General features: G+C 66.7%; 43 protein-coding genes and 1 tRNA gene (1 of these 44 running past the window's edge). 21 read left to right on the forward strand and 23 right to left on the reverse strand.

Going from position 1 to position 52,989, the window contains the following annotated elements; all coding sequences use genetic code 11:
- From H9639_RS12415 to H9639_RS12425, 3 genes are all read right to left on the reverse strand, one after another.
- Nucleotides 1-528: the 5' portion of a ribose-phosphate diphosphokinase gene (locus tag H9639_RS12415; protein WP_191746045.1), read on the reverse strand. 456 nt of this gene lie to the left of the window's left edge; the window shows 528 of its 984 coding nt (coding positions 1-528); its start codon is at nucleotides 526-528; the stop codon falls past the left edge of the window.
- Entirely contained in the window at nucleotides 525-2,036 is a 1,512-nt protein-coding gene (glmU, locus tag H9639_RS12420; protein WP_191808435.1) for a bifunctional UDP-N-acetylglucosamine diphosphorylase/glucosamine-1-phosphate N-acetyltransferase GlmU, read from the reverse strand. The genes H9639_RS12415 and glmU overlap by 4 nt, the downstream gene beginning before the upstream one ends.
- 93 nt (nucleotides 2,037-2,129) lie before the next feature.
- Nucleotides 2,130-2,201: transfer RNA gene (locus H9639_RS12425), tRNA-Gln, on the reverse strand.
- A gap of 118 nt (nucleotides 2,202-2,319) precedes the next feature.
- Between H9639_RS12425 and H9639_RS17200 the strand changes: the two genes are divergently transcribed.
- On the forward strand, nucleotides 2,320-3,414 hold the full coding sequence (locus H9639_RS17200; RefSeq protein WP_191808377.1) for an NUDIX domain-containing protein: 1,095 nt from the start codon (nucleotides 2,320-2,322) through the stop codon (nucleotides 3,412-3,414).
- Here the strand turns inward: H9639_RS17200 and H9639_RS12435 are convergent, their stop codons facing one another.
- The 3 genes from H9639_RS12435 to rsmA are packed head-to-tail and all read right to left on the reverse strand — an operon-like array spanning nucleotide 3,415 to nucleotide 7,153.
- On the reverse strand, nucleotides 3,415-5,289 hold the full coding sequence (locus H9639_RS12435) for an ABC-F family ATP-binding cassette domain-containing protein (RefSeq protein WP_191808378.1): 1,875 nt from the start codon (nucleotides 5,287-5,289) through the stop codon (nucleotides 3,415-3,417).
- Nucleotides 5,290-5,312: 23 nt separating this feature from the next.
- Entirely contained in the window at nucleotides 5,313-6,278 is a 966-nt protein-coding gene (locus H9639_RS12440) for a 4-(cytidine 5'-diphospho)-2-C-methyl-D-erythritol kinase (protein WP_191808379.1), read from the reverse strand.
- Entirely contained in the window at nucleotides 6,275-7,153 is an 879-nt protein-coding gene (rsmA, locus tag H9639_RS12445; RefSeq protein ID WP_191808380.1) for a 16S rRNA (adenine(1518)-N(6)/adenine(1519)-N(6))-dimethyltransferase RsmA, read from the reverse strand. Before rsmA ends, H9639_RS12440 begins: the two co-directional genes overlap by 4 nt.
- 234 nt (nucleotides 7,154-7,387) lie before the next feature.
- Between rsmA and H9639_RS12450 the strand changes: the two genes are divergently transcribed.
- Complete coding sequence (locus H9639_RS12450) at nucleotides 7,388-8,617, forward strand: helix-turn-helix domain-containing protein (protein WP_191808381.1); 1,230 nt, start codon at nucleotides 7,388-7,390, stop codon at nucleotides 8,615-8,617.
- Between the two features lie 23 nt (nucleotides 8,618-8,640).
- Here the strand turns inward: H9639_RS12450 and H9639_RS12455 are convergent, their stop codons facing one another.
- Both H9639_RS12455 and H9639_RS12460 read right to left on the reverse strand, forming a co-directional pair.
- Nucleotides 8,641-9,768, reverse strand: a complete 1,128-nt coding sequence (locus H9639_RS12455; protein ID WP_318242077.1) for a transglycosylase family protein — start codon at nucleotides 9,766-9,768, stop codon at nucleotides 8,641-8,643.
- Nucleotides 9,769-10,049: 281 nt separating this feature from the next.
- A complete protein-coding gene (locus tag H9639_RS12460; RefSeq protein WP_191808382.1) occupies nucleotides 10,050-10,967 on the reverse strand; it encodes a TatD family hydrolase in 918 nt (305 codons plus the stop codon).
- 172 nt (nucleotides 10,968-11,139) lie between these two features.
- Between H9639_RS12460 and H9639_RS12465 the strand changes: the two genes are divergently transcribed.
- The 3 genes from H9639_RS12465 to H9639_RS12475 are packed head-to-tail and all read left to right on the forward strand — an operon-like array spanning nucleotide 11,140 to nucleotide 16,085.
- Nucleotides 11,140-12,198 (forward strand): AAA family ATPase, encoded by a 1,059-nt coding sequence (locus H9639_RS12465; protein WP_191808383.1) that lies wholly within the window; start codon nucleotides 11,140-11,142, stop codon nucleotides 12,196-12,198.
- Nucleotides 12,199-12,222: 24 nt separating this feature from the next.
- Nucleotides 12,223-13,680: a DUF58 domain-containing protein gene (locus H9639_RS12470; protein WP_191808384.1), complete on the forward strand. Its 1,458-nt coding sequence runs from the start codon at nucleotides 12,223-12,225 to the stop codon at nucleotides 13,678-13,680.
- Nucleotides 13,677-16,085, forward strand: coding sequence for a transglutaminase family protein (locus tag H9639_RS12475; protein ID WP_191808385.1), 2,409 nt, complete (start codon nucleotides 13,677-13,679; stop codon nucleotides 16,083-16,085). Before H9639_RS12470 ends, H9639_RS12475 begins: the two co-directional genes overlap by 4 nt.
- 149 nt (nucleotides 16,086-16,234) lie before the next feature.
- Here H9639_RS12475 and H9639_RS12480 read toward each other — a convergent pair whose 3' ends face one another.
- Together H9639_RS12480 and rsmI are read right to left on the reverse strand one after the other, a co-directional pair.
- Nucleotides 16,235-17,713, reverse strand: coding sequence for an NAD-dependent succinate-semialdehyde dehydrogenase (locus H9639_RS12480; protein ID WP_191808386.1), 1,479 nt, complete (start codon nucleotides 17,711-17,713; stop codon nucleotides 16,235-16,237).
- 153 nt (nucleotides 17,714-17,866) lie between these two features.
- Nucleotides 17,867-18,718: a 16S rRNA (cytidine(1402)-2'-O)-methyltransferase gene (gene rsmI / locus H9639_RS12485; RefSeq protein WP_318242081.1), complete on the reverse strand. Its 852-nt coding sequence runs from the start codon at nucleotides 18,716-18,718 to the stop codon at nucleotides 17,867-17,869.
- Between the two features lie 121 nt (nucleotides 18,719-18,839).
- Here rsmI and H9639_RS12490 point away from each other — a divergent pair, with 121 nt between their 5' ends.
- Together H9639_RS12490 and H9639_RS12495 are read left to right on the forward strand one after the other, a co-directional pair.
- Entirely contained in the window at nucleotides 18,840-20,510 is a 1,671-nt protein-coding gene (locus H9639_RS12490; protein WP_191808387.1) for a dolichyl-phosphate-mannose--protein mannosyltransferase, read from the forward strand.
- Between the two features lie 44 nt (nucleotides 20,511-20,554).
- A complete protein-coding gene (locus H9639_RS12495) occupies nucleotides 20,555-22,369 on the forward strand; it encodes an AMP-dependent synthetase/ligase (protein ID WP_191808388.1) in 1,815 nt (604 codons plus the stop codon).
- A 196-nt stretch (nucleotides 22,370-22,565) separates the two neighbouring features.
- On the opposite strand, the gene H9639_RS12500 is transcribed toward H9639_RS12495, so the two are convergent.
- Together H9639_RS12500 and H9639_RS12505 are read right to left on the reverse strand one after the other, a co-directional pair.
- A complete protein-coding gene (locus H9639_RS12500; RefSeq protein ID WP_225219521.1) occupies nucleotides 22,566-24,248 on the reverse strand; it encodes a DUF1461 domain-containing protein in 1,683 nt (560 codons plus the stop codon).
- A 128-nt stretch (nucleotides 24,249-24,376) separates the two neighbouring features.
- Nucleotides 24,377-25,372: a stage II sporulation protein M gene (locus tag H9639_RS12505; protein WP_191808389.1), complete on the reverse strand. Its 996-nt coding sequence runs from the start codon at nucleotides 25,370-25,372 to the stop codon at nucleotides 24,377-24,379.
- A gap of 160 nt (nucleotides 25,373-25,532) precedes the next feature.
- Between H9639_RS12505 and H9639_RS12510 the strand changes: the two genes are divergently transcribed.
- Entirely contained in the window at nucleotides 25,533-26,339 is an 807-nt protein-coding gene (locus H9639_RS12510; protein ID WP_191808390.1) for an RDD family protein, read from the forward strand.
- Between the two features lie 63 nt (nucleotides 26,340-26,402).
- Here H9639_RS12510 and ahcY read toward each other — a convergent pair whose 3' ends face one another.
- The 3 genes from ahcY to H9639_RS12525 form a co-directional block, all read right to left on the reverse strand.
- Nucleotides 26,403-27,887, reverse strand: coding sequence for an adenosylhomocysteinase (gene ahcY / locus H9639_RS12515; protein ID WP_191808391.1), 1,485 nt, complete (start codon nucleotides 27,885-27,887; stop codon nucleotides 26,403-26,405).
- Nucleotides 27,884-28,114: a Trm112 family protein gene (locus tag H9639_RS12520; RefSeq protein WP_191808443.1), complete on the reverse strand. Its 231-nt coding sequence runs from the start codon at nucleotides 28,112-28,114 to the stop codon at nucleotides 27,884-27,886. Before H9639_RS12520 ends, ahcY begins: the two co-directional genes overlap by 4 nt.
- Nucleotides 28,115-28,212: 98 nt before the next feature.
- Entirely contained in the window at nucleotides 28,213-28,611 is a 399-nt protein-coding gene (locus tag H9639_RS12525; protein ID WP_191808392.1) for a DUF3499 domain-containing protein, read from the reverse strand.
- A 238-nt stretch (nucleotides 28,612-28,849) separates the two neighbouring features.
- On the opposite strand from H9639_RS12525, the gene H9639_RS12530 reads away from it, so the two are divergent.
- The gene (locus tag H9639_RS12530) at nucleotides 28,850-29,356 is read left to right on the forward strand and encodes a metallopeptidase family protein (protein ID WP_225219522.1); all 507 of its coding nucleotides are present in this window, start codon (nucleotides 28,850-28,852) and stop codon (nucleotides 29,354-29,356) included.
- A gap of 83 nt (nucleotides 29,357-29,439) precedes the next feature.
- Here the strand turns inward: H9639_RS12530 and H9639_RS12535 are convergent, their stop codons facing one another.
- From H9639_RS12535 to H9639_RS17070, 3 genes are read right to left on the reverse strand one after another with little or no spacing between them, the layout of a single operon-like run.
- Nucleotides 29,440-31,041, reverse strand: a complete 1,602-nt coding sequence (locus tag H9639_RS12535; RefSeq protein WP_191808393.1) for a DUF5719 family protein — start codon at nucleotides 31,039-31,041, stop codon at nucleotides 29,440-29,442.
- A complete protein-coding gene (locus H9639_RS12540; protein WP_191808394.1) occupies nucleotides 31,041-34,670 on the reverse strand; it encodes a glycosyltransferase in 3,630 nt (1,209 codons plus the stop codon). Before H9639_RS12540 ends, H9639_RS12535 begins: the two co-directional genes overlap by 1 nt.
- 29 nt (nucleotides 34,671-34,699) lie before the next feature.
- Nucleotides 34,700-35,242, reverse strand: coding sequence for a WhiB family transcriptional regulator (locus H9639_RS17070; protein WP_263598553.1), 543 nt, complete (start codon nucleotides 35,240-35,242; stop codon nucleotides 34,700-34,702).
- A 262-nt stretch (nucleotides 35,243-35,504) separates the two neighbouring features.
- Here H9639_RS17070 and H9639_RS12550 point away from each other — a divergent pair, with 262 nt between their 5' ends.
- A complete protein-coding gene (locus tag H9639_RS12550; protein WP_191808395.1) occupies nucleotides 35,505-36,212 on the forward strand; it encodes a TIGR03089 family protein in 708 nt (235 codons plus the stop codon).
- Here the strand turns inward: H9639_RS12550 and H9639_RS12555 are convergent.
- A complete protein-coding gene (locus H9639_RS12555) occupies nucleotides 36,190-36,756 on the reverse strand; it encodes a GtrA family protein (RefSeq protein ID WP_191808396.1) in 567 nt (188 codons plus the stop codon). The two genes, H9639_RS12550 and H9639_RS12555, sit on opposite strands and share 23 nt — an antisense overlap.
- A 225-nt stretch (nucleotides 36,757-36,981) precedes the next feature.
- Between H9639_RS12555 and H9639_RS12560 the strand changes: the two genes are divergently transcribed.
- Genes H9639_RS12560 through manA form a run of 4 tightly spaced genes read left to right on the forward strand, consistent with a single transcriptional unit; the run spans nucleotide 36,982 to nucleotide 41,660 of the window.
- Nucleotides 36,982-38,118: a 5-(carboxyamino)imidazole ribonucleotide synthase gene (locus H9639_RS12560; protein WP_263598555.1), complete on the forward strand. Its 1,137-nt coding sequence runs from the start codon at nucleotides 36,982-36,984 to the stop codon at nucleotides 38,116-38,118.
- Nucleotides 38,115-38,642, forward strand: a complete 528-nt coding sequence (gene purE, locus H9639_RS12565) for a 5-(carboxyamino)imidazole ribonucleotide mutase (RefSeq protein ID WP_191808398.1) — start codon at nucleotides 38,115-38,117, stop codon at nucleotides 38,640-38,642. The genes H9639_RS12560 and purE overlap by 4 nt, the downstream gene beginning before the upstream one ends.
- Nucleotides 38,643-38,651: 9 nt before the next feature.
- Complete coding sequence (locus H9639_RS12570) at nucleotides 38,652-40,274, forward strand: LCP family protein (RefSeq protein ID WP_191808399.1); 1,623 nt, start codon at nucleotides 38,652-38,654, stop codon at nucleotides 40,272-40,274.
- Between the two features lie 60 nt (nucleotides 40,275-40,334).
- Nucleotides 40,335-41,660 (forward strand): mannose-6-phosphate isomerase, class I, encoded by a 1,326-nt coding sequence (gene manA / locus H9639_RS12575; RefSeq protein WP_191808400.1) that lies wholly within the window; start codon nucleotides 40,335-40,337, stop codon nucleotides 41,658-41,660.
- Here manA and H9639_RS12580 read toward each other — a convergent pair.
- Nucleotides 41,657-42,694 carry a lipid II:glycine glycyltransferase FemX gene (locus H9639_RS12580; protein WP_191808401.1) on the reverse strand — a complete coding sequence of 346 codons (1,038 nt, stop codon included), beginning with the start codon at nucleotides 42,692-42,694 and terminating at the stop codon, nucleotides 41,657-41,659. The genes manA and H9639_RS12580 overlap by 4 nt on opposite strands.
- A 109-nt stretch (nucleotides 42,695-42,803) precedes the next feature.
- Between H9639_RS12580 and H9639_RS12585 the strand changes: the two genes are divergently transcribed.
- Nucleotides 42,804-43,661, forward strand: a complete 858-nt coding sequence (locus H9639_RS12585) for a tryptophan-rich sensory protein (protein WP_225219523.1) — start codon at nucleotides 42,804-42,806, stop codon at nucleotides 43,659-43,661.
- 72 nt (nucleotides 43,662-43,733) lie between these two features.
- On the opposite strand, the gene glpX is transcribed toward H9639_RS12585, so the two are convergent.
- The gene (glpX, locus tag H9639_RS12590) at nucleotides 43,734-44,774 is read right to left on the reverse strand and encodes a class II fructose-bisphosphatase (RefSeq protein WP_191808402.1); all 1,041 of its coding nucleotides are present in this window, start codon (nucleotides 44,772-44,774) and stop codon (nucleotides 43,734-43,736) included.
- 197 nt (nucleotides 44,775-44,971) lie between these two features.
- Between glpX and H9639_RS12595 the strand changes: the two genes are divergently transcribed.
- The 5 genes from H9639_RS12595 to H9639_RS12615 all read left to right on the forward strand — a co-directional run bounded on the left by H9639_RS12595 (nucleotide 44,972) and on the right by H9639_RS12615 (nucleotide 50,327).
- Nucleotides 44,972-45,565, forward strand: coding sequence for a DUF4245 domain-containing protein (locus tag H9639_RS12595; protein WP_191808403.1), 594 nt, complete (start codon nucleotides 44,972-44,974; stop codon nucleotides 45,563-45,565).
- 117 nt (nucleotides 45,566-45,682) lie between these two features.
- On the forward strand, nucleotides 45,683-46,348 hold the full coding sequence (locus tag H9639_RS12600) for a carbonic anhydrase (protein ID WP_318242078.1): 666 nt from the start codon (nucleotides 45,683-45,685) through the stop codon (nucleotides 46,346-46,348).
- Between the two features lie 75 nt (nucleotides 46,349-46,423).
- The gene (locus H9639_RS12605; protein ID WP_191808404.1) at nucleotides 46,424-47,845 is read left to right on the forward strand and encodes a class II fumarate hydratase; all 1,422 of its coding nucleotides are present in this window, start codon (nucleotides 46,424-46,426) and stop codon (nucleotides 47,843-47,845) included.
- Between the two features lie 101 nt (nucleotides 47,846-47,946).
- Entirely contained in the window at nucleotides 47,947-48,612 is a 666-nt protein-coding gene (locus H9639_RS12610) for a TetR/AcrR family transcriptional regulator (RefSeq protein ID WP_191808405.1), read from the forward strand.
- On the forward strand, nucleotides 48,609-50,327 hold the full coding sequence (locus H9639_RS12615) for an MDR family MFS transporter (RefSeq protein ID WP_191808406.1): 1,719 nt from the start codon (nucleotides 48,609-48,611) through the stop codon (nucleotides 50,325-50,327). The genes H9639_RS12610 and H9639_RS12615 overlap by 4 nt, the downstream gene beginning before the upstream one ends.
- An 82-nt stretch (nucleotides 50,328-50,409) precedes the next feature.
- On the opposite strand, the gene H9639_RS12620 is transcribed toward H9639_RS12615, so the two are convergent.
- Nucleotides 50,410-50,880 (reverse strand): NUDIX hydrolase, encoded by a 471-nt coding sequence (locus H9639_RS12620; RefSeq protein WP_191808407.1) that lies wholly within the window; start codon nucleotides 50,878-50,880, stop codon nucleotides 50,410-50,412.
- A 4-nt stretch (nucleotides 50,881-50,884) separates the two neighbouring features.
- On the reverse strand, nucleotides 50,885-51,397 hold the full coding sequence (locus tag H9639_RS12625) for a prepilin peptidase (protein WP_191808408.1): 513 nt from the start codon (nucleotides 51,395-51,397) through the stop codon (nucleotides 50,885-50,887).
- Nucleotides 51,398-51,508: 111 nt separating this feature from the next.
- On the opposite strand from H9639_RS12625, the gene H9639_RS12630 reads away from it, so the two are divergent.
- On the forward strand, nucleotides 51,509-52,822 hold the full coding sequence (locus tag H9639_RS12630) for a hypothetical protein (protein WP_225219524.1): 1,314 nt from the start codon (nucleotides 51,509-51,511) through the stop codon (nucleotides 52,820-52,822).
- Nucleotides 52,823-52,989: the final 167 nt, after the last annotated feature.

Consider the following 52,989-nt stretch of genomic DNA (forward strand, 5'->3'; position numbering starts at 1 on the left):
GACCACGGTGACGTTGCTGACATCCACGCGGGTGCGGATGTAGTCGGCCAGCAGCGGAATGGCCATCAGGTGGTCAACCGGGCCGTCGAAGAAGCCCTGGATCTGCGAGGTGTGCAGGTCCACGCTCATGATCCGGTCAGCGCCGGCGGTCTTGTACAGGTCTGCGATCAGCCGGGCGGAAATGGGCTCGCGGCCGCGGCCCTTCTTGTCCTGGCGGGCATACGGGTAGAACGGGGAAACCACGGTGATGCGCTGGGCCGAGGCACGCTTGAGCGCGTCGATCATGATCAGCTGTTCCATCAGCCAGTTGTTCAACGGCGCCGGGTGGGCCTGGATCACAAAGGCATCGGTGCCGCGGACGCTCTCGCCGGGACGGACGTAGATCTCACCGTTGGCGAAGTCATACGCGGCCAGCGGCAGCAGGTCCGTATCCAGACACTTGGCTATCTCCTCAGCCAGCTCTGGGTGAGCCCGTCCTGTGGCTAGGACAAGCTTCTTTTCACCCTTGGAGGTGATTTCGCTGCTCATTCGTGGTCGCTTTCTCGCGTGGGGTTATCTGTACCGGAGAGGGAAGAATGTGTCTGCGCAGCTTCCGCTGCGCGGGCGGCTGCGGAGTCCGGACGGTTGGCCGGCACCCAGCCTTCCAGGTTGCGCTGCGGGGCAACGTTGATGGCCAGCGAGCCCGCGGGAACATCCTTGCGGATCACCGTCCCGGCTCCACTGTACGCTCCGTCGCCCACCGTAACGGGGGCCACGTACATGTTGTCGCTGCCCATGCGCACGTGCGAACCCACGGTGGTGTGGTGTTTCTTTTCGCCGTCGTAGTTCACGAAAACGGAGGCAGCGCCGATGTTCGAGTGCTCGCCGATGGTTGCGTCCCCCACGTAAGTGAGGTGCGGCACCTTGGAACCGGTGCCGATCCGGGCGTTTTTGGTCTCCACGAAGGTGCCGATCTTCCCGCGCTCCCCCAGCCGGGTGCCGGGCCGCAGGTAGGCAAAGGGCCCGACGTCGGCCCCTGCCCCGATCTGCGCGTCCGAACCGTGGGTGCGGATCACTGTGGCGCCTTCACCGACCACAACGTTGGTGAGGGTGGTGTCCGGGCCGACGACGGCGTCGCGCGCTATGTGGGTGGTGCCGTGGAGCTGGGTGCCGGGCAGGACGGTGACGTCCTCCTCCAGGGTGACCGTTGAATCGATCCACGTGGTTGCGGGATCCGTCACGGTGACGCCGGCACGCATCCAGGCGTCCAGGATGCGCCGATTGTGTTCCGCGTTCAGGGCTGCCAGCTGCACCCGGTCATTCGCTCCTTCAACCTGCCACTGGTCAGTGGTGACGACGGCGGCTACCCGGCCGCCCGCCTCACGGGCGATGGCAAGGACGTCCGTCAGGTACATCTCGCCCTGGGCGTTGCCGGTGCTGACCTGGGCGAGGGCGGAACGGAGCACGGCTGCGTCGAAAGCGTAGATACCGGAGTTGATTTCATTGACTGCACGCTCCGCGGCGTCTGCGTCCTTGTGTTCCACGATCCCGGTGACGGTGCCGTCGGCGGCGCGGATGATGCGCCCGTAGCCGGTGGGGTCGTCCACCCGGGCTGTCAGGACGGTGACGGCGTTGGAGTCCGCACCATGGACGGCAACCAGTTCGCGCAGCGTGGCCGGTTCCAGCAGCGGCACGTCACCGTAGGTCACCACAACGGTGCCCTCGAGCGGAGCTGCCGCGTCAATGGCTTCAACGGCTGCCTGGACGGCGCGGCCGGTTCCAGGAACCTCATCCTGGTCCACGATCAGCGCTCCCGGCTGCAGCTCTGCAACCCGTTCAGCAACCCGGTCCCGTTCATGACGGACCACAACGGCAAGTATCCGCGGGTGCAGGGCCTGCGCGGCGTTCAGGGCGTGTCCGATCATCGGTACCCCGCCAACCGGGTGGAGGATTTTCGGTGTCCGGGACTTCATCCGGGTGCCTGCCCCGGCGGCCAGGACAATGACGGCGGCAGGACCGGCCCCAGTGTTCGTTCCGGTACCCTGCGTATCCTGCATGCTCACGAAAAAGCGCTCCTACACGTTGTCCGGCCAGGGGTCCCGGCGGCGTCTTCTGCCTCCATGTGTCCCAGTGCGGCGACCAGCTTTGCGTTCCGCCCATAGGATTCGAACCTATACTCCACGGCTCCAAAGGCCGGGGTGCTGCCATTACACCAGGGCGGAAAGTCCGCAGCTCCCGCTGCACACAAGAGATAAGTTTGCCACGTGTTCAGGTTCCTCCGCGACTTGGGTTCCCAGGTCCGCCCAGCCTTCCGTCCGGGCGGATGCGTAGACTGGGACGGTGGCGAGAACAACAGCGGCGCGCTCACGGCCGCGCATGACCGGAACCCAGCGCCGGGCGCAGCTGATCGGCGTTGCACGGTCCCTGTTTGCACTGCGTGGGCTCGAAGGAGCCACGATCGAAGATATTGCCGCGGGTGCGGGAGTCTCCAAACCTGTGGTTTATGAGCATTTCGGCTCCAAGGAAGCGCTGTACACCGAGGTGGTGGACACCGAGTTCAACCGCCTGCTGGCCGCGGTCACCGAAGCGCTGGGGGCCGACGCCGGTCCCCGGGTCCTGCTGGAACGGGCCGCCTATTCGCTGCTGGACTACATTGAAAACCACACCGACGGTTTCCGGATCCTGGTCCGGGACGCGCCGCCGTCGCAGCCCGAGGGCACCTTTTCCACGCTGCTCTCCCGGATCGCCGCGGACGTGGAGCACATCCTGGCCAAGGAGTTCAGCAGCCGGGGGCTGCGTGCGGAGATGGGCGGAATGTATGCCCAGATGCTGGTCGGTATGGTCGCGATGACCGGGCAGTGGTGGCTCGATGCGCGCTCCCCCGACAAGGCCACCGTGGCCGCGCACCTGGTCAACCTTTCCTGGAATGGCCTCACCGGCCTTCAGGAAGCCCCGGTGCTGGAGCACATCCCCGGCGGTATGCCGGGAGGAGCGCCCACGGTCCTGACACTTTCCGCCGTCCTGGTGCACGACTCCGAAGGACGGATCCTGCTGGTCCGCAAGCGCGGAACACATCGCTTTATGCAGCCCGGCGGCAAACTGGAGCCCGGGGAGGACTTCCTTCAGGCAGCCGCCCGCGAGGTCAACGAGGAGCTGGGGCTCCGGGTGGCGGCTGCGGATCTGGCAGATATCGGCCACTGGTACGGTCCCGCGGCGAATGAAGCCAACACGTTCATTGACGCCGGACTGTTTTCCCTGAACCTGCCGGGGCCTTTCGGCAGCGGCGCCGATCCCGCTCCGCAGGCCGCCGCGGAGATCGAAGAGACCCTGTGGCTGACCCCGGCCGAGGCCTTCGCGCGGACGGATCTTTCTCCGCTGCTGCGCGATCATCTTCTGCCGCAGCTGCTGGCCGGGGAAACCGAACCGCCCGGGTAGTTATTCGAGCAGTTCAGAGGCCTCCAGCCACGCCATCTCCAGCTCTTCCTGCTCGGCGGCAATGGCCTGCAGTTTCGCGTTCAGGTCCGCCAGCGCCTCGAAGTCCGGCGATCCCTGCGCGGTTGCCGCGTTCATTGATGCGTGGATTTTCTCCGACTGCGCGGCCAGCTTGGTCAGCTGCCGTTCAATCCGGGTGAGGTCCTTCCGCGCGGCACGCTTGTCCGCTTCGGAATGGGCTGACCCGGCCACCGCCGTCGCCGTTCCGGCTCCCGGCGCACCGGAGCCTGCGGCGTCGGGCCGGGACCCGGCGGCCTGCGCGGCCCGGGAAGCCTGGGAGGCCCGTCCCCCGCCGGCGCCCCCGGCTCCGAGCGCCGCTTCGCGCAGCTCCAGGTACTGGTCGACGCCGCCGGGCAGGTCCCGCAGTTTCCCGTCGCCCAGCAGCGCCATCTGCGTGTCGGTAACGCGTTCGAGCAGGTAGCGGTCGTGGGAGACGACCACCAGGGTGCCGGGCCAGCCGTCCAGCACGTCCTCAACCGCGGCCAGGGTATCGGTGTCCAGGTCGTTGGTGGGCTCATCGAGCATCAGCACGTTCGGCTCGCCCACCAGCAGGCGCAGCAGCTGCAGCCGGCGGCGTTCACCGCCGGAAAGCTCCCGCACCGGGGTCCACTGGCGCTGGGAACTGAAGCCGAGCTGCTCCACGAGCTGGCCGGCGGAGAGTTCCCGCCCGCCGACGTTGAAGACCCGCTTCTCCTGCTCGATGACCTCGATGACGCGCAGGTCCGCCACATCGTCGAGTTCCCGGACTTCCTGGGTGAGGACGGCGGTCTGCACGGTCTTGCCGCGCTTGAGCTTCCCGGAAGTTGGTTCCACCGTGCCGTTGAGCAGGCGCAGCAGGGTGGTTTTCCCGGCACCGTTTACACCGACGATTCCCAGCCGCTGACCCGGGGCCAGCCGCAGGGTGATGTTCCGGAACAGCCGGGTGTCCCCCAGTTCCAGGGAGACGTTCTCCAGGTCCAGGACGTCCTTGCCCAGGCGGGCGGTGGCCATTTTGTTCAGCGACAGGGTGTCCCGCGGCTCCGGAACATCCGCGATCAGGGTGTTGGCGGCCTCGATCCGGAACTTGGGTTTGGAGGTCCGCGCCGGAGCTCCGCGGCGCAGCCACGCCAGTTCCTTCTTGATCAGCTGCTGACGCTTGTTCTCCACCACGGCGGCGGTGCGGTCGCGTTCGGCACGGGCCAGCACGTAGGCGGCGTACCCGCCGTCGAAGGGGTCGACGACGGCGTCGTGGACCTCCCATGTGCGGGTGCAGACCTCGTCGAGGAACCAGCGGTCGTGGGTGACCACCAGCAGGCCGGCTTCGTTGGCCCGCCAGCGCTGCTTCAGGTGCCGTGCCAGCCAGGCCACCCCTTCGACGTCGAGGTGGTTGGTGGGCTCGTCGAGCATAATGACGTCGTCGTCGCCCATCAGCAGCTTGGCCAGTGCCACGCGGCGGCGCTGCCCGCCGGAAAGCGAGGACACCTTCGCGTTCCAGTCCACTTCCTGGACCAGGCCGCTCATCACGTCCCGGATTTTCGGGTCGGAGGCCCATTCGTGGTCCGCGGCGTCGCCGACGATCGCCCGCCCGACGGTCAGGTCGCCGTCGAGCACGTCCGACTGGTCGAGGTAGCCGACCGTGACGTCGCGGCGGCGGGTGACCCGGCCGCTGTCCGGTGTCTGCCGTTCGGCGAGCAGCCGCATGAGGGTTGATTTGCCGTCACCGTTGCGCCCCACCATGCCAATCCGGTCACCCTCGTCGAGGCCAAGGGAAACAGCGTCCAGGATGGTGCGGGTGCCAAAGGCGATGCTGAGGTTCTCAGCGCCAAGCAGGTGTGCCAATCGGAACTACTTTCTTCGGTGGTTCAGGTGTGGTCTGCAGGTGCGGCCGGGTCCGCGGGTTCTGCCCCGGCGGCGGGTCCGTAAACGGCCAGGGCGTTGTGGCCCTCGGCGCGCAGGGCGTCCTGCAGGCGCGCGGCTGCGTCCGCGTCCGCAGCCAGGAAGGCAAGGGTGGGACCGGAACCGGAGACAATCCCTGCGAGGGCGCCGAGTTCCTTCCCCCGCTGCAGCACGTTGTCCAGGGCCGGGGCCAGGGACAGTGCGGCGGGCTGCAGGTCATTATGGATAACGCCGGCGAGTGCGGCGGCGTTCCCCGCGGTCAGTGCGGCCAGCACGGCTGGATCCGCGGTTTCCGGTTCTTCCGTGCCGGCGCCGGATGAAGTGCGAAGCGCGTCCAGGCGCCGGTAGACGGCCGGTGTGGACAGGCCCGTGTCCGCGGCCACCAGCACCCAGTGCAGCGGCGCTGCCGCGGCCACGGGGGTGAGCTCATCGCCGACGCCCAGCCCGACGGCCGCGCCGCCGGCCAGGGCGAAGGGCACGTCGGCACCCAGTCCGGCTCCCAGCAAAGCCAGGTCCGCGGCGCTTAGCCCGGTTCCCCAGAGCTCGTTACAGGCGAGCAGTGCCGCGGCCGCATCAGCGGACCCGCCGCCCATGCCGCCTGCCACCGGAACGTGTTTGGTGATCACCAGGTCCACCGCCGGGTCCTGGATACCGGCGTGGCCCGCCAGGGCAGCTGCCGCCCGGGCCACCAGGTTGTCCGGCCCCAGGGGGATGCCGTCCGCCGGGATGCGCAGCGGACCGCCGGCGTCCACCCGCACGGTGATGCCCGGCTGTGCGGCCGCGCTGGCCGTGACTTCCTCGAAGAGGCTGACAGCCAGGTAGACGCTTGCCACGGCGTGGTAGCCGTCTGCGCGCAGCGGACCCACTTTGAGGGAGACGTTGATCTTGCCCGGCGCGCGGACGCGCACGGCCTGCGGAGCGGAGGTGGTCATACGGCGGCCCGCGCCTCGGCAATCCGGGTGTAGGCATGGATGTCCAGCACTTCGCCCCTGGCGCTGGGATCGACGCCGGCGGCGCGCAGTGCCCGTTCGGCTTCCGCCGGGCTTCCGGCCCAGCCGGCCAGGGCGGCGCGCAGCGTCTTGCGGCGCTGGGCGAAAGCGGCATCAATCACGGCGAAGACCTCCTGCCGGGAGGCGTGGGTGGCCGGCGGTTCGTGGCGTTCAAAGCCCACCAGGCCGGAGGCGATCTTCGGCGCCGGCCAGAACACGTTCATGCCGATGACACCGGCCTTGCGCATGGTTCCATACCAGGCAGCCTTGACCGACGGAACGCCGTAGGTCTTCGAGCCGGGTTTGGCGGCCAGCCGGTCGGCTACCTCGTCCTGGACCATCACCAGGCCGTGGCGCAGGCTGGGGAAATGTTCCAGCAGGTGCAGGACCACCGGAACGGCGACGTTGTACGGAAGATTGGCGACCAGCGCCGTTGGCTGCACCGGCAGTTCGGTCACGCGCATGGCATCGGCGAGGACAACGTGCAGATTGCCGGCCTCTTCCCGCCGCCAGGCGGCGACAGTCTGGGGCAGGCGTCCGGCCAGTACCGGATCGATCTCCACGGCGACGACTTCACGCGCGGCGTCAAGCAGGCCAAGGGTCAGCGAACCGAGGCCCGGGCCGACTTCCAGAACCGTCTCTTCCTCGCTCACGGAGGCCGCGGCCACGATCCTGCGGATGGTGTTTCCGTCAATGACGAAGTTCTGGCCGAGCGTCTTGGTGGGGCGGACGCCCAGCTCCTCGGCCAGCGCCCGGATGTCGGATGCGCCAAGGAGCGGCCGGGGCCGCGGAACAGGCGTGGAAACGGATTCAGTCACTGCCTAATACTAGCGTCAGCACCGCTGCAGCCCCGAGCCGGGGCGTATGTCCCCTAGTCGGGCCAGTCCCCTACCCGGGTTCCGGCGGATGCGGGATTCGGTGCCTGGAGTATCTTCATGGTTTTCCTTACGCGTTAGCCCCCGCTGCTCTGCCGTGGCGCGTTGCCGGACGGTAGCATCATTTGCCGCGGCAGAATCCCAGTCTGCCGCACCCCGAGAACGGCGGGAATGGCGATGGGCAAATCGTTTGGTGAAAAGCTGCGGTCGGCCCGGCGGGAGAGGTTCCTGAGCCGGTCCGAGTTGGGTGAGCCCCTGCTGCGTGAACGCGAGGTATCACTTCTGGAGAGCGGACGGCGGGAGCCGGGCAGGGCCGCGGTGAGGCAGTTCGCACAGAGACTGGCCACGGCCCCCGGCACCCTGCCGCGCCCGGCCGGCCCGGACGGAGCGCTCCACCTGGGCCTCACCGCCCACCAGTTGTGGGATGAGCGGGACTACGGCCGGGCCCGTGACGTTGCCGCAGACGGCGCCCGCGCCGCGCTGGCGGAACAGGACCCTCCCGAATGGTGGGCGCTGACGTTCCTGGCCGCCCGCTGCCAGCTGAGGCTCGGTGATTTCGAAGGCTGCGTTTTCCGGGCTTCCCTGCTGGCCAGGCATCCCCTGGCGCTGGCGCAGCTGTCCCTCCGGGCCCGGGCCAAGGCGCTGCTGGCCACCGCCCACCAGGGCCGGGGGCATCTGGGTGAAGCAGTACGCCAGGCGCAGGCTGCGGTAGCGGCCGCACAGAAGGCTCCGGCGGGGAATGACGGGCTGCTCGAGGCTTATCAGGCGCTGGCCGCGGCACTCACCGAAAGCGGGCGGCTGGCGCAGGCCTGGGAAGTCTGCCGGGTGTTCCTGGTGCCGCTGCTGGATACGGTGCCCGATTCCCAGCTCGCGGGCAAAGGCTTCTGGACGGTCGGTAACGTGGCATTCCGCCGCGGAGACCCGGCTGCCGGTGTCCGGTTCCATCAGCAGGCCGCAGCGTTGCTGAGCCCCCGGCTGGATCTGGGACTGTGGGCGTCTTTCAACAAGGCCTCGGCCAGCATGCGGCTGTCCTCCGGGCTGCATGATGCTCAAACCCTGAACTGCATTGAGCACGCGGAAACGGCGTTGGCTGTGGTGGGGGAATCCCGGACGGATGCTGTGGAACTTTTGCATTCGCGGGGCCGGTGGCAGCATCTGCAGGGCAACCACGCCGAGGCCGTAAATCTGCTCTCCGCGGCCTATGCGGAGCGGACCGTCCTTGCCCCGCAGACCGCCGCGGAGGTGGCCCTGCAGCTTGGACTGAGCCTGGCATCCCTGGGCAGGAGCTGTGCGGCGGCCGCCCGGTTAGCGGAAAGTGAGGCGCTCTTCCGCAGGGCCGGTGCGGCGGACAGATCCGGGCATGCAAAAGCCCTGGCGGCCTCGCTGTCGCAAGGGTGCCAGGGCTGATGCTTATGCTGCCGGCGCCGGTCCTAGAGCAGTCCGAGCTTGCGTGCGCAGGAAGGCCAGTGGCCCCAGCCGCCGTTGGCCCGGAGGTTCTCTGCCACGGCGATCTGCTGTTCGGGAGTGGCCTCACTGGCGATCGGGGCGTATGCGCCGCCGCCGGCTCCGAGCCAGCTCTGGACGCTGAACTGGAGTCCGCCGGAGTAACCGTTTCCGGTGTTGATGTGCCAGTTTCCGCCGGATTCGCACTGGGCCAGGGCCGCCCAGCTGCCGCCGGAGGGAGCAGTTCCACCGGCGGGGGCGGGAGCTGCGGGACGTTTCTTGGTGCCAACGGCCACCGTTTCGGTCACCGGTTCAGCACTGAGCTTTTCGCTGACCAGGCTGCGGCTGACTTCCCGCCCGTCGAGGACAACGGTGTCAAACACCAGGGTGCGCTCACCGGGAACCCCGGCGGTGGTGACCTGCTTTTCCCCTTCGAGCAGCTCCGGGTCTTCCACCGAGCGGGTTTCGAACGGCACGGCTTCGGTGACTGTGTCCTGGGTTCCGGTGACCACACGGGTCACCTTCAGGACCATTCCGTCCGCGAGGTCGGCGCGGGCCGGGGCGGAGAGCCGGTCGGCGGGACCAACCTCGATGCCGGCCTCTTCGAGGACGGCTCCGACGGTTTCCGCTGTGGTTTCGATTTCGGTGGATTTGCCGTCCGCAACGAGCAGAACGGTTTTCGGAGTGGAGATGGACAGTCCGCTCAGCTTGGCCAGGGAGGTGTCCAATGATGCCGAAACTGAGGAATTCGCCGAGACGCGGAGCTCTGTTATGAGGTCCGCCACCGTGGATCCGGTGGTCTGGATTGTATGGCCCGTGCCGTCAACGTTAACGTTGACTGTCTTAGCCGTTGTGACTTCGATCCGGGACCCGTCCAGCACCTCGGTGTCAGGGGCGGGGACCACGCGGTCCGCGGCAGTCAGCTGGATGTCCGCTTTGGCGAGGACCTCCTCGACCGTTCCCCCGAAGGTCATGATGTCGCTGGTTTCGCCGTCCACAGCCAGGACGACGGACTTATTCGTGCCGACGAAGGCCACGAGTCCCAGGATGAGCGCCACCATAACGGCGGCCTGGCCGCCCAGCTTGAGGGCGCGTCTGACGAATGCAGTTGCCACGGAATTCCAAACGTTCACAGCTTCCGGGCACGGGGACTGGGCACACGCCGGGCGGGCCTCCGGGTCTCACGGAGCGCCGGCGGGTGCAGGCAGGGACCATCACCGCGCAGTTATCCCGGTCCTGTGACAGACCGGGACGAACGCGCGGAGGCAGTGGTATCAGTCCGGAAGCCTTCCCCGACCCCGGCTAATAGGTCCTTACCGTAACCGAACCGTGATCTGCGGGCAAACCGGGCTGTTGTGCACTTATCCGCGGCGGAGCTCCGCTCCGGCGCCGGCGCTTAGTCCCAGGAGCCGTAAACGCGCTCGGTGTTCGAGGCAATTGACGCGCAGAAAGCGCTGAGCTCAGCACCCCGGATTTCAGCCATCGCCCGCACCGTATACGGGATCATGTAGCTGGCGTTGTTCCGTCCCCGGTACGGGTGCGGCGTCAGGAACGGAGCATCGGTTTCCACCAGGATCAGCTCCGGATCCGCAAGAGACAGGGCGTTCCGGATGCCCTCGGCATTGCGGAACGTAACGGTCCCGGCAAAGGACATGTACCAGCCGTTCTCGTTGCAGATCCGTGCCAGGCCGGCATCACCGGAGAAGCAATGGAAGACGACTGCAGGGGGTTGGGCCTCTTCGCCGAGCACCTTGACCACGTCCTCATGTGCGTCCCGGTCATGTATCTGCAGGGCAATCCCGAGCCTGCGGGCGATGTCAATGTGCCGGCGGAAGGAGTATTGCTGGGCTCCCACTCCGTCCGCTCCGGTACGGAAGTAGTCCAGGCCGGTCTCGCCTACCGCCCGGACGCGGGGGTGGGACGCCAGGGATTCGATTTCAGCGAGCGCATTGTCCAGCGTTCCGAGCTCCGCGAGCGCCGGTGCGTCGTTGGGGTGGATCGCCACCGCGGCCAGCAGGCGGGGGTCCTCCCCCGCCAGTTGAACAGCTGCCCGGGATGATTCCAGATCCGTTCCAACCTGGACCGCGCCCCGGACCCCGGCGGCTGCGGCGGCGTCGAGAGCTGCAGCAACAGACAAGGCGCCGGGCCCGCCAAAGTCCAGGTGGGTGTGGTTGTCCATCACCGGCACCGGCAGCGGCTCGGGGGCGGGAGCGAACGCTTTGTCGCCGGCTTTGCCGTCCTCCCGGCGGCTGTGTGGCAGCGACACGTAGGTCTGCGGTATCTGACCCGGAACATAACCGCTGTGGATACTCATGTCTTTAAGCCTAAGTGAGCTTGTACCCTGTACGTAGAAACGTGGCCCCGGCCGGCAGCCCGGAAGGTATTTCCCCGCAGTCACCGTCATCTGCCGTCAGGGGGCACGCTGTCGCCAGCCGTGTTTCTGCACGAGAGTCCCGGCTGTCTTCGCCGAGACTTGGAAGGTATCCATGGACGCTCGTAACACATCCGCTGCCACCACCGGTTTTACTGCCTCGGACACAGCGGTTTCCCAGCTGTCCGGAGGAGGTGCGCAGGGTGCGGCCGATTCGTTTCTGGAGGCAAGCACACGCATCCTCGGCGCGATCAACACAGTCATTGACGGCAAGGATGAGGCTGCCAGGCTGGTTTTGACGGTTCTTCTCGCGGAGGGCCACGTTCTCCTCGAGGACGTTCCCGGCGTCGGCAAGACCATGCTCGCCAAAACCCTGGCCCGTGCGGTGGACTGCTCGGTCACCCGGATCCAGTTCACTCCGGATCTGTTGCCCTCCGACGTGACCGGGGTGTCAATCTATAACCAGGATGCGCACCGGTTCGAGTTCCGGCGCGGTCCGGTCTTCGCCAACATTGTGATCGGCGACGAAATCAACCGGGCCTCCGCCAAAACCCAGTCCGCCCTGCTCGAATGCATGGAGGAACGCCAGGTAACCGTCGACGGCGGCACGTACCGTCTGGCGGAGCCGTTTATGGTTGTCGCCACGCAGAATCCGCTGGAGATGGAGGGCACGTATGCCCTGCCGGAAGCGCAGCGGGACCGCTTCATGGCACGGATTTCGTTGGGGTACCCGGACATGGCATCGGAGATCGACATGCTCGAGTCCCATCAGTCGGTGTCCCCGCTGGAGTCGATCGTTCCCGTGGTTTCCGTCCGGGATATTGCTGCCATGACCAACCGCGTCCGGGATGTCTACGTCTCCTCCGCGGTCAAGGAATACACAGTCGCAATCGGTGCCGCCACCCGGGCGCACCCGCAGGTCCGGCTCGGTGCCAGTCCGCGGGCTCTGCTGCAGCTGCTTCGTGCGTCCAAAGCCCGCGCCGCCCTCGACGGACGGGACTTTGTCCTGCCCGACGACGTCGCGCGTCTGGGCGAAGCGGTCCTCTCCCATCGCTTAATACTCGAGCGCAAGGCACTCAGTGCCGGAGAGACCCCGGCGTCCGTGCTGCGGACGATCCTGGCCAAGGTGCCTGTCCCCCGTCCGCCCGGAGCCGCTGGTGTGACCCGGCCGTAGCATTCTCCCCGGCCTAGGAGGGTCATGCTGTCCAGAGTCCGTACACGTATGCTTACCGGCCGCGGCTTCGGCGTGGCTGCGGCCGGTGTTGTGGCTCTGCTGGGGGCACAGGTGCTGGGCCGGCGCGACCTGCTGCTGCTGGCCGTGTTCCTGATCCTGCTCCCCCTGGCATCGGTGCTCGCACTGCGGCTGCTGCGTCCGGCCTTTAGGGTCCAGCGGACTTTCTCCCCGCCGGCGGCTGATGCCGGTAACGCGGTGAATATTTCGCTGAGCCTTACCCCGCTCCGGCCGTTTGGCGGCACAGCCGTGATGCGCGAAGGGCTGCCGGCCCGTTTCGGAGCGAGCCCGGAGTTCGCATTTCCGGCCGCCGGCGCGGGCACGGGTGGCGTCAGCGGGTACGAATACCGGCTGCGTTCCTCCCGCCGCGGCCTCTATCAGATCGGCCCGGTCAGCGCAGCATTCCACGATCCGTTTGGTCTGGCGGTCCTGCGCCACACACTTGGCGGGACCGATGATTTAGTGGTCAAACCAGCCCCCGTCGAACTGCCCGCCGCCGTCCTGGACGGGCTGCGCGGCGCCGACGGCACGGTCAGCACCAGGCAGCACGGCATCCCCAGCCAGGATGACGTGACCACCAGGGAGTACCGGGACGGGGATCCGATGCGGAGAGTCCACTGGTCCGCCACCGCCCGGCACGGCAAACTCATGGTTCGTCAGGAGGAGACCGTGACGACTCCGCGCGCCACGATCCTCCTTGACCAGCGGGAGGCATCCTACGATCAAGGGTTTCTTTCCGCTTTTTGGGCTGACAGCCCGGATGCCTCGGCCCCGGCCAGTTCCGAGTCCTTTGAGTGGGCTGTCTCTGCCGTGATGTCGATTGGCGCCCATCTGATGGAGCATGGATTCTCGGTCCGGCTCGTTGACGCCATGGCGCGGCCGGGCCTGGCCCGTTCCCCCTCCGCCGCGGCACCGCAGACAGACACCTTCACCGGCGCGGAGGGCGTCCTTGACCTGGGTGAGGGACTGGCAGCACTGGGACTGGAACCGGCAGCAGGGGCGGCTTCCCCGCGTCCAGAGCCGCAGCGTTTCTCGCCGTCACGGCGGGATCCCGCGGGCCGGGCCGTGCCGGCGAGCGCTGACTGGACTGGCGTGCAGCCGCCGGCCGGCCCCCTTGCCCCTTTCGGCGACGAACTGGCGCAGACCCTGCAGGACCAACGGAACCGCGGCCCGCTGGTGGTGATTGCCGGTCAGATCAGCGAAGAGGACGCCCACCGGATGGCCCCGGCTGCTGATTATGTTCCCACCGCTATGGCCATCCTGGTCGGCGAACGCCCAGGCAGCGTGGATCCGGCGCGCACTGTTTTGCGCTCCGCCGGTTGGACTGTGCTTGCCGTCGAGCCGTCGCAGCCAATTGCCGCTGTGTGGTCCAGAGCGGGCGAGCCCCTGGCCCGGACCGTCATCCCCGAGGGCCGGTTGACATGACCGCGTCCCTGACCCGCCCACGCTCCCGGCCACCGGCCACCGGCCGTGCCCAGGCCGACGGCCGCCGCGCTTCAGCCCAGTGGGTCACCGGAGCAGCTGCCGCCACGGCGGTGCTCCTCTGCTCCCTGAGCATCCACGGAGTACTGGAGGGTTTCGCCTGGCTGTGGCCGCTGACCCTGTCGGTTGCCGCTGTCTCCGTGGCCACGGCCCTGGCCCGGCGCTTCCGGTTCCCCACCGTTCTGGTTCCGGTTGCCGGCATGGTGTCACTGACCATGATCTTGACCTGGATGTTCTGCTTCGATACGGCGTTACTGGGGGTTATCCCCACCGCAGGGACAGCGGCCCGGGCCGGGCAGCTGCTCTCTGATGCCCAAACCGTGGTTATATCCCAGGTGATTCCGGTTCTCCCTGACCGGGGGGTGGTGTTTGTTGCCTGTCTGGCAGTGGGGCTGGTCACCGTCCTGGTTGACACGCTGGCCGTCACCCTGCGGATGCCTGCTGCCAGCGGGTTGGGCCTGTTCACCGTCCTGCTGGTGCCAGGCATCATCAAACCGCAAAGCGTCGGTACTGCAGGTTTCCTCGCCGCCGCGCTGGGGTTCCTCCTGGTCCTTGCTGCGGGGGCCTGGCAGGAACGTGCGGACGCGAGTTCCGGCCGGAACCCCGGCAGCCATGTTGCCGGGGCGGTGGGCATCGGAGCCGGTGCGGTCGCGGCAGCCTTGCTGCTCCCGCTGGCCATCCCGGGATTCAGTTCCGGTGCGTTTCCCCAGGGAGCCCGGATCGACTTCTTTTCCGGTACCACCGGGCTCAATCCGGTGGTCACGCTGGGCAACGATCTGCGCCAGCCCAGCGCCACCGGCCGGATTACCTATGCCACGGATTCCCCGCGGCCGGTCTACCTCCGCTCCACAACACTGGAGGATTTCTCCGGCAGCCGGTGGGCACCGGATACCCGGTCCGATTCGCGCCAGCTTGGCACGTCAGCCATGGTTCCGGCAGAAAGCACGGACCCGGCAATTCCGGCGTCCGTGACGACGACGGTCATCGGATCGCAGACCTATTCGAGCCCGTGGCTGCTTGCTCCCTACGCCCCCTCCTCGGTGTCAGAAGTCGGCGGGACCTGGACCTGGGATCCCTCGACCATGACCATACTTTCTGCGGACGGCAGCGCTGATCCGCAAGCCGAGTACCAGGTGCGCAGCGTGAGCCCGGCGGTAACGAGCGAGATGCTCCGCGGCATCGGGCCCGCGCCGGAAGACGCTGTGGACCCGGTCTTCACTGATCTGCCTGATGATCTGCCGCAGGTCATCCGGGACATGGCGCGGGAGGCAGTGGGAACTGAAACGGCACCCTATGATCAGGCACTGGCCATCCAGTCCTATCTGCGCGGACCCCGTTTCACGTATTCACTCGATGCCCCGGTGGATGGCGGCTACGACGGCAACGGCATGGACGTGCTGGCCCGCTTCCTTGAACAACGCTCGGGTTACTGCGTGCACTTCGCTTCGGCGATGGCCGTTATGGCCCGGGAAGTGGGAATCCCCAGCCGGATGGGGCTGGGTTACGCCCCCGGACGAGCGACAAATGAGACCCGCACCGGAGCCGCCGGCCAGGAGCTGGACGAGTTCGTAGTGGATTCGCGGGATGCCCACGCCTGGCCGGAGCTGTACCTGGAGGGAGCCGGCTGGGTCCGCTTCGAGCCGACTCCGTCCAGAGGCGTTGTCCCAGCCTATGCCGTACCCCGGCAGCAGAACGCGGGAGCCGCGGCACAGGCGGATGCAGATCCACGCGGCCTGCCGGCCCCTGCCCCGTCTTCGGTGCCGTCCCCGGCACCGGCTCCCCCGGAAGAGCCGCAGCCCGTGGGACCCGCCGAGACAGGCGGGGCACCGTTTGCCGGTGCCGGGATCGGGATCCTGGCAGCTGTCCTGGCACTGCTGACGCCCTGGGGGCTGCGGCGGCGGCGGACCCGCAGACGGCAACGTGCCCATGCTGCGCTGGCTGGAGGTGGTGCCGGGCTGGCGTGGGAAGAGGCAGCCGACCTCGCCCAGGACTACGGTTATCCAGCCAGGACCGCCGACAGTCCGCGTTCCTATGCCGCCCGGCTGGCGGCGGACGCCGGGCTGCCCGGTCCCGCCGCGGCGGCCTTGGACCGGCTGCGCCAGTCATACGAGGCCGAGGCCTATGCGGCACCGGTTTCCGCCGCTGGTGCGCCGGGACTGTCAGGGGCCCCTGGACTGTCAGGTACCCCGGGATCCTCGGGTCCGGCAGCCGCACGCCTGGACCGGGCCAGCTCCTCCTGGGCCGACGTCGGCATACTGGCCGCCGGACTGCGTTCCGTGGTTCCGCTGGGAACCCGGATCAAGGCTGCCCTCATCCCGGCCTCCCTGGGGCGTGGCCGGCGGTCTTGACCCCGGCGCTTAAAAGCCGAACGGCCGTTGCACCTCCCAAACTGTGGGTGGTGCAACGGCCGTTCGAGTTCGCTGCCTGGTGTTTCCAGGTTTTGAGGGGCACGGGCCCCTTTCTCCATCCTGCGGCCCGAAGTCAGGCCGGACAGAAATTACGCGGTGGGGTCAGCGATGCCGATGTACTGCGTGTAGAGGTATTCCTCGATGCCTTCGTCGCCGCCTTCACGGCCCAGACCGGACTGCTTGACACCGCCGAACGGGGCGGCCGCATTGGAAATGACGCCGGCGTTCAGGCCGAGCATGCCGGTTTCGAGCTTCTCGCCGATCCGCAGGCCGCGGTTCAGGTCCTCGGTGAAAACGTAGGCGATCAGACCGTATTCGGAGGCGTTGGCCAGTTTGACGGCCTCAGCCTCCGTGGAGAAGGTGATGACCGGAGCCACCGGGCCGAAGATCTCTTCCTTGAGGATGCGGGCACCGGCAGGAACGTTCTTCAGCACGGTCGGTGCGTAGAAGTAGCCGGGGCCGTCCACGGGCGCCCCGCCGACAACAGCGGTGGCACCGCCGTCGATTGCGTCCTCGACCAGCGAGTGGACCTTGTCCCGGGACTTCGCGTCGATGAGCGGGCCGATCTTGGATTCGTCCTCTGTGCCGCGGGCAATGGTCATGGCGCCGACCTTGGCAGCGAACTTCTCGGAGAATTCGTCCGCGATGTCCTCATGCACGATGAAGCGGTTGGCAGCGGTGCAGGCTTCGCCCATGTTCCGCAGCTTGGCCGCCATGGCGCCCTCGACAGCCTTGTCGATGTCGGCGTCTTCGAAGACCACGAACGGGGCGTTGCCGCCCAGTTCCATCGAGGTACGCAGCACCTTGTCGGCGGCGTCGCGGAGCAGGTTCTGTCCCACGGGGGTGGAGCCGGTGAAGGAGACCTTCCGCAGGCGGTCATCCTGCATGATCGGTCCGGTCACTTCGCCGGCCTTGGTCGTGGACACGACGTTGAGCACACCGGCGGGCAGGCCGGCTTCCATCATGACGGCGGCGAAGAGCTGGGACGTCAGCGGAGTGAGCTTTGCGGGCTTGAGCACCATGGTGCAGCCGGCGGCAACCGCGGGAGCGATCTTGCGGGTCGCCATGGCCAGCGGGAAGTTCCACGGCGTGATCAGCAGGCAGGGACCAACCGGCTTCTTGGCGACCATGATCCGCGACTTGCCGTCCGGAGACATTCCGTAGCGGCCGGTCACGCGGACGGCTTCTTCGGAGAACCAGCGCAGGAACTCGGCACCGTAGGCAACCTCGCCGCGGGCCTCAGCCAAGGGCTTGCCCATTTCCAGGGTCATCAGCAGCGCAAAGTCCTCGGTGCGCGCGGTCACCAGTTCATAGGCCCGGCGGAGGATCTCGCCGCGGACCCGGGGCGGGGTCTGCGCCCAGGAATCCTGGGCGGCTGCGGCGGCATCCATCGCAGCGGCGCCGTCTTCGGTGCTGGCATCGGCAATGCTCAGGAGCACCTTGCCGGTTGCGGGATCCTCGACTTCGAAGGTCTTCCCGCCGGTGGCATCACGCCACTGTCCGTCAATCAGCAGGCCGGTCGGAACCTGGGCCAGCAGTTCGGCCTCGCGTTCAGCTGTTACAGCCATGGGTGTGCCTCCAAAATATGCGGGTTTTTCCGGATCACAATTTACCCGGTGCTCAACTCACCGTAAGTCGCGCGCGGAGCACTGTAAATGCATTCCTGCACAACGAAACCGGCCGGTCACTGTGCATTTGGCTCCGTGTCTGCGGGCGGCGCCCTATTTCCCGGCCTTGCCGGCGTCATCCCCACTGCGGGCGGCGAGCACCGCGGAATACAGCTCACGCTTACTGATGCGTGCGTCGGAGGCCACGCTCGCCACGGCATCCTTCAGCCGCGATCCCTGGCCGATGAGCTCGTTGACGGCCGACACATGGTCTTCCGGCGCCTCCGGTGCGGCTTCACCGGCACCGCCGACGACGACGGCGATCTCGCCCCGGACTTCCGTGCCCTCCGCCCATTCGAGCAGTTCGTGCAGGGGTCCCCGCAGCACCTGCTCATGGAGCTTCGTCAGTTCGCGGGCGACGGCGGCCGGGCGGTCACCGCCAAAGGCAGCGTCAAGTGCCCGCAGCATCGCCTCCAGCCGGTGCGGTGCCTCGAAGAAGACCATGGTGCGGCGTTCGGCAGCCAGGTCCGCAAGCCGTCCGGCCCGCTCCCCTGCCTTGCGGGGCAGGAATCCCTCAAAGCAGAAACGGTCGGTCGGCAGACCTGAAAGGGCGAGGGCCGTGAGAACCGCGGAGGGCCCGGGCGCCGCTGTCACGGAAATGCCTTCGGCTGCCGCAGCCTCCACCAGCCGGTAGCCGGGGTCGGAGACCGAAGGCATACCGGCGTCGGTAACCATCAGCAGGGTTGCTCCGCCGCGGACCAGCTCCAGCAGGTCAGCAGTACGGTTCTGCTCGTTATGCTCGTGATAACTGAGGATTTTGCCCGAGGTACTAATGCCCAGGGCGCTGACCAGCCGGTGCAGCCGCCGGGTGTCCTCCGCGGCGATCACGTCTGCATGCTGCAGCAGATCAATCAGCCGGACGGTGGCGTCGCCCATGTTTCCAATCGGCGTGGCCGCCAGCACGATCTGTCCCGCACCCCGGACGGTTCCGGCGACCCCGGCACGCTGCCCTGGTCCGGCTTCCCGGGCAGCAGCGTGAGCGCTGTCCCCGGGTCCTTCGGTGCTTGCAGCCTGCGGGGGTCCATCGATGCTTGAGTCCACCCCTCAACCCTACGCGACAGGCTATAGAGTTGAGCGCGTGACCGTGTCCCTGACCCCAGCGCCGCCCCGGGAACAGGCGCCCGCCGTACTGGATCCGGGAAGCGCGTTCTCCTATGAGGCGCTGCGGGGACGGTTGCTCGGTGCCGCGCTTCCCGCGCCCGGCTGGGCCTGGGCTGCCGCACTGGGCGCAGCCTTGCTGGCGGGTGTTCTGCGCTTTATCCGGCTTGGTGAGCCTGACACCCTGGTGTTCGACGAGACCTACTACGTCAAGGACGCCTACTCCTACCTGATCTCGGGCTACGAACGCGCCTGGCCGGAGGATGCCAACGATTCCTTTGCCGCCGGCCAGCCCGGCGGCCTGCTGGACGAGCCGGAGTATGTGGTTCATCCACCGGTGGGTAAATGGATGATCGCCTTCGGGATGGCGCTTTTCGGCCCCGGCTCAAGTTTCGGCTGGCGTTTTTCCGCTGCCGTAGCCGGCACGCTGATGGTCCTAATGCTGGCGCTGATTGCCTACCGGCTCTTCCGTTCTCCGCTCCTTGGCGCTGCGGCCGGTATCCTCCTGGCGGTGGACGGACACCACCTGGTCCAGTCCCGGACCTCCCTGCTGGATATTTTCCTGGCTTTCTGGCTGCTGGCCGCCTTTGGTGCGCTGCTGCTGGACCGCGACGACGGCCGGCGAAGGCTGGCGCGCAAACTCGCCGCGGCGCCCGGCAGTGCACCGCCTTACGCCGCCTTGGCCACGGGGCCCTGGCTGCTGTGGCGGCCGTGGCGCCTCGCGGCCGGTGTCTGCCTTGGACTCGCGGTAGGGACAAAGTGGTCCGGGCTGGCGTTCATTGCCGTCTTCGGTCTGATGACGGTGCTCTGGGATGTGAGCGCCCGCCGCGTTGCCGGGATCCGCCGCTGGCCCCTGGCCCTGCTGAAGGACGGTGTTCCGGCGTTCTTCACGCTCATCCCCGCCGCGCTGGCCACGTACACGGCCACCTGGACCGGCTGGTTCCGCGCGTCGGACTCGTATGGGCGGCACTGGGCAGAAACCAACCCGTCTGAGACTTTCGGCTGGCTTCCGGATTCCCTCCGCTCCCTGGCGGAATACCACCGCAGCGCCTACGAATTTCACAACGGCCTGACCTCGGAACACTCCTACATGGCCAATGCCTGGACCTGGCTGTTCCTGGGCCGGCCAACGTCCTTCTTTTATGAGTCGCCGGATCCCGAAAGCCCGGGGTGCAATTTCCAGACCTGCACCTCCGCCATCACCTCCGTAGGCAATCCGCTGATTTGGTGGGCGGCTCTGCTCAGCCTCGGTGTGCTGCTGGCCTACTGGCTCGGCCGCAGGGACTGGCGGGCCGGGGCCATCCTCTCCGGGATCGCTGCCGGCTATCTTCCCTGGTTCGCCTTCCCCGACCGCACCATGTTCTTCTTCTATGCCGTGTCTTTCGAGCCGTTCCTGATTTTGGCCCTGACCTATGTTCTGGGCCTGGTCCTGGGCCGGGACACGGATACCGCCCTGCGCAGGCGGCGCGGCGCAATCGGCGTCGGTTGCTTCCTGCTCGCTGTTATTCTTGTCTCCGCCTTCTTCTATCCGGTATGGACTGCGGAGAACATCCCCTATTCTGATTGGCGGCTCCGAATGTGGATGCCGAGCTGGATCTAGGTCTCAACGCAATGTGCCATAAGCACGGAAATGAGAGTGGCGCAGTGCGCGAATCCTCCACGGACTTATTTGTCGAGCTGCCCGCCGACTCCAACATCACCGACATCCTGCTCGGCTTGACCTCCCGGTCACCGGATCTGCCGCTGTATGCCCGCCGGTCCGATGCCGGGTGGGAGGACATCACCGCTGCCGGGTTCCTCGACGAGGTTTCCGCCGCAGCCAAGGGATTGCTTCAGCAGGGCGTCCGGCCGGGTGACCGCGTGGCCGTTATGTCCAGCACCCGTTATGAATGGACCGTAGTGGACCTCGCTATCTGGTTCGCCGGCGCCGTGACGGTCCCGATCTACGAAACCTCCTCTGCCAGCCAGGTCCAATGGATCCTGGAGGATTCCGGGGCCAGAGTCGTGTTCGCCGAAGATGCAGCGAAGGCCAGTGTCATCGCGGCAGGCGCCGGCGCGGCCGGCCTTGAGGTTTCCCTGTGGCACCTGACCGACGTCGACGACGCCAGCGGCCTGCCCGCCCTGGCAGCCTCCGGAACCGGCGTGAGTGACGCCAGGCTCGAGGCTGCCCGCTCGGCCCGCAGGCTCCAGGACACCGCATCCGTGGTCTATACCTCCGGTACCACCGGGCGTCCGAAGGGCTGCGAAATCACACACGGCAACTTCGCCGTGTTTGGCATCAACGTGATCGAGCTGCTCCCCGAGATGCTGAAGGCCCCCGGCGCGCGGACCCTGATGTTCCTCCCGCTGGCCCACGTCCTGGCCCGCGCCGTCCAGATCGGCTGCCTGGCTGCCGGCGTGCAGCTGGGCCATTCGGCCAGCGCAGCTGCCCTGGTTGACGATATGAAGACATTCCAGCCCACGTTCCTGCTCGCGGTCCCCCGCATCTTCGAGAAGATCTACACCGGCGCCCAGGAAAGTGCCGAGGCCGCCGGCAAGGGCCGGCTTTTCGCGTCCGCTGCGGCAACCGCCGTCGCCTTCTCCGAAGCCGTGGACCGTGCCGGCCGGGGTGGCAAGGGTCCCTCGCTGCCGCTCCGCCTGCGGCACCGGGTCTTCGATGCGCTCCTGTACCCGAAAGTGCGGAATGCCTTTGGCGGAAAACTGTCCATCGCCATTTCCGGGGCCAGCCCGCTCAGCCCTGCGCTGTGCCACTTTTTCCGCGGCGCCGGTATCTCGGTCCTGGAAGGCTACGGCCTGACGGAAACGACAGCCCCTGCCACGGTCAATACGATGCCTCTGACCCGGGTTGGCACGGTAGGCCTGCCGATGCCGGGAAATGCGGTGCGGATTGCGGCCGACGGCGAAGTACTGGTCAAGGGGGTAGGCGTCTTCAACGGCTACTACCGGAATCCTGCCGCGAACGCTGAAGCGTTCACGGACGGCTGGTTCCATACCGGCGACGTCGGCACCCTGGATGAGGACGGCTTCCTCACCATTACGGGCCGGAAAAAGGACCTGTTGGTGACCGCGGGCGGCAAGAATGTTGCTCCCGGACCGCTGGAGGAGAAGATCCGGGAGCACCGGCTGGTTTCCCAGGTGGTCGTCGTTGGGGAAGGACGTCCCTTCGTCGGCGCGCTGGTCACGCTCGATGAAGAGGCCGTGGACGTGTGGGCGCGGGAGCAGGGGCATAACGTCCAGGAGGTCCCCGCCGCCGAGCATCCGGTGGTGCAGGCCCAGGTCCAGGAGGCAGTGGACGCTGCCAACGCAATGGTTTCCCGGGCCGAGCAGATCCGCCGGTTCACGATCCTGCCCCGCGATTTCTCCCTTGAGGCCGGGCATGTCACGCCCACGCTGAAGCTACGGCGCCAGGCCGTGATGGCCGACTTCTCGGCCGAGGTCGACAAGCTCTACCTCAAGTAGCACGCCTTCCGCAGGCGGAACTCCGGCATCAGCCCCGGCATTCCCGGGAATCACATGCTGCCGGAACTCACGTGCTGCGGAACTCAAGTCCGCGGCAGCAAGTGCTCCAATAAGCAAGGTCCGCCCCGGGCTCCGGGGCGGACCTTGCTTGTTGGCGGCGGCGCTTGCAGCGGTGCCGGTAATGCCGGTTGAGGCGCTAAACGGACTCGAGGGATTCCAGGTACCGGCGGCGGGCTGCCTCGTTCGCCAGCCGGGAGCGCTCACGCCGGCGCTTCGTCGGCCAGGTGAAGACCAGGACGATAATGCTGGCCAACAGCACCAGCGCCGCAACAGTTCCACCTGAGTCCATCCAGAACTGGGAGGGGAAGAGCCGGATGAGCGTGTCATCCAGCCGGAACGTCCAGTTGCCCTGCGAGAAGAAAATGCTGTGGACCTGGGTGAAGAACTGTTCCCAGGCGAGGACAGCAGCCACCAGCAGGCCAGCAATCAGCGCCAGCGTAGCCACGGCTCCGGCGAACAGCGCCCGGCGGATCCCGCCGGGGCAGCGCCGGGCGAGGTAGATTCCACCGGCGATGCTTAGCAGTGCCATGCCCAGGGCGCTCAGGAAGGCGATCCCCAGGACCATCTTCACGTCCGCCATGTGTGAGACTTCGGAAGCCAGGTACAGGGGGTCCCCGTCCGGTGTCACCAGATCACCCAGATACCGCGGCGAGGCAAAGTTCAGCAGATAGTCCACGGCGTAGGAGCCGTAAGTCATGCGGTCTTCCGTCGAGAATCCGAAGCTGTCCGCCGGGAACCCGGGCCGGTGGTATTCGGTCCAGAGGAACATCGGGGTGGCGACAGCGCGGATAGCTGCCGCCAGCAGCATCACGGGGAAAAAGACGGCGATCATCACCTGAACCACGCGCCCAAGAACCGGTTTGGCAGCCGCAGCCCGTTCCCGTTCCAAGGACCGGCGCTGGGCTTCCGCGTCCTGGATGGCCGCATCCTCAGCATCCTGCTCCGGCTCACTCCCGGTATTGGCGGCGGAATGCTCGGCCCCGGAGACATACCAGGGGCCGCCGTCCGCGTCCTTGTGTTCGCCACCGGCACTGTTAGTTGCGGCTGGCTGTTTCGTTGCAGATGTCTGTTCCGTTGCGGCTGATTTCCGGGCGGTAGTCTCTTCCCGGGCGGCACCGGCGTTTCGGCTGGTCTTCGCATCACCCTTAGTTTCAGCGGCAGCGTTAGTCTCGGCAGCTTCAGTCTCGGCGTCGTTAGTCACGGCGTCGTGAGTCTCGGCCGGGTTGAGACCGGCAGCGTCCGCAGGTTTGTCCTCGGTGGGGCGGGCATCCGCGGCTGAGTCGTAGCGGCTCAGGTTCGGCATGGTGCTGGCGGCGCGCATCGGAAGGGTGCTGCGCTGCGCCACGGACGGATGTCCGCCGGGAACCTCGCTCTTTCCGGCTGCCGTCTTTCCACTGGCTGCCTTTCCACCGGCGTCCTTTCCGCCGGCCGTGCGCCGGTCTGCCGGGGCGTCCGGCAAACCGGTTTCCGTCAGGCCGCCAAGTTCGGCAGGAGCAGCAGGATCGGCAGGTACAGCAGGATCGGCAGGCGCGCCTGGATCGGCAGGCGCGCCTGGATCGGCAGCCGCGCCTGGATCGGCAGGAGCTGCAGAGTCGGCTGCATCGGAGCTGGACAAGCCTGCGAATTCCGCATCCCAGGCATCATGCTCAGCAGGAGCAGCGTTGGCTGGGCGCGCGCTCGTGGCCGCGGCGTGGCTGCCGCTGACAATCGTCTCGCTGGCGTCGCTGGGGCCGGTGTCCTTCCCGGCAGGGGTTTCACCGGCAGGGGCGGGTTCCGTTGTAGGGTCTTGGTCCTGGCTTGCCACTGCTTTGTCTCTCATCCCAATCCTGTATGAAGTCACCGGTGGTGGGGGTCCGGTTCCGTCCTTCTTAGACCCTACCGGCCCGCACCCACCGAATCAGGGTGCCACCCCGAATCGCCGCAGGCCGCGTTGGCAGGGGCGGAACCTCAGGCGCTCCGGACCGCTGATTCACCGGCATCGCGGGAGAGCAGATCGCCCCGGTACCCGGCCTCATAGGCGCGCTTCCCCAGGATCAGCGTGTAGGCCCAGTACCCGGCGAGTACCAGCGCCCCAATCCCTGTCCGCAGCCATGCCGGCAGAGCACTGGGAGTAACAAAGCCCTCGACGAGCCCGGAGATAAAGAGCACCACCACCAGGCCCAGGGCAACAGTCATCAGGGACCGGCCTTCCTGTGCCAGTGCCGTCACCCGTGTCCGCGGCCCCGGAGCAACCAGCGCCCAGAAAATCTGCAGGCCCGCGGCGGCAGCAACAAAAATGGCGGTCAGCTCCATCAAGCCGTGCGGCAGGATATAGCTGAAGAACGTGTCCAGCTCACCAAAGGCCGCCATGGTCCCGCCGGCTGTGCCTACGCCAATGGCATTCTGGTAGATGACGTAAGGACCCCAGATTCCGGTGACCCCAAAGGCGACCGCCTGCAGGGCGATCCACGCATTGTTGGTCCACACCATCCCGGCAAAGGAAGCGGCCGGATTCTCGGAGTAGTAGTTTGCAAAGTCGGACTCCACGTAGCGGCGAAGCTCGGCATCCGTCCCCATGGCAGCGAGCACTCCGGGTGTATTAACCACCCAGTATCCAGCCAGCACGGCGACCAGCGTGAACAGCACACCGATCACGGCGGTCATCCACCGGACCCGGTAAAAGGCCGCCGGGAGCGAGTACACAAAGAATCCGGCAACGTCTTCCAGGAAATTGGACCGGGCCCCCGTGAAACGCGTCCGGGCACGGGAAAGCCGCATGGACAGCGCTGCGGAGTAAGCCCCCTCGGGTGCGGTGGACCGGATTACCGACAGGTGCGTGGACGCACGCTGGTACAGCAGCAGCAGCTCATCAGCTTCTGCACCGGTCAGCCGGCGGCGTGCGGTGAGTTCGTCAAGCCGCTGCCAGTCTTCCCGGTGCACGGCGGCGAAGGCATCCATGTCCACGCCTCCACCCTAACCGGAGCCGGAGGTGCCCGGCCCGCTGCCACGCCTGACCCGGCAGAGACAGCCGCCTGCCGTCCCCGCCCCCGCGCGCACCCGGCTGGGTAGAGTGGACTCCACATGGGGAGACAGCGCAGAGACATGGGGAAAGCATGAGGCTGGTATGAGTACGGTCGTGACTGGTGAGGCCGTAGTCCTGGAACTGCGTGCGGCGTCGTTCGCGGCCCGGGCGCTGAGCACGATCATCGACGTGATCACCGCGCTGCTGCTGCTTTTCCTGCTCTTTTATCTGGTTGGCAACACCTTTAGCGGCGCGCTGGATCCGGCGCTGACCCGCGCTCTTCTGCTGGCCGCCGTCGTGCTGGTGATTCTGGTGATTCCGGTGGCCGTCGAGACCCTGAGCCGCGGAAAATCGCTGGGCCGCCTGATCATGGGGCTGCGGATCGTGCGTGACGACGGCGGCGCTGTGCGCTTCCGGCAGGCCTTCACCCGCGGGATCCTGGCAGTCCTGGAAATCTACATGCTGGCCGGGTCGCTGGCATTTCTCGTGGCTGTCTTTAATGAGAAGTCCAAGCGTCTCGGGGACATGCTCGCGGGCACCTATGCCATGCGTGAGCGGGTGAAAGCTCCCCCTCCGCCCGTAGTGGTGATGCCCGCCGAGCTGGCCCCCTGGGCCGCGCTGGCGGACATCGGGCGTCTTCCGGATCCCCTGTCCCGGCGGGTGGCCCGGTTTCTGGCGCAGGCTGAGCGGATGACACCGCCGGCACGTGCTGCGCTGGGCGCTTCCCTGGCCACCGAGGTCTCGGCGTTTGTTTCCCCGCCTCCCCCGTCCGGGACTGTTCCGGAAGCCTATCTGCGGGCCGTGATGGCGCAGCGGCGGGACCGCGACTTCGTCCGGCTCAGCGCGCAGCGCGTGCGCGCAGGACAGGTCGCTGAGCGGCTGCACCGGCTCCCGTTCGCGGACCGTTAAAACACCTGCGGCGCCGCGGGTTTGGCGCGGCGCCGCAGGTGTTGTTGAGCGTTACCGGGCTGCTCAGTAGCGGTAGTGGTCCGGCTTGTAGGGACCGGCCACATCTACACCCAGATATTCGGCCTGGCTCTTGGTCAGTTCGCTGAGCTCGACGCCGAGGGCACCCAGGTGCAGTCGGGCCACCTTCTCATCCAGGATCTTGGGCAGCACGTACACCTGGTTGGCGTACTCCGGGCTGCCGTCTTCCTTGGTCTGTCCGAACTTGGTGAACAGTTCGATCTGGGCGATGGTCTGGTTCGCAAAGGAATTCGACATCACGAAGGACGGGTGCCCGGTGGCGTTGCCCAGGTTCAGCAGCCGGCCTTCGGAGAGGACGATGATGCTGCGCTGGGACTCCGTGCCCTCATCGAAGATCCATTCGTGAACCTGCGGCTTGATCTCGACCTTGCGGATGCCGGGCACCCGGGCCAGCCCGGCCATGTCGATTTCATTGTCGAAGTGCCCCACGTTGCCCACGATCGCCTGGTGCTTCATCTGCGCCATGTGGGACGCCATGATGATGTCCTTGTTGCCCGTGGTGGTGATGAAGATGTCGCCCTGCCCCACAACTGACTCGAGGCGCGCCACCTGGTAGCCGTCCATGGCGGCCTGCAGCGCGCAGATCGGGTCGATTTCGGTCACGATGACCCGGGCTCCCTGGCCGCGCAGGGCCTCGGCGGCACCCTTGCCGACGTCGCCGTAGCCGCAGACCACGGCAACCTTGCCGCCGATCAGCGTATCGGTGGCGCGGTTCAGGCCGTCCGGCAGGGAGTGGCGGATGCCGTATTTGTTGTCGAACTTGGACTTGGTCACCGAGTCGTTGACGTTGATCGCCGGGAAAAGCAGCTGCCCCTCGGCGGCCAGCTGGTACAGGCGCAGGACGCCGGTGGTGGTTTCCTCGGTGACGCCGCGGATGCCCTTGGCGATTTCCGTCCACTTCCCCGGTGCCTGGGCCAGCGACCGGCGCAGGGTGTCCAGGATGATGGTGTACTCGTGCGAATAGTCAGGATCGTCTTCGGACGGGTTGGCCGGCACGGCGCCGGCAGCTTCGAATTCCACCCCCTTGTGCAGCAGGAGGGTGGCGTCACCGCCGTCGTCCAGAATCATGTTCGGTCCGCCGGAGCCCTCAGGCCAGGTGAGGATCTGCTCAGCGGTCCACCAGTACTCTTCCAGCGTCTCGTTCTTCCAGGCGAAGACCGGCACGCCCTGCGGATCTTCCGGCGTGCCGCTGCCCACAACCACGGCAGCGGCGGCCTCGTCCTGGGTGGAGAAAATGTTGCAGGAAGCCCAGCGGACCTCGGCGCCCAGGGCGGTGAGGGTTTCGATCAGTACGGCGGTCTGCACTGTCATGTGCAGGGAACCGGCAATCCGGGCTCCTGCGAGCGGCTGGCTGGGTCCGAATTCACGCCGCAGGGCCATCAGACCGGGCATCTCGTGTTCGGCCAGCCGGATCTGGTGGCGTCCGGCTTCGGCCAGGGACAGGTCAGCTACTTTGTAGTCGATGCTCACGGGTGGGTTTCCTCGTTCCTGGTGGATTCTTCGGCTGCGGGGTTCGCGGCGGCAGGATCTCCGGCAGGCATCAGAAGGACGGGAATGCCCTCTTCGATGCGGTAGCGGACGGGCTGGCCGTCAGGGCCCGGGGCGGTGGAAATCAGTTCGTCGCCGGCTTGCTTCAGCGGTGAATGAGTCTGCGGGCAGCGCAGCGTGTCCAGAAGATCGGCGGTCAGGTTAGCCATGGGTACAGCACTTCCTTGCGAAACGGTTGATGATGCGCCGGCCGTGGTTCTCCCGGCTGATGATTCCAGCCTAATGGCGAACGGACTGCGGGGCAGTGTCAGCTCTGTTCGCGGACATCTTCGCGTAATACCCGCAGGTGGGACCGGCGGCCCGCGGTAAGGTCAACCGGCGGTTCCAGGGCGTGCCTGCCGCTGCGCCGGGCCGGCTCGTCGTCCGGTTCCGGCTCCATCCCGGCTTCGCGGACGGCGTCCACCAGGGCGGAAAGCTCATCGGGTCCGGGGGTACGGGACTGGCCGCCAAGGTCAAGCCGCAGCACTTCCCAGCCCCGGGGGGCGGTAAGGCGCTGGGCATGCAGCTCGCAGAGGTCATAGCAGTGCGGCTCCGCGTAGGTTGCCAGCGGGCCCAGAACTGCCGTGGAATCGGCGTAAACGTACGTCAAGGTAGCGACGGCGGCCTGCCGGCACGCTGAACGTGAACAAAGACGTAAGGATCCCACGGAGGAACACTTTACCCCGGTGCCCGCCGCCAGCGTGCAGCCACGCCGCGCTGCCACCCGGCTGATCTTCCCCGTACGGGCCCGGGGCGGGCGTGGGCCGGACAGGAGCCGGGCCGGACAGCCGGGGCGCGCGGGAGCCTGGCAGGAGCCGGTGGGGCAGGATCGGGGCGGAGGAACGCGGCGGGTGAGGGAGCGCGGCGAACTCCCCCGGCGGCGTGGTCCGGACTAGAGTAGTGGCATGTCCCCAGGAGCGTCCTTTCGGATCAGGCTCGACGGCGGATCCGGCACCGGCGCCGCCGATCCCGTTTCGCCGCGTCCGTTCCACCTGCGCCGGCGTAACCGTCATGGCCGGGGTCTTCGCGGAGAACTGCTGCCGGCTCATCTCGCTGGATCCCGCACCCGGGCGGAGCGGTTCGACGAGTGGGTCATGGAGTCCGCCCAGCGGCTCGAACGCCTCTGGGGTGAAGACATCCAGTCCTATCAGTTCGTAGTCCAGGAAATCCCGGACGGCCTCGAAGAACTGGTGCGCCAGGGCGGATCAATTCCCCTGGCTTCCTCCGCTCCGGGCCGGGGACCCAAACCTCCGGTTATTACCGTCTACCGGCGCCCGGTGGAGTCAACCGCCCGGGGGCTGGTCCCCGTCAGCGAACTGATCCACGACGTTGTGGTGGAACAACTCGCCTCGCTCAAGGGCATGGAACCGGAATCGATAGATCCAACCTATGGGCGGTTCCGGCCGCTCTAAGCCCCACCGCGCCCAGACCTGCCGGGCGCCTCCACCCAGGCTCCGGCCAGCCCAGCGGTCCGGTCCGCTGAGTAGCCGATCCTTTAGTAGCCGATGCCGATCTGCGCGTTCCTGCTGCCGGCGCTTCCTTCGGGCAGAGGCAGAACCGAAATACCCGGCCCCTCCCCCGTCACCAGCTGGGCGCCGTACACGGCCTCACCCACCGCTGTCACCAGAACACCAGCCACGTCACCGGAACCGATATCCCCGGACTGCAGGGTCAGGGTCCGTCCCGCGGGTACTGCCACAACTTTCTCCGGCTGCAGGGTCCCGTCGGCCCCGATCGCCCGGACCCTGACTTCCGCAGCGCCGTCGGGAGCCGTCAGCACCAGGGCGGAGCTGCTGCCGGGGACGCCGACGGCCAGATGTTCACTGCCCATCCGTGCATCGGCGGGAGCCACAGCAAGGTCCACCCGCTTGCCGGGTTCCGTGCCGCGGCTGAACACCGCCGCCGCGGTGAAAGCAACATCTGAGGTCAAATCAAGGGAATAGGTGCCTTCGGGGAGGTCAGCCAGCGGGATCTTCCCCACCGTTCCGGCGGGCACGCTGAAGACTCCGCCCCCGGGGATCTGGACTTCTCCCCCGGGCCCGAAGACCCGCAGATGGACCACCGCGTCAGTGCTGCCTGGAACAGCCACGTTCAGCACGGGCGCCACTGAGGCGTGCCCGTCCTGTTCAGCCAGCTTCCGGATGCTGTCCGCTGACTGCAGGGTTGTGCCGGTAATCACCTGGCGCGGGGACGGAGCCGCTGTTGGTTCAATAAGTTCCACGCCGCCGGGAGTGAGTCCGCGAAGGATGCTCTGTTCAATGACCGCCGTGACCGGACCGCCTGAGCTGCGGACACGAACGGAGACGGCCTCTTCATTGGCGGCCAGTCCGGCAAGGATGATGGAGCGGGTTTCACCCGGCGCAACCACAATTCCGCGGCTGCCGGCGGATTCGATCCGTCCCACTGAACCGTGCAGGTCCAGGTCAACTGTTGCCGGAGTGACCGAAGGATTGGAGAGCCGCAGCACTGCGGTCGCGCCCACGGTGGTCCGCGCGCCGAGCAGCCAGATGTCATTAGCCGGCGCCTGGCAGTTGGCGGCCGCCACTCCCGCCAGGTCTCCATCCGTGGCGGAATAGCCCAGGACGGCGTTGGCAGTGGCCTGCATTTTCCCGCTGGGTTCCGCTTCCAGGGCTGTGACAGTATCAACCGCCAGGTTCCGCAGCGCTCCCGCGGGCCTGGTCCCGGCCAGCGGCGCCGTTTCTCCTGTCTCAATCCCGCCCAGGACCTTGCCGCCGTCCAGCTCGGTGAGATCTGCGGCCGGCAGGGACGAACCCGGTGCGCCAAGGACCACTGAGCTAACGGCAGTGGCAGCCGACTCGGAGACCGGGCTGTACTCAGCGTCGGTGCCGGAGACATTTCCGGCCAGCAAACGCAGCGGCTGGGGACACACTGCAGTCAGGGCACCCGCGGGAACCTCGGTGGCCGGGGGCTGGATCGGAATTCCAGACCCTGCCGGCGCGGCCACGGCTGCCGCAGTGATCAGAGCGCCTGCTGCCGCCATCAGCACGACGCCGGAGGAGACTGTGTAGGCCGTTTTGCGGCGGCTCTGGCGGCGGCCGCGTGCTGCGGACCGGGTATCGTCACCGGAACGCTCCATCAGCGGACTCCTTCGTGTGAACTTTTCGCAGCTGTTGTGCCGCCGTCGTCGGTCTTTTCCCGGCTCCGGACCTTCGCCGCCTTGGCCTGGGCTTTTGCTTCGGCCGATGTGCCGGCTTTTTTACGGGTCCGTGCTGTCCTGGGTTTTCCGGCAGCCTGGTTGCTTCCGGCATCCCTGGCCGCACGTTCCTGTTTCATTCTGCGTCCGACACCGCGCCGCGGTGTTCCCGCCGGTTGGCGGGCACCACCGGGTGCTGAGGGAGGGGTGCCGTCCGGTTCCGGCCCGTCATCCGGTCCGGTGCCGGGTCCGGGGGTTCCCGGGTCCGGTGTGCCGGTTCCAGGATCCGGTGTCCCGCTGCCCGTCCGGGCAGGGCGCTGCTTTCCGGGCAGGCGGATAACCCCGGAACGTACCGGTGTGGGCACGGCCAGGAGGAGCGTCAGCCCGAAGACGATCACCTGAAGGATTTCCACGTACGGTTGCCAGACGCTCCGGTAGCTCACGCTCAGCGTTCCACCCTTGGCCGGCAGGCTGAACGCCTGCGCCCATCCCTCGGTGGCGGGCTCAAGCCGGGTGCCGTTGAGGCTGGCTTCCCATCCGGTGTCGGCGCGTTCCGCCAGTACCAGCTTCCGTCCCTCTTCCCCGGCGGGTATTTCGGTGTTGACCGCCTGCTCCGGAGAGGGGACGAGCATGATGGTCTGCCCCGCTGCATCCTGAATCCGGATGCGGGATGTCTGTCCGGCCACGGTCTCGGTGCCCTGCTCATCCAGGGTGCCGGCTACGCGCCACAGCCACCCGGAATCGGTTTGCCCCACCGCAGTCAGGCCCGGGACCGAGTCCATCCGGTCAGCAAGCAGTTCCGCGGCGGTATCGGAGGTCTGCAGGACCACAAATGCGACGCCAAGCCGTGCCAGTTCCGGCCGCGGGTCCACTCCGGTGCCGGCGGTGATGACGGCAACGGCGCTGCGCAGACCGGCGGTTGCCTCATCGTCCGGGACAATGCTTTCCCGGACGGGCTCGCCCTGGACTGCCCTCGCCGTGTAGGAAGCATTCAAACCATCAAGGGTGCTCCCCCCGGAGCGCATCAGGGTTGCCGTGACATCATCCCCCGGTCCGGTGGTGAGAACCAGTGTGCGGGTCTGGTCCGGAGAATTGCCGCGGTCCGCTGCGGTTGCGGGGAGGACGCGCGGGTCGGTGGAGCGAATGGCCAGGCGGGTCCCGGGCTGGGCGCCGCCTGTTCCTGCTTCGGACGCGGCTCCGGCTGCCTGCGGGATAGCCCATGCGGCCAGGCTCAGTGCCGGGCCGGCACCGAGGAGTATTCCAACGATGACGACGACGGCGGTGACCGGCTTACGCCTGGTCCGCTCAGCGGTCAGCTGGCGGGTCAGCAAAGCGTCCATGGCCAGCAGTGCTGAACAGAGCTGGCCGAAGACGGCCGCTGAGACAAGCGGACCGGGGAATGGTGTCACCAGGGCCGTCGCTGAGCTGCCCGTGGCCAGGTAGGCCGAGGCTCCGCCCAGCAGCAGGGCACTGATGCTGAGGAGCCAGGCCAGGCGCGCGGCTCCCGAGTGCCGGCTGGTGAAGAGTGCCGCGGCGGAGACCGCTACAACCGGCGCTCCGACCAGAAGGGCCAGAACCAGTGTCCAGGGCCCGGCGGGGAGGAAGTCCAGGCCGGCCACGGGATCGGCGGCGGCGAAGGCAGCCGGATAGCCCAGCAGCTGCTGCCACAGGGCAGCCGGTTCGAAGCCCAGCGGCACCCCCGGATCGGCAGCTGCGGCGCGAAGGTTATTCGACGCTGAGAGGATGACCGGCAGCAGCAGGGAGGCGGAGGGAAGCAGCGACCACCACAGGGTGCGGGCACGGGAGCGCAGCCGGAGGGACAGGACCAGAACGCTGAGGATTCCGAGGACAAAGAGCAGAGGAGCGCTGGCGGTGAGGACGGCCAGGAGCAGACCGGCCGCTGCGGCAGCGGTCCAGCTTGGCGTTCCGTGCACGCCCGGCTTCCGCTGCTGCGCACCCGGTTCGCGGTGCGTACGGGTCTCGTCCTCAGCCTGCCCCAGGCCGAGGGCCCGGGCCATTGCCAACGCGGTTAGGGGAAGCAGAATGTGGGCCAGGAGTGCGCCGAGCCGTCCCTCGCCAAGGGCGGTCTGGAGCGCGGGAAGCGCACCCCAGAACATCGCGGCCCAAAAACGCAGGCTGCTGCGGCGGGTTACCGCTCCGGCGGCGAACCAGGCGCTGAGTCCGGCCAGCGGCATGGCTAGAACCAGCAGGACAACGACGGCGGTGTTCGCGTTGCCGAATCCGGCGGCGCCGAGAAGCCACAGCACATAGTCGAAGGGATCGCCGTGTCCGGGATAACCGGCGCCGGTTTCGGCCCACCACCCGCTGGCGTTGGCCCAGATATCCCCGAGCGCCCCGGAAACGGGCAGCAGTGCCCCTCCGGTTAGTGCCGGGGCACCAATGAGGCGGTGCAGGCCGGTCAGCGAGACCACTGCCAGCAGGACGACGGCGGTGAGAGCACCGGTGCCTACCCAGCTGCGGGCGGGACCGGACAGGGCGGCGAAGTCATCATTCGCGTCCCCGCTGGGAACGTAGGAATCCGCTGCGCCCGGGTGATCCGCCGGGTGGGCCTTGGCTGCTGCCTCGGATTCGTGGACGGAGCGTCGGTATTCGCGTACTTCGCGCGGTCCCGTGACCAGGGCGCGCACCGTACTGCGCGGCAGCCTGCGCGTGGCTGCGGCGGCTTTGCGGGAGCGGTAGAGGTCCACCGGCCGGAGGATCCCGGCAATGCTGGCGGCGAGGGCTCCGGCTGCATAGCCGGGATCTTTGGCCAGCATCCCCAGGAAGAACCGTCCCAGACCGCCCAGGACTGCGCCGGCGGCCAGGAAGGGAATCTGCCACCCCGGTGCGTGTTTGAGGCGAAGGAAGATCTCCGCCTTCCGGGCGGCGCCGGCGCTGGCGGCTGTGTTGGGCCGGTTTCCGGCGTGGCGGATCCGTGCCGCGGGCACCACGACTACGCGGTTGCCGGCCAGCCGGTTGCGCCAGCAGAGGTCGATGTCGTCTCCGGTGCCGGGCAGCGCCGGGTCAAAGCCGCCGAGACGTTCCCACACATCGCGCCGGATCAGCATCCCGGCGGAGTTCACGGCAAAAACGTCGCTGCGGGAGTCGTACTGTCCCTGGTCCAGCTCATCAGCATCGATCATCGTCAGGCGTTCGGCCCAGCGGCTGACGGAAACACCAACGTCCACCAGTTTGCGCGGGTTATCCCACTCCACCTGCTTGGCGCCGGCGATTGTCACGGACGGCGCTACTTCAACGGCCCGGAGCAGCTGGGCCAGGGCATCAGGATCCGGTGCCGAATCGTCGTGCAGCAGCCAGAGCCATTCCTGTGCCGGGTCCGCGTCCTTCCGCGGCGGCAGCTGGGACAGACCCACGTTTACGGCGGCACCAAAACCTGCACGGGCCGGGGCCCCGGTTACCGGGCTGCCTACCGGCAGTCCGAGCTGGAGCAGGGATGCCGAGGCGTCGGTGGATCCCGCGTCAACGCCGACACAAACGTCTGCCGGGCGCGTCTGCGCCGCCAGCGCGGAAAGGGTTTCGGGAAGGTACTCGGCGCCGTCGTGGGCAACCACAACGGCACATACGCGGACGTGCGAAGGAATTAGACTGCCTGCTTCCGAAGACGCCGGCGTTCCCGCTCGGACAGCCCGCCCCAAATACCAAAGCGTTCGTCATTGGCCAGTGCGTACTCCAGGCACTGCGACCGCACGTTGCACGCGGCGCAGACCTTTTTCGCGTCGCGGGTGGACCCGCCCTTTTCGGGGAAGAAGGCTTCGGGATCTGTCTGCGCACACAGTGCGTCCGCCTGCCAGCCGAGTTCACCCTCATCGGCATAGCCGTCTCCCAGGCCCGGCAGTCCGATCCAGACTTTCCGTTCCTCTGTTTCTGCCGGTGTCTGGAACAGCGATACCGGTGGATCCAGCGGATCGTCCTCCGGAGCACCGCCGGCCAGCGCCTCATGGGCAGCCAGAAAAGCTGTGGCCGCTGATTCGAGGCTGCCTCCGGAACCCTCCCGGTACCGTTCCGCCGCCTCAGGATCGGCAGGATCGACGTACCAGTCCACAGGAACTCCCCGCGAGCCGTAGCTCGTGGAAGCCTGCGCGGCCACGTCCGGCCGGTTCTGCTTCATTTCTGCTTGCCCCATGGAGTCCTCCCGGTGTAAATGCCCCAACAGCGGATATCTGGATTCACCCAAGCGACAATCAGCTTGCTGTGCATGCGTGTCGGTAATGGTTTGCTGGAACAATCCGTCCCCTAATTACACGCGTGTAATACGTCCCCGTCAAGCTGTTTCGGCATCCTATAGAGTCGGAACCGTCCCGCGCTGGCGCGCCACGCCGTAAATTTTGCCCAACACGGCATGTCGCGCTCCGCCAAACAGCAGATTCCCAGCGAAAGCGAAGCAAATGACAGCAAACCCGGTCCCATCCATACTGTCCACGCTGCGGACGGAGCAGGCAACCTCGCCCGCCCTGATCTGGTACGGCGAGGAGGGAGAACGCGTCGAACTTTCGGGACGGGTCCTGGATAACTGGGTCGCCAAAACCTCGAATTTTGCCATCGACGAGCTGGACGTTGAGCCGGGGACCATCGTGCAGCTGGAGCTGCCCGTGCACTGGAAGGCCCTGGTCTGGGCCCTCGCGGCGTGGCAAACCGGCTGCATACTCTCCCTATCGGCCGCCTCAGGGGCCGGCGTTAGGGTCACCACGGCAGAACTTGAACCGCAGGCGCCGGGCGAACTGGTGGTTGCGGTGGCGCTGCCCGCCCTGGCAATGGCGTGGCCCGGCAGCCTTCCGCCCGGGGCCGTGGACTACACGGCAGAAGTCCGGTCCTTCGCGGACACCTACACGGGGCCGGAGCTCCCGGCAGGCAACGGGGACGCCCTGGTGGCCGGCCCGGACACGGAGGCAATTCCATTCAGCGCCCTCCCGGCTCCGGCAGCCGGCGGACCCCAGGTCCTGCTCGCCCCGGCAGAGGCGGGGCTTGAGAAGGTCCTGGGAGCAGCGCTGCAGACCTGGTCCACCGGCGGGACGATTGTTCTGTCAGGGGCTGGGGTCCAGGTCCCGGAACGGACCCTGACGGCAGAGCGGGTTACTGCTCGGCTTGAGGCTTGAGCTGCTGAGGAGCCTCTGCCGTCCTGTCTGAGCCGGCGGGCGCGTCGAGTTCCTTGGACGGGTCCATGGTCATTTCCATGGCCAGTTCCCGGGCGTCCTCATCCGCCGAACTGTTGAATACCCAGTAGCGGTAGGCAAAGAACCGGACAACGGTCGCGACGCAGATCCCGAGGACACCGGCCATAAACAGGGTGCGGTTATCCGTGATGCCCATCGGATAGCGGGCAATCCAGGTGAAGCCGGTGGAGATGAAGATGCCAATCCCGTTGATCAGGATGAACTGCACAAATTCACGGGCCGCGTTGCTCTGCCGGCGGTGCCGGAAGGTCCACCACCGGTTCGCGACCCAGGAGAAGAGCGTTGCTATCGTGGCGCCGGCAAACCGTGCCTTCGCCGGGCTGCCTTCCATGATGGAGTGCATAAAGATCCAGGTCAGGCCGTTGTCCACCACGAATGCGACAGCGCCGACGGTGCCGAACTTGGCGACCTCGCGCCAGAATGCAGACGCCAGTCCCCGAAGCCAGGAAATAAATGTTGTGATCATGACCCTCCGCGGCCAATCATGCCCGGGCGGATCTCCCGGCCGGACGAAGCTGCCGCCGTGCAGGGCAGGGCGGAAAGGACATACTTTACCCGCCCTTGATGGGAATTCGCCGGGTGCCGGAGCCGGGGCTCTATGACGCAGAGCGGGAAAAGCCGGCGATTTCGGTACCCTGTAGAGGTGAGATTTCCAATTATTGGCGTTGTCGGAGGCGGCCAGCTGGCCCGGATGATGGCCCCCGCGGCCACGCAGCTTGGTTTTGAGCTGCGCGTCCTGGCCGAAGGCCCGGACGTATCCGCCGTAGCTGCAGTGTCCAACGCCGTCGTAGGCGACTACACCGATTATCAGACGCTCCTGGCCTTCGCCCGGGACGTGGATGTCCTGACTTTCGACCACGAGCATGTCCCGGCGGATCATCTGCGGGCACTGCTGGCCGAAGGCATCAACGTCCAGCCGGGTCCTGATGCCCTGCTCCATGCCCAGGACAAACTGGTGATGCGTGCCGCCGTCGACCGTCTGGGCCTGCCCAACCCACGCTGGGCTGCCGTGTCCACGGTGGCGGACCTGGTCGATTTCGGCAAGGCGGCCGGGTGGCCGGTTGTGCTGAAGACCCCCCGCGGAGGTTATGACGGCAAGGGCGTGCGCATCATCGAGGATGCAGCCGGCGCGGCTGAGGCAGCTGACTGGTTCACCGGTTCGCCCCTGCTCGCTGAGGAAAAGGTTCCGTTCACCCGTGAACTCTCTGCCCTGATCGCCCGGACCCCGGGCGGAGAGAGCGTTGCCTGGCCGGTGGTCCACTCGATCCAGGTCAACGGGGTGTGCGATGAAGTCATCGCTCCCGCACAGGATCTGGACCCCGCGACCGCCGCCGCCGCTTCAGCCGCTGCCCTGCGGCTGGCGGATGAGCTTAACGTCACCGGCGTGATGGCTGCTGAGCTCTTTGAGACTCCCGGCCGCGGACCTGGCTTTTTGGTCAATGAGCTGGCCATGCGCCCGCATAATTCCGGCCACTGGACCATGGACGGCTCCGTCACGGGTCAGTTCGAGCAGCACCTCCGCGCCGTCCTGGACCTTCCGCTCGGCGCGGCCGGTCTGCTGGGCAGCGTCACCGTGATGAAGAACTTCCTGGGCGGGGACAACCCGGATCTTTTCACCGGCACCAGGCTCGCAATGGCCGCTGTGCCTGAAGCCAAGGTCCATAATTACGGCAAGTCAGTGCGCCCCGGCCGGAAAATCGGCCACGTCAACGTGGTGGGGGCAGCGGCAGCGGATCTGCCCGCGGTCCGGCGCAGCGCCGAGCGGGCTGCCGGAATCATCCGCGACGGCCGCGAAGCCAACCAGGAACCAAACGAGGAGTTGTCATGAGCACCGCCAAGACGCCGCTGGTCGGCCTGGTCATGGGGTCCGATTCGGACTGGCCCGTGATGGACGCTGCGGCCGCGGCCCTGGCCGAGTTCGGCATTCCGTTTGAGGCAGACGTTGTCTCCGCCCACCGCATGCCCGCAGAAATGATTGCCTACGGCCAGGAAGCCCACACCCGCGGTCTGCGGGTCCTCATCGCCGGCGCCGGCGGTGCCGCGCACCTGCCCGGCATGCTGGCCGCAGTGACTCCGCTGCCGGTGATCGGCGTCCCCGTCCCGCTGAAGTACCTTGACGGCATGGATTCCCTCCTCTCGATCGTCCAGATGCCGGCCGGGGTTCCCGTCGCAACCGTCTCCATTGGCGGTGCCCGCAATGCAGGTCTCCTGGCGGTCCGTATGCTGGCCTCGGGCACGGACCCGCTGGCCGCGAAACTCCAGCAGCAGCTCATCGACTTCGCCGGGGAACTCCGTCAGAGTGCCATGGCCAAGGGTGCGCGGCTGCGTACTTCGGTCGCGGAAAGCGTCTAGGGACTGAGGATGGGCAGGACAGAGACGAGGGCCGCAGTCTTTACGGATCCAGTCCGCTATCCGCAGTCTGCGTCCCCCCGGGTGCGCACCAAGCGCGCATTTGTCCTCCTGCTGCTGACCCTGGTCCTGCCTGGGTCAGCGCAGGTGGTAGCCGGTGACCGGCGGCTGGGACGGCGCGCCCTCCAGGTCACGTTCACTGTCTGGGCGGCCCTCCTTGCGGTGCTGATCCTGGCCTTCACCAACCGGATCCTGCTGGTGAACATTTTCACCAAGGGCTGGATTTCGTTCCTTCTGATGGCCGCCCTGGCCCTGCTGGCGGTGGGCTGGGCGCTGCTCTTCCTGAACACTTTCCGCATCATCCGGCCACCGCTGCTGCAGCGCAGCGTCCGCCCCGCAGTTGCCGGCACCATGGTGGTGCTGATGGTCCTCACCAGCGGCGCGCTGGCCTACGGCGCCTGGCTGCTCAATGTCAGCCGGCAGACCTTTAGCAGCATTTTTGCCTCCGGACCGGCGTTCGAGCCGGTGGACGGCCGCTACAACTTCCTGCTGCTGGGCGGGGACGCCGGAGCGGACCGCACCGGCCTGCGCCCGGACAGCATGTCCGTCTTCAGCGTTGACGCGAAGACCGGCCAGATTGTCACCTTCGGCCTCCCCCGCAACTTCCAGAACGCGCCTTTTACCGAGGATTCTCCGCTCTGGGAGGTCTACCCCGAAGGGTATAACTGCGGAGACGAGTGCATCCTGAACAGCCTCTACCCCGTTGTCACCGATAGCTACGCCGATCTCTATCCGGACTCCGCGGACCCGGGGGCAGAAGCCATGATGGACGCGGCCGGCGGCATCCTCGGCCTGGAAATCCAGTCCTACGTCATTGTGGACATGGAAGGTTTTTCCACGCTGATCGACGCCATGGGCGGCGTGAAGATCAATGCCGGCGGATGGGTCCCCATCACAGCAGCGGAAATCCCGGGCACCACCCAGCACTATCCGCCGGACGGCTGGATTGCCCCAGGGCTGCAGACAATGGACGGTTACACCGCCCTCTGGTACGCCCGGTCACGGGAATTCGTCACCGACTACCACCGGATCGCCCGGCAGCAGTGCGTCCAGCAAGCCATGGTGGCCCAGCTGGACCCCGCCACCCTGCTCACCCGGTTCCAGGCCATTGCCTCAGCCGGTGAACAGGTGGTGCACACGGATATCCCGCAGGATCAGCTCGGCAGCTTCATTGACCTGGCCCTGAAGTCCAAGGACCACGAGGTCCAGCGCATGACCATCGGTCCGCCCGATTTTGGCACGGCAGCGGATAACTTCGTGACCTACCCGGACTTCGACCTCATCCATACCCGGGTGCAGGAAGTGCTGGCCGAGTCCTCAGCCACCGCCGAAGCCACCGGTTCAGCCGGCGCCGACACCGCTGCGCCGGCCCCCGCAGAACCGGAGGACAACGCCCCCGCCGCCGATGAGCCGGCCGATCAGCCAGCCGGTGACGTTCCTGCTGCTGAGCCCGTTACCCCGTCAACCGACGCCCCGGAGATCACCGAGGATTACCTGCAGGAGCTTGCTAGGATCGGCGATAGCGCCACGCTCGGCATGCTCCTGGACAACAACGGCAACTGCAGCGCGGGCTAACTGACGATTTCCCGCACACCGCTGCCGTCCAGGCAGGTGCGAAGCATTTGAAAGAGGACCATGTATCTGCTCGCCGGAGTTCTCCGCCCGTACGCGTGGGGATCAATGACCGCCATGGCCGAGCTTTTCGGCCGGGACCCCAGCGGGGAGCCGGAGGCCGAGCTCTGGTTCGGTGCACACCCCGGTGCCCCATCCCGGGTTGTTGAGCCCCAGGGTGCCGCGGAGACACTGGATGAGCTCATTGCGGCGGACCCGGAGGCCACACTTGGCCGGGCAGCCGTGGCTGAGCACGGGCCGGCACTTCCCTTCCTGGCCAAGCTGCTTGCGGCCGGATCACCCTTGTCCCTGCAGGTGCACCCGACCCGGGAACAGGCCGAAGCCGGCTTCGCCGCCGAGGAAGCGGCCGGCGTCGACCGGTCCGCCTCCGACCGCAACTACAAGGACGCTAACCACAAGCCGGAAATGATTTTCGCGCTGACCCCGTTCGAGGCGCTGTGCGGCTTCCGCGCACCCGCCGACGCCGCCGCGCTCTTCCGTTCCCTGGCCCGGCTGGTTGAAGCATCCGGCCGCCCCTCCCCCGCCCTGCTGACCGAGACTGCGTCTGATCTGGAGTCCGGGAGGCCCGCCGCGGAAAAACTGGAGAAGGTGTTCCGCCGCCTGATCAGCGGCGGCGAAGAGGTGCGGGACGCCGTCTCCACCACTGCGGACACGGTCCGCAGCCTCGGCGCCGGGCCGCTGACGGAACTGGACCCGGCCCTGGCTGCCATCAGTGGACTGGACGATTATTATCCCGAAGATCCGGGTGTCCTCATCTCCCTGCTGCTCAACCGGGTTTCGCTGCAGCCGGGAGAGGCCATTTATCTGCCGGCAGGCAACATCCACGCCTACCTCAGCGGCCTGGGGGTTGAGGTCATGGCTTCCTCGGATAACGTGCTCCGCGGCGGCCTGACGCCCAAGCATGTGGATATCCCGGAGCTGCTGAAAACCGTTGATTTCCAGCCGCTGGGAGTTCCCCGCATGGAAGCCGGGTACACGGCACTGGGACAGGAAATCTACCAGCCACCCTTCAGTGACTTCTCCCTGCAGCGGCTGGAACTGGCCCAGTCCGAGGCCACACCCAGTATGTCCGCGGCCGACGTCCCGGTCCTGCAGAACGGCCCTACCCTGGTGATCGCCCTGCGGGGATCGCTGGTCCTGGACACACCAAAACAGGATCTTGTTCTGAACCCCGGGGACTGCGCCTTCATCCCGGCGGACGAAGCGCCGGTGATCGCAAAGCTTGCGGCCCATTCGGCACAGCACGACGACGGCGCCCTCGCCTTCGCGGTGACGGCCGGCATGGTCCCGCTGCCGGGGAGCCCGGACGAACCGCAGCTGGAACTCTAGCGGCGGGTACCCCGGAGCCGTCCGCGGAGCCCGGACACAGCGCCGCGGGCCTTGCGGAGCGCCGTCTTTGCCAGCGGCAGCGCGGTCGTGAAGACGGGATACAGCGGGGACAGAGGTTTATCCCACGTCCCGGCCAGCAGATCCTCGTGCTGCGCCCAGCCCATCTTGAACTTGGACACGCCGTCGTTCAGCAGCCCGTTGAAGTCATACCGGGTGATCCCGCGTTCCTTCATTTCCCGGATCGCGAGCCATTTCAGGGCGTAGTTGGCCCGCAGGCGTTCACCCTCCTCGCTCATGCCGCCGTAGAGCTCAAAGGCGGTGTACTCACTGGCCGAAAGCCACAGGAAGGCCACTACCTCCTTGTCCTTCGTGAAGGCTGCGTAGACCGGTGAAGCTGCTCCGAGGTTGTCGAAGATGTCCTCGTAATAAGCGTCCTCGTGGATGCCGAAACCCGCCCGCTCCGCGGTCTGCTTGTAGACAGCCAGGCACAGGGGAAGCTCTTCGCGGGTAACCGCCCGGTAGTCCAGGTCCTCCCGGCCGGACTTGCGGATGTACTGCCGGTGCTTTTTACTCATTCCGGCCAGCAGATCGTCCTCGCTGAGCGCGAGGTCCAGGATCAGGGTGCGCGGAATGAGGATGGTGTTGGCACTGTGCCGGAAGCCCGCGCCGGGCAGCACCGCCGCCGGGCCGGACTCAGCGTCCCAGTCCGGTTCGATCGTCAGTGCCACGGCGCGGTGGGTTTGTTTCGCATACGCCGCAACGGCGTCGAGCAGCTGCGTTTCCCGCCCTGCCTCCCCCTGCGGCCCGCGCGGAATGTACGCCAGTGCACGGAAGGGGAAAGGCAGCCGGCGGATGAGCAGCTGGGCGCTGCCCACCACCTCGCCGCCGTCGGAAATCAGCAGGCGGTCAGCGCGCCAGCCGTGGTCAGCCTTCGTTTTCCCCCAGCCCCACAGCTGCTGCGGGTGTCCGTTGAACCGGTTGACATACTCGTCCCAGGCGGACGGATCAGTGCAGGGAGTAACGCTCAGAGTCATGCCAACTAGCCTACGTGCAAGCCCGGGTGCGCTCGAATCCGCGGGTGCCGGCAGCAGAACGGCCGGCGGGCACCGGAGCAATACCAAGCAGCCTTTGTTACGCTCGATCATGGCCACTTCAACCCGCAGCACCGACAGTCCATCCGACCCGGGGAACCGCGCCGGTACTGGCCCTCAGCGCAGTGACCTGATCCGCCAGCTGACCGTCACCGTCTCCTTTGTCCTGTGCATCGCCGGTTCCGTGATCGGCGCCGGCGTCTTTGGCGGAACTCCGATTGCGGAGGCTGCCGGCGGGGCGCTCAGCGCTGATGCGACGTACCTGGCCCCGGCCAGCCCGGCTTTCTCCATCTGGTCCGTGATCTACACCGGACTCGGCGCGTACACCATCTACCAGTGGCTCCCCGCGCAGCGCAGTTCGGTCCGCCAGCGCCGCCTGGGCTGGCTCGTGGCCGCCTCACTGCTCCTCAACGCCGCGTGGATCCTGAGTGTGCAGGCCGGCTCCCTTCCACTCTCCGTGGTGGTGATTGCGGCTCTGCTGGTGGTCCTGGCCCTGATTTTCAAGCGCTACGCGCGCACCCGGCCGGACAACTGGCTGGGCGCTGTGGTGGTGGACGGCACCCTGGGCCTGTACCTGGGCTGGGTCTGCGTGGCCATCTGCGCCAACATCGCATCGGCCCTGACTTCCGGCGGGTTCGACGGTTTTGGTCTGGACCCGGTGGTGTGGGCGGGTGCAGTGCTCGCGGCAGCTGCCGCCGTCGGCGTCGGCCTGGCCCTTTACGGCCGTGGCCGGCTGGCTCCGGCTGCCTCCCTGGCCTGGGGCCTGTCCTGGATCGCTGTGTCCCGTGTCAACGGCGAACTGCTCTCCACTGAAACGGCGGTTATGGCCGCTGTGGCCGCCGCGGTAATTGTTATCGCAACAGTTGGCGCCCGGATGGCGGAGGTCCGCCGGAAACAACCCGGACACTGACCACCCAAAAAGGGGAGCAGTTCCAAGGAACTGCTCCCCTTTTTTTGCGTTTTTGGCGTTGCCGCCAGGCGCTTAGCGCAGGCGGGCGTAAGACTCCCACTTGTGTGACTGGTGTTCCCCGTCGACGACGCGGATGGTCCCGGACTTGGAGCGCATCACGATCGACTGGGTCAGCACCCGGTCCTTCTTGTAGCGCACGCCGCGCAGCAGGTCGCCGTCGGTGATGCCGGTGGCCGCGAAGTAGCAGTTGTCGCTGGTCACCAGATCGTTGGTGGTCATCACGCGGTCCAGGTCGTGGCCGGCGTCGAGCGCCTTCTGCTTTTCTTCATCCGAGGTGGGCCACAGGCGGCCCTGGATGACGCCGCCAAGGGTCTTGATGGCGCAGGCCGTGATGATGCCCTCCGGGGTGCCGCCGATTCCCATCAGCGCGTCGACGTCAGTGCCTTCGCGGGCTGCTGCGATTCCACCCGCAACGTCGCCGTCCATCAGCATCCGGGTGCGGGCACCGGCGTCGCGGATCTCCTGCACCAGCGGCTTGTGCCGGTCGCGGTCAAGGATCATCACGTTGAGCTGGTTGATCTTCTTGCCCTTGGCCTTGGCGATCAGGTGCAGGTTCTGCTTCACGGGAAGGCGAAGGTCCACCATGTCAGCGGCTTCCGGCCCGGTGACCAGCTTCTCCATGTAGAACACGGCAGAAGGATCGAACATCGTGCCGCGTTCGGCCACTGCCAGCACAGCCAGTGCGTTGTTGATACCCATGGCTGTCAGGCGCGTGCCGTCGATCGGGTCCACAGCGACGTCGCACAGGGCGCCGGTGCCGTCGCCCACGTGCTCCCCGTTGTAAAGCATGGGGGCTTCGTCCTTCTCCCCTTCACCGATGACCACAACACCGTTGAAGTGGACAGACGAGATCAGGGAACGCATCGCGTCCACGGCAGCGCCGTCGGCCGCGTTCTTGTCACCGAAACCGACCCAGTGGCCGCCGGCGATCGCCGCAGCCTCAGTCACGCGCACCAGTTCGAGCGCGAGGTTCCGGTCCGGCTCGTCGTCTCCGACTGCCAGGGCGGGTGAGAGCGTAGAGTACTGGGCACCTTGGGACACGTTTAACCTCATCTTTGAAATTCGGGTTCCGGCCGTTCGGTGAGTGACACCGCGCAGCCCCCCGCTGGCTGATCCTTGGTTTGATCATAGTCGCCAACTGCTTCGGAGCGCCGCAGCCATCACCTTTTTACGCCCTCAGGCCTCAGCACCGGAACTCTGAAAAGCGCCCGGAATAGGTCTTGCCGGGCCGCATAGGCGATCATGGAAGAGTGAGTGAGCAGCAGCAGCCCGATGAGCCCGTAGTTACCCCCACCCTGACCGCCAAACAGGCCAAACGCGCCAACGCGACGGTGATTGGCATGCTCATTGCCACAGGAATCACCCTGGCGATCGTGCTGCTTCCGGTACTGCTGAACCCGGCGCAGAAGCCCCAGATACGCGATGTTGACGTCCAGGCCATCGCTGCCGAAGCGGCGGCCGACGCGGGCTACGATCCCCTGGCTCCCGAGCTGCCGGACGGCTGGACCTCCAACTACGCCCGCTGGGACTCCGGGCTCAATTCCGGCGTCCCCGCCTGGGAAGTGGGATATCTCACTCCCGAGTGGGACTTTATTCGTCTTACTGAGACCGCCTCGGCAAACCCGACGTGGATCTCCCAGACCACCGAAGACTCCCTTGTTGCCGGTGAGCGGATTGTGGGCGGAACCACCTGGCAGCTCCGGGACGGCTCCGACGGCGAAGCGCACCTGGTGACCGAGGTTGACGGCAAAACCGTGATCCTGAGTTCCGAGGGCGACCTTGCCACGGTTGATTTGCTCGCTGAAGCAGTCCTAAGAGACCTCGCCGCGGCCTCCGGAGAGTAGCCGGAGCCGCTGCTCCGGGACGCCGCAGCTTCCGCGGCACGCCCCAACTGCGCCGGCTTCAGCGTCCGGCGGCAGTAACAGAGTGTCCGGCCCTCAGCCGGGCCGTATTCTTGAACGGTGACTAAAATCAACAGCCCCCTTAGCACCCCCGTCACTCCGGCCGAGGCATGGCAGCGCCTCCGCGAAGGAAATGACCGTTTCGTCTCCGGCAGCTCCCAGCACCCCAACCAGGACGCGCCCAGGCGCAGTTCCCTGGTCAACCAGCAGAATCCCTTCGCCGTCATCTTTGGCTGCTCGGATTCCCGGCTGGCCGCAGAAATTATCTTCGATCTTGGTCTCGGCGACGCCTTTGTCGTCCGCACCGCCGGCCAGGTGACCGACGACGCCGTCCTCGGCTCACTCGAGTACAGCGTCGGCGTCCTGGGCGTCCCGCTGATCGTGGTCCTGGGCCACGACAGCTGCGGGGCCGTGACTGCCACGAAGGAATCCGTCGATACCGGCTCCATGCCCGCCGGACATGTCCGTACCCTGGTCGAACGCATCACCCCCTCGGTCCTCGCCGCGAAGCGGAATGGACTGAGCGAAGTCAATGACATGGTGGTGGAGCACACCCGGCAGACGGCCGAAAGGCTGGTGGAAGATTCCCGGCTGATTTCCGACGCCGTAGCCTCCGGAAGTGCCGCCGTCGTCGGCCTGTCCTATCACCTGGCCGAAGGCCGGGCCGAGCTGGTCTCCAGCATCGGGAACCTCAGCACCGGTGCCGGGGAGCCTGCTGCCAGCTAGTTCCAGTCCGCGGGGGCACCGCGATTGCGACACGCGTTTTTAGCCGCGGTGCCCGCGCCGACTAGGCTGGGAGGCATGACTTCGAACACCGCTGAATACCGCATTGAACATGACACGATGGGTGAGGTCCGGGTCCCGGTAAACGCCCTGTACCGGGCCCAGACCCAGCGCGCCGTGGAGAACTTCCCGATTTCCGGCAAAACCCTCGATGACGCGCATGTGGAAGCACTGGCCCGCATCAAAAAGGCTGCGGCCCTCGCCAACGCCGAACTGGGTGTGCTCGATGAAGAGCGCGCCAAGGCCATTGCGTCCGCGGCGGAGGAAGTTGCAGCGGGCCGGCACAACGATCAGTTCCCGATCGATGTGTTCCAGACCGGTTCCGGCACGTCCTCAAACATGAACACCAACGAGGTCCTGGCCGAGCTCGCCACCCGCGCGTTGAAGGCCGCCGGCAGCGAGACCACCGTCCACCCGAACGACCACGTCAACGCCTCGCAGTCCTCCAATGACGTGTTCCCGACCTCCGTGCACGTGGCTGCCACCTCCGCCCTGATCAACAACCTGGTCCCGGCACTGGAACACCTGGCCGCTTCCCTGGAGCGCAAGGCCGAAGAGTTCAAGGACGTCGTCAAGTCCGGCCGCACCCACCTCATGGACGCCACCCCGGTCACCCTGGGCCAGGAATTCGGCGGCTACGCTGCCCAGGTCCGCTACGGCATCGAGCGTGTGCAGGCATCCCTCCCCCGCGTAGCCGAGGTCCCGCTGGGCGGCACCGCCGTCGGCACCGGCATCAACACTCCGGCCGGCTTCCCGCAGCGCGTAATCGAGCTGCTGGCTGCCGACACCGGCCTGCCGCTGACCGAGGCCCGCGATCACTTTGAATCCCAGGCCAACCGCGACGCCCTCGTTGAGGTCTCCGGCATGCTGCGCACCATCGCAGTGTCCTTCTCCAAGATCGCCAACGACCTGCGCTGGATGGGCTCCGGCCCCAACACCGGCCTGGGCGAAATCGCCATCCCCGATCTGCAGCCGGGCTCCTCGATCATGCCGGGCAAGGTCAACCCGGTCATCTCCGAGGCCGTGATGCAGGTTGCCGCACAGGTTGTGGGCAACGACGCCGCCATCGCCTGGGCAGGCACCTTCGGCTACTTCGAACTCAACGTCGGTATCCCCGTCATTGCCTCGAACCTGCTTGAATCGATCCGCCTGCTGGCCAACTCCTCCGTGATCATGGCGGACAAGATGATCGACGGCATCGAAGCCAACGTGGAGCGCGCCCGTTACCTCGCCGAGGCCTCCCCCTCGATCGTGACCCCGCTGAACAAGTACATCGGTTACGAGAACGCCGCCAAGATCGCCAAGTTCGCGGTCAAGGAAGGCAAGACCATCCGCCAGGCCGTCATTGAACTCGGCTTCCTGGAGCGCGGCGAGGTCACCGAGGAGCAGCTGGATTCCGCCCTGGACGTGCTGTCCATGACGAAGCCGCCGCAGGCCTAGCCAGCAGGTACACCGAGGAAAGGGTGCCCGGCCCGCGGCCGGGCACCCTTTCCTGTGCCCGCGGTTTGCACTTACCAGCCCAGAGTGCAAAACTTCACTCTGTGACAAATAGTGCAACAGAACCGGGCGGACTGCGGGAACGCAAACGCACCGCCACCCGGATCGCCATCACAACGGCGGCAAGGACCCTGACCGCCGCGCACGGCGTAAACGGCTTCACCGTTGAGGAGCTGTGCGAGGAGGTCGGCATATCGCGCCGCACCTTCTTCAACTACTTCCCGGCCAAGGAAGACGCCATTCTGGGTTCGCCCGTGGATGATCTTCCCGAGGACCTGGTTCAGCGGTTTGTTGACGGCGGCAAGGGCTCACCGCCCGGTGAGCTCTCGGCCACTTTGCTGGCTGACTTCGTGGATCTTGCTGTAGGCATGGTGGACCGCATGGCCATCTCCCGCAGCGAAATGATCATGCTCAAGAACGCCATTGCCGCCGAACCCCGGCTGCTCCAGAAAGCCATGCATGGCTCACAGGCGGCGGAAGAAGTATTCGCCTCGATGCTCTCAGCCCGGGAATCGCTGCCGGCCGGGGACCCCCGGATCCGGGCAGCCATCACGGTCTTCGGAGCCCTGGTACAGGTCACCGGCCCAAAGTTCTTTGCCCCGGAGAACACCGTCTCCTACCGGCGCCTCCTCGTGGATGCAGTGAATTCTGCCCGCGAGGTCTTTGCCCTTTCCTCCCCTCTTTCCTACCCATCTGAGGACACTGAATGACCACGACTGCCGCACGCGCCTCCGGCCCGCTGCTGCTGACCCAGAAGCGCATCTGGATCATCTTCTCGGCCCTGATCGCAGGCATGCTGCTTTCCAGCCTCGATCAGACCATTGTCTCCACCGCCATGCCCACCATCGTGGGCGAGCTCGGCGGCGTCGAACACCAGACCTGGATCACCACGGCCTACCTGCTGGCCACCACCATCGTGATGCCGATCTACGGCAAGTTCGGTGACGTCCTGGGCCGGCGCAATCTCTTCCTCTTCGCCATCGCACTGTTCACGCTGGCCTCTGTCGGGTGCGCCCTTGCCACGGATTTCTGGGGCTTCGTCATCTTCCGTGCCATCCAGGGCCTGGGCGGCGGCGGCCTGATGATCCTTTCGCAGGCGATCATCGCCGATATTGTTCCGGCCAATGAGCGCGGCAAGTACCTCGGCCCGCTGGGCGGCATCTTCGGCCTGTCCGCCGTTACCGGCCCGCTCCTGGGCGGCTTCTTCGTGGACCACATGACCTGGCAGTGGGCCTTCTACATCAACATCCCGATCGGCATCATCGCGTTCCTGATCGCTTTCTTCACCCTCACCATCCCCAACAAAAAGGCCGAAAAGCGGATCGACTTCGCCGGCGTCCTGCTGCTCTCCATCGCCACGACCTGCCTGATCTTCTTCACCGATTTCGGCGGCCGCGCCGATCACGGCTGGACCGATCCTGTGACGCTGGCATTCGGTGCGGGCATGCTGCTGGCTGCCTTTGCCTTCGTGATGACCGAGCGCCGGGCCCAGGATCCGATTATTCCGCTGAGCCTGTTCAAGAATCCGATCTTCGTCAACAGCACGGCCATCGGCTTCACGCTGGGCATGGGGATGTTCGCTGCCATTGCCTTCGTGCCGACGTTCCTGCAGATGTCCACCGGAACCTCCGCTGCCGTTTCCGGCCTGCTGATGCTGCCCATGATGGTGGGCATGATGGGCACCTCCATCTGGTCCGGCCTGGCGATCACCAAATCCGGCAAGTACAAGAAGTACCCGATCGCCGGTGGAATCCTGGTGATTGCGGCCATGCTCTGGCTGACAACGCTGGCAGCCTCCACCCCGGTCTGGATCATCTGTGCCCAGCTCTTCGTTTTCGGCGCCGGCCTGGGCCTGATTATGCAGGTAGTGGTGCTGGTGGTGCAGAACTCGGTGCCCGTTGATCAGATTGGCACCGCAACATCGTCCAACAACTACTTCCGCGAGGTTGGTGCATCGCTGGGCGTGGCAATCTTCGGGGCCATGTTCACCACCCGGCTCTCGGAGAACCTGATGGGCGTTTTCTCCGGAGCAGGCATGGATGCAGCCGCCGCAGGAGAAGCAACCGCAACCCTGCAGCCGGCCGCCCTCCACGCGCTGCCGGAACCAGTCCAGGAGGGCATCGTCACCGCTTATGCCGATTCGCTCGCTCCGGTGTTCTGGTACCTGATTCCGTTCCTGGCCATCGCGCTGATCCTGGCTTTCTTCCTGAAGGAGATTCCGCTCTCCGATGTCGCCGGCATGGTGGCCCGGGGTGAGGCCATCGGCGGCGAGGAAGCAGCCCGGCTTGAGGCTGAACGGGAAGCCGCCCTTCGCGGTGATGTTGCGGCTGGGGAAATCCGGACTGCAGACAGCCCGCCCGCTGAAGACAGTTCCGTTGAGGACGGTTCCATAAATCGAGCCGAGGCGGACGGGCTGCCCCGCTAGGGATTACCTGCGGTCACAGTTCCTGTACGACGGCGAAGGGCCGGCACCGTTTGGTGCCGGCCCTTCGCCGTTTAGCTTCTTTTTAGGTTTCAAACACCGGTACACCTGTGGACGTGCGGGCAAGCTCTATCAGCATCCGGTGCCGGGCATTGAGTTCCGGCAGGTCATCCAGGGCGAACCAGCGCACGTCGCTGGATTCGTCGTCGTTGACCCGGGCGGTGCCGGCAACGTAGGCGCACCGGAACACCAGGTTCAGGAACTGGCAGCGGTCCTGGTTGGGGAACGTCACCGGGTCGGTGGTGCCGACGTGGATCAGGTGCTCCAGCCTGGCCTGCACGCCGGTTTCCTCCTCCACTTCCCGCAGCAGCCCGGGCCCGGGCTCCTCCCCCGGATCCAGCATTCCTGTGATGATGGTCCACCGGCCGTTGTCCGCCCGGCGGCAGAGGAGCACCTCGGACGCCTCGTTGAAGACGACGGCGGCAACACCGGGCAGCCAGAGCAGCTCATGGCCGATCTTTTCGCGCAGGGACAGGACAAAGTCGGGCGTGGGCATTCTCCTACTGTAGGCCAGGAGCCAGGAGCGCCACCGCGGCTCCGGCGAGCATAAAGGGCCCGAAGGCGATCCTGGTTTTCCCCGTGCCCCGCCCCGTCAGGATCAGCCCCAGACCCCAGATACCGCCCAGCACGAATCCCGCCGCCGTCCCGGCCGCCACCTGCATCCAGCCGGCATATCCCAGGAACATACCGAGCACTCCGGCCAACTTCACGTCCCCCAGCCCCAGCCCAGCCGGATTGAGGACCCGCAGCAGAAAGTACCCTCCCAGCAGCGCCAGTCCGCCTCCCGCCATTCCCGCCAGACGGCCCGGGTCACCCGCGAGCACCGCGGCTGAAGACAGCAGCCCGATTGCGGCCGGATAGGCCGGGAGCACCAGCCGGTCGGGCAGCCGCCGGCTGCGGATGTCCTCCGCTGCCAGCAGGACAGCCAGCACGGCCAGATACCCCAGGGCGGCCAGGAGGAGCCAGGCAGCTGCCCGCTGCTGGATCCAGTAATCCCCCACTATCCCCCACATGGGCAACACCGTACGGCATGTGAGCTGCCGGGGTCGTGGAGCGGTGAAGACTGTGGAAAACTGCACACGACACAATTGATAATGAGAACCATTTGCATTTAGCCTGTGGATATGTCGATATCTCCGCGCACCCTGTCCCTGTCCTCCGCCGTATGGGCCGCACTCGTCCTGTCCGCCTGCTCCACTGCGGGATCGGCAGAGCCTGATTCCAGCGGCTCACCGGCCTCCGCCCCCGCAACTACCCAGAACGGCCCCGAAAACCGCAGGGAGGTCAGCGCCTTGGCCGCGCGCGCTGTCCTTACCTACGACGGCGGTCTAATGACCGTTGACACCGGGACCGGAGAGGTGACCAGCACCGAGGCGGATGGTTTCCTGCGGCTCAACAACGCCGGCGACGGGCGGCATCTCCTTGTCAGTGCAGGCCAGGAGTTCCGCCTGTTCGACAGCGGTTTGATTGTTGAGGGGCATGGCGATCACCACCACTACTATGAGCAGGCTCCGGCACTGACCGGCCCTGCTGTCGAGGCCGCCGAAGCCGGGCACGTCGTCGCACACGAAGGCAGGACAGCCCTCTTTGCCGATGGCACCGGAACCATCACCGTGCTCGACTCCGCTGCCTTCAGCGACGGAGAAATTACGGCGGACGAAGTTGAGGAACATGCCGCTGATGCTGCGCACCACGGTGTTGCCGTGCCGCTCAGCAGCGGTGATCTGCTTCTCACACAGGGCACTGCGGACTCGCGCAATACTGTCCAGGTTCAATCCCCCGGGGGAGAAGTTCTCGCTGAAACAACCGATTGTCCGGGCGTACACGGCGTAGCTGCAGCTATGCCCACGCCGGTTGGGGACGTCATCACCCTGGGATGTGAGAACGGGCCGGTCATCTACCGGGACGGCACCTTCCACAAGGTGCCGGTGGCGGAGGCCTATCAGCGTTCCGGGAACCAGGCAGGCAGCCAGGCGTCACCCATCGTCCTGACCGACTACAAGTCCGACCCCGATGCGGAACAGGAACGGCCCACCCGCATTGGCCTGATCGACACCCGCACCAGCTCCATGACCACCGTGGATCTGAGTTCTGCATACTGGTTCCGCTCGCTCGCCCGGGGAGCAGCAGGGGAAGCCATTGTCCTGACCGGCGACGGGGAACTGAACATCCTCAACGAGGAAACCGGTGAGATCATCCATGAGGTCAAGATCGTCGCACCCTGGGAGGAGCCGCAGGAATGGCAGTCCCCTGCCCCGGCGGTGAAGGTCGGATCCGACGGACTCGCCTATGTCACCGAACCTGCTGCCAGGAAGCTGCACGTGGTCGACGTCGCGGCCGGTACGATCCTGTCCAGCTTCGACCTCCCCGAGACTCCCGTTGAACTCACGGTTGTGACCGGCGAAGCAGAAACCTCCGGGCCTGCCCGCAAGGGCTAAGAGCAGGGATCCCAGGAGGACCCGGCCGCGCCGCTTCCATCATGGCGGCGCGGCCGGCATTTGGGCTTCCCCGGGGCACTGCTGACTAGTTGTACTCAGACAGCAGGTTGATTACACCGGTTGATGGGTGCTTTGCCTCCGAGGCTGCCGTGCGGGCGTTGATGGTT

The organism is Arthrobacter gallicola, from assembly GCF_014836775.1.
Classification (GTDB): domain Bacteria; phylum Actinomycetota; class Actinomycetes; order Actinomycetales; family Micrococcaceae; genus Arthrobacter_B; species Arthrobacter_B gallicola.

Excerpts from the sequence above, each read along its gene's own strand:
- H9639_RS12550 (WP_191808395.1), top strand. The coding sequence starts at position 35,505 with ATGACAGCAAACCCGGTCCCATCCATACTGTCCACGCTGCGGACGGAG.
- H9639_RS17070 (WP_263598553.1), bottom strand. The coding sequence starts at position 35,242 with ATGGGGCAAGCAGAAATGAAGCAGAACCGGCCGGACGTGGCCGCGCAG.
- H9639_RS12560 (WP_263598555.1), top strand. The coding sequence starts at position 36,982 with ATGATGGCCCCCGCGGCCACGCAGCTTGGTTTTGAGCTGCGCGTCCTG.
- H9639_RS12530 (WP_225219522.1), top strand. The coding sequence starts at position 28,850 with ATGTCCCCAGGAGCGTCCTTTCGGATCAGGCTCGACGGCGGATCCGGC.
- manA (WP_191808400.1), top strand. The coding sequence starts at position 40,335 with ATGTATCTGCTCGCCGGAGTTCTCCGCCCGTACGCGTGGGGATCAATG.
- H9639_RS12460 (WP_191808382.1), bottom strand. The coding sequence starts at position 10,967 with ATGAGTATCCACAGCGGTTATGTTCCGGGTCAGATACCGCAGACCTAC.
- H9639_RS12510 (WP_191808390.1), top strand. The coding sequence starts at position 25,533 with ATGAGTACGGTCGTGACTGGTGAGGCCGTAGTCCTGGAACTGCGTGCG.
- H9639_RS12585 (WP_225219523.1), top strand. The coding sequence starts at position 42,804 with ATGGCCACTTCAACCCGCAGCACCGACAGTCCATCCGACCCGGGGAAC.
- H9639_RS12580 (WP_191808401.1), bottom strand. The coding sequence starts at position 42,694 with ATGACTCTGAGCGTTACTCCCTGCACTGATCCGTCCGCCTGGGACGAG.
- H9639_RS12475 (WP_191808385.1), top strand. The coding sequence starts at position 13,677 with ATGACCGCGTCCCTGACCCGCCCACGCTCCCGGCCACCGGCCACCGGC.
- glmU (WP_191808435.1), bottom strand. The coding sequence starts at position 2,036 with ATGCAGGATACGCAGGGTACCGGAACGAACACTGGGGCCGGTCCTGCC.
- H9639_RS12625 (WP_191808408.1), bottom strand. The coding sequence starts at position 51,397 with ATGTGGGGGATAGTGGGGGATTACTGGATCCAGCAGCGGGCAGCTGCC.
- H9639_RS12440 (WP_191808379.1), bottom strand. The coding sequence starts at position 6,278 with ATGACCACCTCCGCTCCGCAGGCCGTGCGCGTCCGCGCGCCGGGCAAG.
- glpX (WP_191808402.1), bottom strand. The coding sequence starts at position 44,774 with ATGAGGTTAAACGTGTCCCAAGGTGCCCAGTACTCTACGCTCTCACCC.
- H9639_RS12480 (WP_191808386.1), bottom strand. The coding sequence starts at position 17,713 with ATGGCTGTAACAGCTGAACGCGAGGCCGAACTGCTGGCCCAGGTTCCG.
- H9639_RS12620 (WP_191808407.1), bottom strand. The coding sequence starts at position 50,880 with ATGCCCACGCCCGACTTTGTCCTGTCCCTGCGCGAAAAGATCGGCCAT.
- H9639_RS12520 (WP_191808443.1), bottom strand. The coding sequence starts at position 28,114 with ATGGCTAACCTGACCGCCGATCTTCTGGACACGCTGCGCTGCCCGCAG.
- H9639_RS12450 (WP_191808381.1), top strand. The coding sequence starts at position 7,388 with ATGGGCAAATCGTTTGGTGAAAAGCTGCGGTCGGCCCGGCGGGAGAGG.
- H9639_RS12500 (WP_225219521.1), bottom strand. The coding sequence starts at position 24,248 with ATGAGAGACAAAGCAGTGGCAAGCCAGGACCAAGACCCTACAACGGAA.
- H9639_RS12605 (WP_191808404.1), top strand. The coding sequence starts at position 46,424 with ATGACTTCGAACACCGCTGAATACCGCATTGAACATGACACGATGGGT.
- H9639_RS12470 (WP_191808384.1), top strand. The coding sequence starts at position 12,223 with ATGCTGTCCAGAGTCCGTACACGTATGCTTACCGGCCGCGGCTTCGGC.
- H9639_RS12555 (WP_191808396.1), bottom strand. The coding sequence starts at position 36,756 with ATGATCACAACATTTATTTCCTGGCTTCGGGGACTGGCGTCTGCATTC.
- H9639_RS12570 (WP_191808399.1), top strand. The coding sequence starts at position 38,652 with ATGGGCAGGACAGAGACGAGGGCCGCAGTCTTTACGGATCCAGTCCGC.
- purE (WP_191808398.1), top strand. The coding sequence starts at position 38,115 with ATGAGCACCGCCAAGACGCCGCTGGTCGGCCTGGTCATGGGGTCCGAT.
- H9639_RS12465 (WP_191808383.1), top strand. The coding sequence starts at position 11,140 with ATGGACGCTCGTAACACATCCGCTGCCACCACCGGTTTTACTGCCTCG.
- H9639_RS12615 (WP_191808406.1), top strand. The coding sequence starts at position 48,609 with ATGACCACGACTGCCGCACGCGCCTCCGGCCCGCTGCTGCTGACCCAG.
- H9639_RS12490 (WP_191808387.1), top strand. The coding sequence starts at position 18,840 with ATGCTTGAGTCCACCCCTCAACCCTACGCGACAGGCTATAGAGTTGAG.
- H9639_RS12535 (WP_191808393.1), bottom strand. The coding sequence starts at position 31,041 with ATGGAGCGTTCCGGTGACGATACCCGGTCCGCAGCACGCGGCCGCCGC.
- H9639_RS12630 (WP_225219524.1), top strand. The coding sequence starts at position 51,509 with ATGTCGATATCTCCGCGCACCCTGTCCCTGTCCTCCGCCGTATGGGCC.